Source organism: Pseudarthrobacter sp. TE3704, assembly GCF_056279405.1.
Genome location: NZ_JBWCCJ010000005.1, coordinates 115343 through 172272, shown reverse-complemented (window position 1 = coordinate 172272; position 56930 = coordinate 115343). Strand labels below are relative to the sequence as shown.

General features: G+C 60.9%; 53 protein-coding genes (2 of these 53 running past the window's edge). 27 read left to right on the top strand and 26 right to left on the bottom strand.

The annotated features are described in order from the left end of the window. The 5 genes from ACZ9BC_RS14990 to ACZ9BC_RS14970 form a co-directional block, all read left to right on the top strand. A protein-coding gene (locus ACZ9BC_RS14990) for an ABC transporter permease (protein WP_476246634.1) crosses the window boundary here: on the top strand, positions 1 to 920 show its 3' portion. The gene continues 91 nt to the left of window position 1, outside the view; only the last 920 of its 1011 coding nucleotides appear in the window; the start codon falls outside the window, past its left edge; its stop codon occupies positions 918 to 920. Then, the gene (locus tag ACZ9BC_RS14985; RefSeq protein ID WP_476246633.1) at positions 917 to 1273 is read left to right on the top strand and encodes a hypothetical protein; all 357 of its coding nucleotides are present in this window, start codon (positions 917 to 919) and stop codon (positions 1271 to 1273) included. Before ACZ9BC_RS14990 ends, ACZ9BC_RS14985 begins: the two co-directional genes overlap by 4 nt. Before the next feature lie 116 nt (positions 1274 to 1389). Further along, on the top strand, positions 1390 to 1860 hold the full coding sequence (locus ACZ9BC_RS14980; protein WP_476246632.1) for a hypothetical protein: 471 nt from the start codon (positions 1390 to 1392) through the stop codon (positions 1858 to 1860). Continuing rightward, complete coding sequence (locus ACZ9BC_RS14975; protein ID WP_476246631.1) at positions 1857 to 2492, top strand: hypothetical protein; 636 nt, start codon at positions 1857 to 1859, stop codon at positions 2490 to 2492. The genes ACZ9BC_RS14980 and ACZ9BC_RS14975 overlap by 4 nt, the downstream gene beginning before the upstream one ends. A gap of 98 nt (positions 2493 to 2590) precedes the next feature. Beyond that, positions 2591 to 3319, top strand: coding sequence for a PspA/IM30 family protein (locus ACZ9BC_RS14970; RefSeq protein WP_476246630.1), 729 nt, complete (start codon positions 2591 to 2593; stop codon positions 3317 to 3319). A gap of 146 nt (positions 3320 to 3465) precedes the next feature. Here ACZ9BC_RS14970 and ACZ9BC_RS14965 read toward each other — a convergent pair whose 3' ends face one another. Continuing rightward, positions 3466 to 4011 (bottom strand): AMIN-like domain-containing (lipo)protein, encoded by a 546-nt coding sequence (locus ACZ9BC_RS14965; RefSeq protein ID WP_476246629.1) that lies wholly within the window; start codon positions 4009 to 4011, stop codon positions 3466 to 3468. A gap of 649 nt (positions 4012 to 4660) precedes the next feature. Between ACZ9BC_RS14965 and ACZ9BC_RS14960 the strand changes: the two genes are divergently transcribed. Continuing rightward, positions 4661 to 4945 (top strand): hypothetical protein, encoded by a 285-nt coding sequence (locus tag ACZ9BC_RS14960; RefSeq protein WP_476246628.1) that lies wholly within the window; start codon positions 4661 to 4663, stop codon positions 4943 to 4945. A 747-nt stretch (positions 4946 to 5692) separates the two neighbouring features. On the opposite strand, the gene ACZ9BC_RS14955 is transcribed toward ACZ9BC_RS14960, so the two are convergent. Beyond that, positions 5693 to 6868, bottom strand: a complete 1176-nt coding sequence (locus tag ACZ9BC_RS14955; protein WP_476246627.1) for a serine hydrolase domain-containing protein — start codon at positions 6866 to 6868, stop codon at positions 5693 to 5695. A gap of 218 nt (positions 6869 to 7086) precedes the next feature. Continuing rightward, on the bottom strand, positions 7087 to 7632 hold the full coding sequence (locus ACZ9BC_RS14950) for an AMIN-like domain-containing (lipo)protein (protein WP_476246626.1): 546 nt from the start codon (positions 7630 to 7632) through the stop codon (positions 7087 to 7089). A 2672-nt stretch (positions 7633 to 10304) separates the two neighbouring features. Here ACZ9BC_RS14950 and ACZ9BC_RS14945 point away from each other — a divergent pair. Beyond that, complete coding sequence (locus ACZ9BC_RS14945; RefSeq protein WP_476246625.1) at positions 10305 to 11093, top strand: DUF2382 domain-containing protein; 789 nt, start codon at positions 10305 to 10307, stop codon at positions 11091 to 11093. Positions 11094 to 11759: 666 nt separating this feature from the next. Further along, complete coding sequence (locus ACZ9BC_RS14940) at positions 11760 to 12800, top strand: hypothetical protein (protein WP_476246624.1); 1041 nt, start codon at positions 11760 to 11762, stop codon at positions 12798 to 12800. Positions 12801 to 12962: 162 nt separating this feature from the next. Here ACZ9BC_RS14940 and ACZ9BC_RS14935 read toward each other — a convergent pair whose 3' ends face one another. Beyond that, the gene (locus ACZ9BC_RS14935) at positions 12963 to 13754 is read right to left on the bottom strand and encodes a helix-turn-helix transcriptional regulator (protein ID WP_476246623.1); all 792 of its coding nucleotides are present in this window, start codon (positions 13752 to 13754) and stop codon (positions 12963 to 12965) included. A gap of 1642 nt (positions 13755 to 15396) precedes the next feature. Here ACZ9BC_RS14935 and ACZ9BC_RS14930 point away from each other — a divergent pair. Both ACZ9BC_RS14930 and ACZ9BC_RS14925 read left to right on the top strand, forming a co-directional pair. Next, positions 15397 to 16209 (top strand): hypothetical protein, encoded by an 813-nt coding sequence (locus ACZ9BC_RS14930; RefSeq protein WP_476246622.1) that lies wholly within the window; start codon positions 15397 to 15399, stop codon positions 16207 to 16209. Positions 16210 to 16300: 91 nt separating this feature from the next. Then, positions 16301 to 16699 (top strand): hypothetical protein, encoded by a 399-nt coding sequence (locus tag ACZ9BC_RS14925; RefSeq protein WP_476246621.1) that lies wholly within the window; start codon positions 16301 to 16303, stop codon positions 16697 to 16699. A gap of 15 nt (positions 16700 to 16714) precedes the next feature. Here ACZ9BC_RS14925 and ACZ9BC_RS14920 read toward each other — a convergent pair whose 3' ends face one another. Together ACZ9BC_RS14920 and ACZ9BC_RS14915 are read right to left on the bottom strand one after the other, a co-directional pair. Beyond that, positions 16715 to 17356, bottom strand: coding sequence for a DUF6308 family protein (locus tag ACZ9BC_RS14920; protein WP_476246620.1), 642 nt, complete (start codon positions 17354 to 17356; stop codon positions 16715 to 16717). Positions 17357 to 17473: 117 nt separating this feature from the next. After that, positions 17474 to 18226: a metallophosphoesterase family protein gene (locus ACZ9BC_RS14915; protein ID WP_476246813.1), complete on the bottom strand. Its 753-nt coding sequence runs from the start codon at positions 18224 to 18226 to the stop codon at positions 17474 to 17476. Between the two features lie 1615 nt (positions 18227 to 19841). Here ACZ9BC_RS14915 and ACZ9BC_RS14910 point away from each other — a divergent pair. After that, positions 19842 to 20033 carry a hypothetical protein gene (locus tag ACZ9BC_RS14910; protein WP_476246619.1) on the top strand — a complete coding sequence of 64 codons (192 nt, stop codon included), beginning with the start codon at positions 19842 to 19844 and terminating at the stop codon, positions 20031 to 20033. 1133 nt (positions 20034 to 21166) lie between these two features. Here ACZ9BC_RS14910 and ACZ9BC_RS14905 read toward each other — a convergent pair. Both ACZ9BC_RS14905 and ACZ9BC_RS14900 read right to left on the bottom strand, forming a co-directional pair. Next, entirely contained in the window at positions 21167 to 21343 is a 177-nt protein-coding gene (locus tag ACZ9BC_RS14905; protein ID WP_476246618.1) for a hypothetical protein, read from the bottom strand. Then, the gene (locus ACZ9BC_RS14900; RefSeq protein WP_476246617.1) at positions 21340 to 21705 is read right to left on the bottom strand and encodes a hypothetical protein; all 366 of its coding nucleotides are present in this window, start codon (positions 21703 to 21705) and stop codon (positions 21340 to 21342) included. The genes ACZ9BC_RS14905 and ACZ9BC_RS14900 overlap by 4 nt, the downstream gene beginning before the upstream one ends. 174 nt (positions 21706 to 21879) lie before the next feature. On the opposite strand from ACZ9BC_RS14900, the gene ACZ9BC_RS14895 reads away from it, so the two are divergent. The 4 genes from ACZ9BC_RS14895 to ACZ9BC_RS14880 all read left to right on the top strand — a co-directional run bounded on the left by ACZ9BC_RS14895 (position 21880) and on the right by ACZ9BC_RS14880 (position 24997). Then, positions 21880 to 22368: a hypothetical protein gene (locus tag ACZ9BC_RS14895; protein WP_354147519.1), complete on the top strand. Its 489-nt coding sequence runs from the start codon at positions 21880 to 21882 to the stop codon at positions 22366 to 22368. Next, complete coding sequence (locus ACZ9BC_RS14890) at positions 22365 to 23402, top strand: hypothetical protein (RefSeq protein WP_476246616.1); 1038 nt, start codon at positions 22365 to 22367, stop codon at positions 23400 to 23402. Before ACZ9BC_RS14895 ends, ACZ9BC_RS14890 begins: the two co-directional genes overlap by 4 nt. Next, entirely contained in the window at positions 23392 to 23835 is a 444-nt protein-coding gene (locus tag ACZ9BC_RS14885; protein ID WP_476246615.1) for a hypothetical protein, read from the top strand. Before ACZ9BC_RS14890 ends, ACZ9BC_RS14885 begins: the two co-directional genes overlap by 11 nt. 277 nt (positions 23836 to 24112) lie before the next feature. Then, on the top strand, positions 24113 to 24997 hold the full coding sequence (locus ACZ9BC_RS14880; protein ID WP_476246614.1) for an alpha/beta hydrolase family protein: 885 nt from the start codon (positions 24113 to 24115) through the stop codon (positions 24995 to 24997). Here ACZ9BC_RS14880 and ACZ9BC_RS14875 read toward each other — a convergent pair. After that, complete coding sequence (locus ACZ9BC_RS14875; RefSeq protein WP_476246812.1) at positions 24889 to 25212, bottom strand: helix-turn-helix domain-containing protein; 324 nt, start codon at positions 25210 to 25212, stop codon at positions 24889 to 24891. The two genes, ACZ9BC_RS14880 and ACZ9BC_RS14875, sit on opposite strands and share 109 nt — an antisense overlap. 242 nt (positions 25213 to 25454) lie before the next feature. Between ACZ9BC_RS14875 and ACZ9BC_RS14870 the strand changes: the two genes are divergently transcribed. Then, complete coding sequence (locus ACZ9BC_RS14870; protein ID WP_476246613.1) at positions 25455 to 25928, top strand: hypothetical protein; 474 nt, start codon at positions 25455 to 25457, stop codon at positions 25926 to 25928. A 31-nt stretch (positions 25929 to 25959) separates the two neighbouring features. Here ACZ9BC_RS14870 and ACZ9BC_RS14865 read toward each other — a convergent pair whose 3' ends face one another. Beyond that, complete coding sequence (locus ACZ9BC_RS14865) at positions 25960 to 26283, bottom strand: ArsR/SmtB family transcription factor (RefSeq protein WP_476246612.1); 324 nt, start codon at positions 26281 to 26283, stop codon at positions 25960 to 25962. Between the two features lie 186 nt (positions 26284 to 26469). Between ACZ9BC_RS14865 and ACZ9BC_RS14860 the strand changes: the two genes are divergently transcribed. Together ACZ9BC_RS14860 and ACZ9BC_RS14855 are read left to right on the top strand one after the other, a co-directional pair. Then, entirely contained in the window at positions 26470 to 27369 is a 900-nt protein-coding gene (locus ACZ9BC_RS14860; protein ID WP_476246611.1) for an RNA polymerase sigma factor, read from the top strand. A 976-nt stretch (positions 27370 to 28345) separates the two neighbouring features. Further along, entirely contained in the window at positions 28346 to 29239 is an 894-nt protein-coding gene (locus ACZ9BC_RS14855; RefSeq protein ID WP_476246610.1) for a C40 family peptidase, read from the top strand. Between the two features lie 483 nt (positions 29240 to 29722). Here ACZ9BC_RS14855 and ACZ9BC_RS14850 read toward each other — a convergent pair whose 3' ends face one another. Next, complete coding sequence (locus ACZ9BC_RS14850; RefSeq protein WP_476246609.1) at positions 29723 to 31381, bottom strand: DUF5677 domain-containing protein; 1659 nt, start codon at positions 31379 to 31381, stop codon at positions 29723 to 29725. Positions 31382 to 31731: 350 nt separating this feature from the next. Here ACZ9BC_RS14850 and ACZ9BC_RS14845 point away from each other — a divergent pair, with 350 nt between their 5' ends. The 8 genes from ACZ9BC_RS14845 to ACZ9BC_RS14810 all read left to right on the top strand — a co-directional run bounded on the left by ACZ9BC_RS14845 (position 31732) and on the right by ACZ9BC_RS14810 (position 40452). After that, complete coding sequence (locus ACZ9BC_RS14845; protein WP_056084497.1) at positions 31732 to 32019, top strand: hypothetical protein; 288 nt, start codon at positions 31732 to 31734, stop codon at positions 32017 to 32019. A 54-nt stretch (positions 32020 to 32073) separates the two neighbouring features. After that, the gene (locus tag ACZ9BC_RS14840) at positions 32074 to 33396 is read left to right on the top strand and encodes a proline-rich domain-containing protein (protein ID WP_476246608.1); all 1323 of its coding nucleotides are present in this window, start codon (positions 32074 to 32076) and stop codon (positions 33394 to 33396) included. Further along, a complete protein-coding gene (locus ACZ9BC_RS14835) occupies positions 33389 to 34885 on the top strand; it encodes an SCO6880 family protein (protein WP_476246607.1) in 1497 nt (498 codons plus the stop codon). Before ACZ9BC_RS14840 ends, ACZ9BC_RS14835 begins: the two co-directional genes overlap by 8 nt. Positions 34886 to 35112: 227 nt before the next feature. Beyond that, complete coding sequence (locus tag ACZ9BC_RS14830) at positions 35113 to 36327, top strand: ATP-binding protein (protein ID WP_156642152.1); 1215 nt, start codon at positions 35113 to 35115, stop codon at positions 36325 to 36327. A 224-nt stretch (positions 36328 to 36551) separates the two neighbouring features. Beyond that, positions 36552 to 38147: a type IV secretory system conjugative DNA transfer family protein gene (locus tag ACZ9BC_RS14825; protein ID WP_476246606.1), complete on the top strand. Its 1596-nt coding sequence runs from the start codon at positions 36552 to 36554 to the stop codon at positions 38145 to 38147. Further along, positions 38134 to 38646, top strand: coding sequence for a hypothetical protein (locus ACZ9BC_RS14820; protein WP_476246605.1), 513 nt, complete (start codon positions 38134 to 38136; stop codon positions 38644 to 38646). The genes ACZ9BC_RS14825 and ACZ9BC_RS14820 overlap by 14 nt, the downstream gene beginning before the upstream one ends. A 162-nt stretch (positions 38647 to 38808) precedes the next feature. Next, complete coding sequence (locus tag ACZ9BC_RS14815; protein ID WP_476246604.1) at positions 38809 to 39891, top strand: ArdC-like ssDNA-binding domain-containing protein; 1083 nt, start codon at positions 38809 to 38811, stop codon at positions 39889 to 39891. 57 nt (positions 39892 to 39948) lie between these two features. Continuing rightward, positions 39949 to 40452, top strand: a complete 504-nt coding sequence (locus ACZ9BC_RS14810; protein WP_476246603.1) for a single-stranded DNA-binding protein — start codon at positions 39949 to 39951, stop codon at positions 40450 to 40452. 99 nt (positions 40453 to 40551) lie between these two features. Here ACZ9BC_RS14810 and ACZ9BC_RS14805 read toward each other — a convergent pair whose 3' ends face one another. From ACZ9BC_RS14805 to ACZ9BC_RS14760, 10 genes are all read right to left on the bottom strand, one after another. Then, complete coding sequence (locus ACZ9BC_RS14805; protein ID WP_421093343.1) at positions 40552 to 40695, bottom strand: hypothetical protein; 144 nt, start codon at positions 40693 to 40695, stop codon at positions 40552 to 40554. A gap of 95 nt (positions 40696 to 40790) precedes the next feature. Beyond that, positions 40791 to 41075, bottom strand: a complete 285-nt coding sequence (locus ACZ9BC_RS14800; RefSeq protein ID WP_476246602.1) for a hypothetical protein — start codon at positions 41073 to 41075, stop codon at positions 40791 to 40793. 65 nt (positions 41076 to 41140) lie between these two features. Continuing rightward, positions 41141 to 41671: a hypothetical protein gene (locus ACZ9BC_RS14795; RefSeq protein ID WP_476246601.1), complete on the bottom strand. Its 531-nt coding sequence runs from the start codon at positions 41669 to 41671 to the stop codon at positions 41141 to 41143. A 21-nt stretch (positions 41672 to 41692) separates the two neighbouring features. Continuing rightward, on the bottom strand, positions 41693 to 45256 hold the full coding sequence (gene mobF / locus ACZ9BC_RS14790) for a MobF family relaxase (protein ID WP_476246600.1): 3564 nt from the start codon (positions 45254 to 45256) through the stop codon (positions 41693 to 41695). Continuing rightward, positions 45253 to 45633, bottom strand: a complete 381-nt coding sequence (locus ACZ9BC_RS14785) for a hypothetical protein (RefSeq protein WP_476246599.1) — start codon at positions 45631 to 45633, stop codon at positions 45253 to 45255. Before ACZ9BC_RS14785 ends, mobF begins: the two co-directional genes overlap by 4 nt. 1001 nt (positions 45634 to 46634) lie before the next feature. Continuing rightward, positions 46635 to 46952 carry a putative quinol monooxygenase gene (locus ACZ9BC_RS14780; protein WP_476246598.1) on the bottom strand — a complete coding sequence of 106 codons (318 nt, stop codon included), beginning with the start codon at positions 46950 to 46952 and terminating at the stop codon, positions 46635 to 46637. Further along, complete coding sequence (locus ACZ9BC_RS14775) at positions 46915 to 47397, bottom strand: DUF1097 domain-containing protein (RefSeq protein WP_476246597.1); 483 nt, start codon at positions 47395 to 47397, stop codon at positions 46915 to 46917. Before ACZ9BC_RS14775 ends, ACZ9BC_RS14780 begins: the two co-directional genes overlap by 38 nt. Beyond that, positions 47327 to 48361 (bottom strand): NAD(P)-dependent alcohol dehydrogenase, encoded by a 1035-nt coding sequence (locus ACZ9BC_RS14770; protein WP_476246596.1) that lies wholly within the window; start codon positions 48359 to 48361, stop codon positions 47327 to 47329. The genes ACZ9BC_RS14775 and ACZ9BC_RS14770 overlap by 71 nt, the downstream gene beginning before the upstream one ends. Next, the gene (locus ACZ9BC_RS14765) at positions 48358 to 49137 is read right to left on the bottom strand and encodes an iron-sulfur cluster assembly protein (RefSeq protein ID WP_476246595.1); all 780 of its coding nucleotides are present in this window, start codon (positions 49135 to 49137) and stop codon (positions 48358 to 48360) included. The genes ACZ9BC_RS14770 and ACZ9BC_RS14765 overlap by 4 nt, the downstream gene beginning before the upstream one ends. A 35-nt stretch (positions 49138 to 49172) precedes the next feature. Further along, the gene (locus ACZ9BC_RS14760; protein WP_476246594.1) at positions 49173 to 50219 is read right to left on the bottom strand and encodes an amidohydrolase family protein; all 1047 of its coding nucleotides are present in this window, start codon (positions 50217 to 50219) and stop codon (positions 49173 to 49175) included. Between the two features lie 162 nt (positions 50220 to 50381). On the opposite strand from ACZ9BC_RS14760, the gene ACZ9BC_RS14755 reads away from it, so the two are divergent. Beyond that, positions 50382 to 51887, top strand: coding sequence for an AAA-type ATPase lid domain-containing protein (locus tag ACZ9BC_RS14755; protein ID WP_476246593.1), 1506 nt, complete (start codon positions 50382 to 50384; stop codon positions 51885 to 51887). Positions 51888 to 52254: 367 nt separating this feature from the next. Here ACZ9BC_RS14755 and ACZ9BC_RS14750 read toward each other — a convergent pair whose 3' ends face one another. The 5 genes from ACZ9BC_RS14750 to ACZ9BC_RS14730 all read right to left on the bottom strand — a co-directional run. Next, on the bottom strand, positions 52255 to 52545 hold the full coding sequence (locus tag ACZ9BC_RS14750) for a hypothetical protein (protein ID WP_476246592.1): 291 nt from the start codon (positions 52543 to 52545) through the stop codon (positions 52255 to 52257). A gap of 203 nt (positions 52546 to 52748) precedes the next feature. Then, positions 52749 to 54074 carry an MFS transporter gene (locus ACZ9BC_RS14745; protein ID WP_476246591.1) on the bottom strand — a complete coding sequence of 442 codons (1326 nt, stop codon included), beginning with the start codon at positions 54072 to 54074 and terminating at the stop codon, positions 52749 to 52751. 106 nt (positions 54075 to 54180) lie between these two features. Next, on the bottom strand, positions 54181 to 55032 hold the full coding sequence (locus ACZ9BC_RS14740) for a fumarylacetoacetate hydrolase family protein (protein WP_476246590.1): 852 nt from the start codon (positions 55030 to 55032) through the stop codon (positions 54181 to 54183). A 37-nt stretch (positions 55033 to 55069) separates the two neighbouring features. After that, positions 55070 to 56410 (bottom strand): NAD(P)H-dependent oxidoreductase, encoded by a 1341-nt coding sequence (locus ACZ9BC_RS14735; protein ID WP_476246589.1) that lies wholly within the window; start codon positions 56408 to 56410, stop codon positions 55070 to 55072. Between the two features lie 37 nt (positions 56411 to 56447). Next, positions 56448 to 56930 carry the end of a UxaA family hydrolase gene (locus tag ACZ9BC_RS14730; RefSeq protein WP_476246811.1) on the bottom strand. It continues 2244 nt past the right edge of the window, so only the last 483 of its 2727 coding nucleotides appear in the window; its start codon lies beyond the right edge, outside the window; the stop codon is at positions 56448 to 56450.

Sequence of the window (56930 nt, the reverse complement as noted above, 5' to 3'; positions counted from 1 at the left end):
ACCCGAAAGACCCGGCCACCGAGCCGGTGAAGGTCTACGGCACCGACAAAGGGGTGTTTGAGAACGGCAAGTACGAGGCCGTGGCCAAGCAGCTGCTCAACGCCGCCGCCCAGGCCCAGGTCGGCAACCCGCAGCTGACCGCGGCCCTGAGCGGGGGAGTGGCCTTCGAATCCGAGACGTACCGGGACGGCAAACCCTCCGGAGGTTTCGGCTCGGTCATCCCGCCGATGCTGTTCCTGGTGGTCTTCTACATCTCGATGATTCTGCTCTCCAACCAGATGCTGAACTCCACCCTGGAGGAGAAGGAGAACCGGGTCACCGAGATGATCCTGACGACCCTGAACCCGACCACGCTCATCACCGGAAAAATCATCTCCCTGTTCGCCGTCGGGCTCGTCCAGATGCTCGTCTTCCTGGCCCCGGTCGCCGCCGGCTACCTGTTCTTCCGCGACTCCCTGGCCCTGCCGGACATGGACCTGTCCATCCTGGTGTTTGAGCCAGGGCCCCTCATCATCGGTGCCCTGCTGCTCCTGAGCGGGTTCACCCTCTTCACCGGCGTCCTCGTCGCCATCGGTGCAATCATGCCCACCGCCAAAGAGGCCGGCACCATCTTCGGTCCGCTGATGGCCGCGATGTTTATCCCCTTCTACGCCTACAGCCTGATCATCTCCGACCCGAAATCCCTGATCGTGCAGGTCTTCACGTACTTCCCGCTGACCGCCCCGGTCACCGCCATGCTGCGCAACGGCTTCGGGACGCTCTCCGGCGTCGAGGCCACCATCGTCATTACAGAGCTGTTCATCGTCGGGCTCCTGATCCTCCGCCTCGCCGTCCACCTCTTCCGGTACGGATCCATCGAATACGGCAAGAAGCTCTCCATCGCCGGGACCTTCCGCCGCAAAGAACTCGCCGCGAGGTGAGCCCCTTCATCGTGCTGCCAGTTATCGCTGGCGGCTTGTGGCTGGTCCACGCTGCCCTGGGCGCAGCGGGACACCGGGCCTACCGCTGCAGCCGATGGGTCCTGTTCGGTGGGCTGGTGGTGGCCGCCCTGGTGTTCTTCCTCGGAGCCGTCCACTCGAGCAACTCCGTCCCTCCGGAATGGAAGGAAGACTCCCTCGGCGGGGTCTTCGAGTTCATACTCGCGCTGGAGACCATGCTGGTGCTGCTTGCCCTCGCGCTACTGGAGGTCATTCGCGCTGGGGTGATACAGACGATAGAGGACGCCCGTACCAGGGCTGACAGCCAGGTTTCCGATCTTTCCAACAGCCTGTGAAGCGACGGGAAATTTGGGGGATCGGCCTCCTCATCGCAACGGCTCTGTTTTCCTGGGCGTGCCATGCCCTTTATGGGGCATACAGGGCAGCCGCCCGGGAGGGGCTGCTCCTCTACATGGGCATTCCTGCGGATTCCATCGCCTCCTGGTTCCTGATTGTGGCCTTCCTGTCCGGCGCCGCCGGGCTGTCGCTCCTGATCCCAGCACTGATAGGCCGCATTCCCCGGAAAGTGCCCCGACGCATCATCGGGTGGACCACCGGGGTAGCAGCCGCTGCCGCCGTCCCGTTCTTCTGCCTGATGTTTCTCTTCGCAGCCCTTGGCGCGTTCGGGATTGGTGACACCGTGAAGATCGTTGCCGCGGACGGTCAGTCCGTGCTCGTCACCCAGGATGGCTTCGACGGCGATATTGTCGACATCTACACCCAGCACGACGAGCTCCACTACAAGAGGGTCCAGAGCACCCCCGACATCTCCACATGGCCACGGGTGAAAGACCAGAACTGCCGGCTGGATAGCGCAGGCGGGTTGACGCTGACCTGCGGGACCGAGACCGTGCTGGTCAGCCAGGAAGGAGGCCTGAAGTGAACCAGTTGCCCGAAGCGATACACCCAACGCGCCCCCTTGACTATTGGCTGTCACCGGAGCTGGCGAAGGTCAGCCCACCCGAGGCACCCTCGCGGCTCCGGCAGCTCGCTGATGCCCAGGGAACTCTGGCAGCCGGCTGGAGCAGTGCCATCAGCGGCGGACCCGTCCTGGCCCTGACCGGCGCCTACGGCGCTACCCTGTCCGGAAACCCAGCCTGGGTGATCGTCCTCGGCCTGATCGGCGCCACCCTGGCCGCAGTGGGTCTGCTCGCCTGGAAGCGCGTCCGCACCCGGCTGCCGGACACCGACAAAGCACTCATCACCCGCGGGCCCGGCGGCGCCCGCGGCGGCATCACAACCATGGCCGTCTTCGCCGGCCTCACCGGCGCAGCCCTGGCAACGGCCCTCCCCGCCGCCTCAGAACGCGGCACGACCGGTGCGCTGATCGGCGCGTACCTGCTCATCGTGGCCCTCCTCGGAGCCTGCATCCTGGTCCCCTCGATCGTGCTGGGCCGGTCGCGGACGTCCTTCCGCCGGCGGATCGGCGCTGACCCCGATCTGCGGAAGACCGTGCAGGACGACCTGGCTACCTGGCAGGACACATACGGCAACGCCGCCTACGGGCCGCTTTGAGTGCGGGGAGCGGGTGAAGCCGATGTCTTCTCTTGATTCTGGCCACCGGCCTTGCCGTACACATAAAATTTGAACCCACCATCCAGAGAAAGACCCCCGTGAAGCAGAGTATTTTCGCCCGCGTTGCCCAGCTCGCCAAGGCCAACCTGAACGCCCTCCTGGACTCCGCGGAGGACCCGCAGAAGATGCTGGACCAGATGGTCAGGGACTATTCGGAGAACATCCGCGAAGCCGAGGCCGCCGTGGCCCAGACCATCGGCAACCTCCGGATGGCCGAGGACGACCACGCCCGGGCCGTGAACGACGCCAACAGTTGGGGCAACAAGGCCATCGCCGCGTCCCGCAAAGCGGACGAGTTCCGAGGCGCCGGGAACAGCGTGGACGCCGACAAGTTTGATGCCCTCGCCAGGCTCGCTCTTCAGCGGCAGATGACCGCCGAATCCACCGCCAAAGCCCAGGAACCGGGCCTGGCCGCGCAGAACGAGGTCGTCGACAAGCTCAAGGGCGGGCTGGACCAGATGAAGGGCAAGCTGCACGAGTTGACCGCCAAGCGCAACGAGCTGGTCAACCGCTCCCGGGTCGCCGCGACACAGTCCCAGGTCCACGATGCCCTCAAAGCAATCGACGCCGGAGACCCTACCTCGGCAATCGGACGGTACGAGGAGAACATCCGCCGCCAGGAGGCCACCGTCCGCGGCCAGCAGGAGCTGGCAGCCTCATCCCTGGACGCCCAGTTCGCCTCCCTGGAAGACCTCGGCGAGCAGACTGAAGTGGAAGCACGGCTCGCCGCACTCAAGTCCATCGACCGGAAGGCCATCGACTACTAGGACGTATAACCCGGAGGCCCTGGACGATCACTCATCCAGGGCCTCCGGTGTCCCGCCGTCAGTTGCATGCCCAGGAGGCAGCGGCCTCGCCGGACAGAAAAAGGTGCCGCGCCCCGAATCAGCGGGGTGCGGCACTTTCTCGATTTTTACCAGGAGTGGGCTACGTCCACTATCAGCCGGGAACCGGACCCTGGCCCGTCGAGGGTGAAGACCCGGAAGGGCAGCCGGGCACGGACACCCAGACCGATGCTGGTGGAACCTTCGAAACTGTTCGCATAGACGACTTGCCGGAAGGTCTGGTAGCCGGCCACGTTGGACAGCTCGGCCTTGGCGGCCGGGTTATAGGTGACGTTGCCGTTCTGGTCGTAGGAGGGTGCGTTTACGACGACCTGCAGGCGTGCGTTGCCGTAGACCGGTATCGTGAAGCCGGTGCCGTCCTGGATGATCTCGGGTACGTACCGGACTGTGTAGCCCTTCGCGGGGCCGTTGAGGTCGACCACCATCCGGTCGAAGCAGGGTTGCTGCCCTGTCCGGACGTTGGTGACGGAGGCGGAGCTCATCTCGGGCGCGGTCTTAGCCTGAGATCCCCATGCGAGCCCGCAATAGGAGGCTGCCGTAGCGGGCCCCGGAGCCACGATGCCCAGTCCAACGGCCGCCAGAAGCGCCGTGAGCCGGAGTAGGAGTTTTTTCATTGGGGTGCCATTCAGAGAGGTGGTGCGGCTGGATAGCTCAAGACTAGGGAGCGTCAAGGCCCGAAACGAGGGTTGTTGCCGCTTCGGGGTGCAACCGTAAGGAAGGCCGCATCCGGGTCACGCGCCAGTAAATCCCGGGGCTATTTGCCGGCCATCTTAACCGTTTCGGTGCCGTTTCGCGCACCCGGCCGTAATGCTGGTAACAACGCCGGGACGGGACAAAACGCTTCCCCGTTAGCCGTGGCCGGAACACCCTACAAAAGCAGCCTGAGTCCCAACGCGAAAGTGCACCTCTGGGAGCGGCAATTCGGCCCGCTCAGGAGAAGAGGCTGCACGATGATGTTTCTGGCCACTGCGGGTGGGTATCTAGTCCGTACCTGCGGTTGAGCAGCCAGCCGCACAGCCTTCTAGGAGCGTCACGGGATCACTGCCGCAGACAGTCCTCGGGACATTGGTGTTATGCCCTCCTTCGAAGCGTAGAACCACCTGTTGCACCGATGTTGCGGTCGCAGGTGATGGTGGCCCCGAGCAGAGAGGGTCACCGCCGTGGGCCGGTGCCATCGCTTGGGGGATCGGCCCACGGTCGCTTCATGCAGGACACGCCCGCCGGCTCCGCAAGACTGTCGGTGCCCGGGAGCACCATGGAGCTATGACGGCTCCAACTGTTGAGGCGGCGATCCACGAACTGATGGATCTCGCCTGGAATGTTGTCTACGACCTGCTCGAGCAGCGGGGCCTGCTCGGCGACGGGTTGTTCGTTGAGGAGTACACCGGGATCCATTCCTGGGTGGAAGACCTGACCCGCTACACCGTGGTCCACTCCCGAGAGGTCGCCGTCCTGTTCGTCGATACCCGGCCCGTGGATGCCATCGCCTTCCACCACGACCTGCTCGGCGCCGACGACCCGAAGAGCTTCTTCACCCTTCACGGGTAGGCGCAAGTTGGTCTCAGCGTTACTGATTGCCTCTTCTCCTGGTGCTTCCAAAAGGCCATGATTAGCCTTACAGCCACGTTATGCGGACAACCAAAAGACAGCTGGGCAAGCCCCAGAAAAGACGTCACCATGATCCGACAACTGCTTTGCAGATGGGGCATCGGCCATCACTGGCTTGCCCAAATGAACGACGGCGAGTTTCGTCGCCACTGCATTCACTGCGGGAAGGAAGATTCCCACAGCGCCCGATGGTCGGGAAGGCTGGTTAGCGGTGATCACCCCGAAGACCCCCATACCCGCGACTACTACTAGGCGCTAGATTGTCATGCTCACGAAAATGCTGTGCAAGCTCAATCTCCATCACCGCTGGCACGTCGAACACAACGATGACGGCGGCTTGTACAAACGCTGCCTTCATTGCGGCAGGGACGGCGCTGAAGGGGACGGGGCAGCCAACGACTGGGCGCTAAGGCGGTGGTGGTAGGTGACCACCATGGGCGGTACAGAACATCATGATTTGAATCGGAGGATGCCGTGATCCAGGCCCTGCTGTGCAAGCTAAACATCCGGCACGAATGGCATGTCGAACACGCCGAAGACGGAAATGTGTACAGGCGCTGTCGGCGGTGCGGCAAGGACGATGATGAACACACCAGGGGTGGCGGCAACTTCAGCGCTTGGTGAGGCGGAATAAATGAGGCATCGCGGTTCGGGTAAGGGGCTGCGTCAGCGGGCCGTTGACCACCTTTAGTTGGCCGGCTTGCAGATGCGGTCCAATGCTTCGTTGAGTGTGGACTCGATCCGGTCGTTCAGGTAGTCGCGCTTGTCTTGGGTGGAGGGGTCTTCGAGTTCCGTGGGCATCGGTGGCGTGGTGACTGTCATCGCGGCCTGGTACCGCCCGTCCGCGCTGCTGACGACGACGGTCTGGTAGTCCCAGAACCCGCCACGGCCCTCGTGCCGCGAGTCTTTCGAGCATCCGTCCGCATGCTCCCACACGCCCAGCCCGTACGGGTGAAAGCCTGGGCTGGTCTTCATTTCCCGCAGGGACGAGGCTGAAACCGCGCGTCCCTGGAAGATTCCAGCCATGAGGAGGTTCAGGTCCGCCATCGTCGATATAGCGCCCCCGGCCGGGTTGCCGACCAGGAAGGTGTTGTCGGTGGTGTCTACTAGTTCACCGCGCAGGGTGACGTAGCCGTGCAGAATACTGGTTTCGTGCGGGTCAATACGGTTCAGGCTGGTGTTCTTCAAACCGAGAGGGCCTAAGACATCCTCCTGCAGTACTTGGACGATGGGCTTGTGCCGCAGCGTCTGGATGAGGAGGCCGAGTGCGAGATAGTTGGTGTTCGAGTACTTGAATGACCCGACATCGTCAGAGGTCCAGGGGAGGGTCCCTGCCAGTTCCATGCCCCGCTCCATCGTGAGTGTTTGGGCGAGCACAGGGCGGAAGTCAACATCCTTCGGCAGGGCATCGTTGACGTCGGGCATTCCGGATGTATGGCTGAGCAGCTGCCTCACAGTGATCGGAACTGGTGGCTTGAGTGAAGACGTGAATCCGGGGATAACGTCGTTGACGGGATCGTCGAGGCCGATGAGGTTGTCGTCCACGAGCTTCAGCACGGCCACGGCCGTCATCGTCTTGGTGACGCTGGCGACTTGAGCACGGTCCGTTGGCTGCGCCGGGGCCTTAGTCTCAAGATCACGCACACCGTAGGCCCTGGACCACTCGCCCTCGGGCCAGCGAATCTGGACTACGGCGGCTACCGCGCCCTCGTCCATGAATAGCTGGACCTGATTCTCCAGGGAAGCGAAGGGATTCGGTGAGCTCGGCGGTGGTGAGGGCTCATCGGTGGAAGAGGTGCAGCCAGAAACCAAGAGGACGACTGCGAGGGCCACCCGCCTCCACACGCGATGATTCGTACTCATTGCCGCATCCACTCGGGACGACGTGACAGATCCGGGGCCGCCCGCGGCACCGGATCCGGCCAGACCTGCGGCGGCACCGTCGCCCCAGCCCCTCAATTGTATGACTGGGCGGCGTCGTGGAGAACCCTTTGCCCAGCAGCTGTCTTCTTGGGTTCAAGCCGTAACCCCAAGAAAAGGTGCCGCGCCACCGATCTGGGGTGCGGCACCTTTTGGATCCGTTACCAGGAGTGGGCTACGTCCACGATCAGCCGGGAACCGGATCCCGGCCCGTCCAGAGTTAAGGCCCTGAAAGGCAGACGGGCGCGGACTCCGAGGCCGATGCTGGTGGAACCTTCGAAGCTATTCGCATAGACCACTTGCCGGAAAGTCTTATAGTCGGCCACGTTGGACAGCTCGGCCTTCGCGGCCGGGTTGTAGGTGACGTTGCCGTTCTGGTCGTAGGAGGGTGCGTTCACGACGACCTGCAGGCGTGCGTTGCCGTAGACCGGGATTGTGCAGCCGGTGCCGTCCTGGATGATCTCCGGGACGTACCGGACGGTGTAGCCCGTGGCGGGGCCGTTGAGGTCAACCACCATCCGGTCGAAGCAGGGTTGCTGCCCTGTCCGGACGTTGGTGACGGAGGCGGAGCTCATCTCGGGCGCGGATTTGGCCAGGGATCCCCATGGGAGCCCGCAATAGGTTGCTGCCGAGGCTGGCCCCGGCGCCACGATGCCCAGCCCGACGGCTGCGAGGAGCGCGGTGAGCCAGAGGAGGAATTTTTTCATTGGGTGCCATCCAGATAGGTGGAGCGGTTGGATGGCTCAAGATTAGGGAGTGCCAAGTCCCGAAACGAGGGTTGTTGCCGCTTCGGGGCGGAACCGTGAAGAACCCCGCGGTAGGGTCACGCGCCAGTAAATCCGAAGGCCTCTTTGCCCCACTTCTTAACCGTTTCGGTGCCGTTTCTGGGCCCAGCCGCGATGCCCGGTAACAACGTAACCGTCACCGTTGTGGCGGGCACATCCGAGTGGTGCTCGAAGGACGTATTAGCCCCGGCCTGAGGAGGTCCCATGGCCGCTGGCGGCAAGTGCGCCGAGGTCCCGGATCAGCCGCTGCACCTCATGCTCCCGGCGCGTACGTCGTGGCGTGTGCTGGACAGGCCGCGGACGAACCAGTGGTTTCTTTGGCGGGGCAGGAACAGCCTGCCTGGGACGTGCTTCTTGCACTACCGACGGTGTGCTGCTCATGCTCATATGTCCCCCTTGACGCAGTCATCTCTTCTGCTGTCTGCAAGCCACTCTAGGAAGCCAAGGGATAGAGCGGAAGTAAGTTTGTCCATCCTTGGGGAAGTATTGCGTCGATGTTGAGTTTTCGCTCAGCCGAGTGGACCTTTGCTCGCTACTTTTTCATTTTCTTGCCCGCAGTCACAGACACCTTGTTGCTGTCGTCCGAGCAAACTGTCGTGGCTTCCCTAGTATCGCAGGCGACGATCCAATAGGTGATCCGTGTGCCAGGTTCCGCGGAGGCTTCGTGAGTAAAGGTCGGGTTATAGAAGGGGAAGGTACATCCCGGGCCCCGCGGCGACGGCTTGTTGCCGAACTGGGAGCAGATTTTGTAGTATTCCGCTCCGGCCACTGCCGTCCACTCCAAGGTCGTGCGGACACCCCATCGACCGAACTCCTCATAGTATGTCTGGTCCACCGAGACGATACTCACCTTAGGTGTGCTTAGCTCCGGGGCGGCCGCTACTGCCGGGGACGATAAGCCAGCTGCTAGCAGCAGCATCAGGAAGGTGCTAGCCAAGAGTCTGAACGCGTTGCGAGCCATGGAGATGAACCCCCTTCGGGGATAGTGATGAAGTGATTCCCCAGCGATGGCGCGAGCCACGCTACTCGCCGGCCAGTTAGAGGTCAACGGCTTGCCTACCCTGTTTGTAGACCCGGTGATTCAAGTCAGTTCATCCCGCGAATCTTAGTCCGCCGGGGGCGTCCGCGTCCCGAAGCAGGTCAGGGATCGGAACCTCGGGGGCCGCTGCAATTGCCTCGATGTTGTTCATCTTAAAACGTCCTCTCGTCCCGGAGGCGGGTGGCGACGTAGTTCTGGGACGGGCCGATCATGGCTGCCAGCCTCTTGCCGAAACCCCCTACCAATGCCGTGGGCCCCGTGGTGGCGTGTCCCAATCTGAGTGGCCAGTGAAGGACATATAAGCTCGTCCTTCATGAGGTGCTCCTGCGGCGAGAAGGTCCCGGCCTGGAAGAGTGCCAGGACCACTTGCTGACCTAAGGACGTGGTGGCAGGGGATGGCGGCCCCGAGCAGGGGCCGCCGCCGCGGGCCGGTTCCAGTGGTTTGGGGGGACCGGCCCACGGTCGTCACGCAACACTCCTTCAGCTCTGGCGGGGATCACTTCACTGTGGCGCCGTAGTGTGCCGCCTGGGCATCAGGATCTGGTCACTGGGCTGCCTGTCCGGTCGGTTCAAAATCCACGAGCTGTCCTCGGTTGGCCGCGGCCGTGTTCGCTGCAGCTTCCTTACCAGGAGGGCGAAAGGCAACAGCAGCAAATACAGGATCCCGGCCGCTATCAGCAACAGTACGAAAAGGATCAGATACGGCAGGTAGATGAGGAAGATGCCGACAAGGACGGCAAGGTATCCGAGGCTGAATCCGAAGATCATTTCGGCATTCAACGATTGCTCCCAAGGGTCATGCGGAGTGGTGTGTGGTGCGGCTGCCTCGTGCCCCTCGGAGGCTCACCCTCCGAGGGCGCGGAGTAGCGCGGTGTCGGTGAAGTCGGGCTCCCCATGACTTCACGCGATGTTCCGTCCCGCCCCCGCCCCCGGCCGACGCGACCAGCGTCGATCCGTTCCGTCTGCGGCGAAGGTGGAGGGCGGCGAAAGCTGTCAGGCCGATCCAGGCAAAGGCCGCACCGATGACAAGGAGCACTGCTGGAAGCGTGTCCACTGCGACACTTCCTCCTGAACGAAGGGTTCGGCTGATGGCCCGTGAGCCACGGGTCATTGATGGTGCGGGCAATAGCCCGGGCTGAACCGCGGAGTTCAGAAGTGTGCAGGGGAGGCCCGCGTCTGCTCCTGACGGGCATACGTGATCTGGGAGTTGGGAGGATAGGGGGCTGTCACAGCGGTCTCCGGATGATCTGACTCCGGGCCTGCTGCCGGACTTAGTTGAGGTATAGCGCGGGGTTCGACCGGAGTCAATAGCTCCGGCCGAAACCTCCACGCCCTCTCGCTGCGCTCACGCGGAACACCGCTTGGACGTCGAAAACGGATCGTCCGTACAAAGGCTGATCGCCCAGCCGATTACGCTCCGCCAGCCGCCCCCGTTCCTCGTCCCGGATTGCGGCAATGCCAGAATCGTGTCTTGCCAGACCAATACTAAGTGTGCTTGGTATTTATCACAGGGGGAGCAAGTCAGAGGCCTCAATAACCAATCCAAGGAGACACCATGTTCGCCAAGGAAAACATTGACAAGCTGCTCAACGCCGGCGGAAACGTCCTGAGCGCCGATGGGGACAAGATCGGTTCGATCGGCCAGGTTTACGCCGATGACGAGACGGGCCAGCCCACCTTCGTCACCGTGAAAACCGGGCTTTTCGGCACGTCCGAATCGTTCGTCCCGCTCCAGGGTGCACGCACCGAGGGCAACGACATCGTTGTTCCCTACAGCAAAGACCAGGTCAAGGACGCGCCCCGCGTCGCTGAGGACGGCCACCTGGAACCGGCTGAGGAAGAGCGGCTGTACGCCCATTACAAACTCGGCGGTGGCACCTCATACACCGACACCACGTCCCGGACCGGCACAAGGGACACAGGGGAACGGGCCGGCACGGTCGGTCACGACACCTCCGGTCCCACAACCGACGACGCGATGACTCGCTCCGAAGAGCAGCTTCACGTCGGGACAGAAAAGCAGGCCGCCGGCCGGGCCCGGCTTCGCAAGTACGTCACCACCGAGAACGTCACGAAGACCGTTCCGGTGCAGCGTGAGGAAGTCCGCATAGAACGCGAGCCCATCACCGACGCGAATCGTGGCGCGGCCATGGACGGTCCGGCGATCAGCGAGGAAGAACACGAGGTAGTCCTCCACGAGGAACGCCCCGTGGTGGAGAAGGAGACCGTCCCGGTCGAACGAGTTCGCCTCGACAAGGACACCGTGACCGAGAACGTCACCGTCAACGAGGAAGTCCGCAAGGAACACATCGACACTGACGGCATCGACGACAAGCGCCGCTAACCAAGCTCCTCACAAGGGCCCGGGCACTAGCCCGGGCCCTTGGCCTGCCCAGGTAGACCGGTCGCGGGCCCTCCGGTAGCTATCGGCGACTGCCAGCTCGTACCAAAAGGTGGCAGAAGGTTCCGGCGCAGGAGTATCAAGGTTCCGGTAAAGAGCGTCCAAGAGCCCTGCCAATTCGTCATCCACAAGGCGGCCGTTGCCATCTCCGGACCCCTGGGATCACCGAGAACCCTCAAAGTTGCGCATCCGTCATCCGGACCTGTTGCCACTTCCGTGCGGCTGCGCCTTTTCGCTGCCTCTCCAGGGCGTACTCCTATATCCGGCCCGCGGCCAGGTCTACCTCAGCTTCGGGATCCACTGAGGGGGTCGCCTGCACAGCTGAAGAAGGCTGTGGCTCTTGTGGCTGGCCCCTTGCGGCAGTCACAAACGGCGAGAGGTACTGGCGCGGTTGCGGTGGGGCTTGGCATGGGACATGCGTGTACGGACTGGGGGCTGGTGTTATCGAAGACCAGGATGGGGGACTCGATTTAGCCTACCTAGAACCTACGCGCGTGGTGAATCCAAGTTAGGTAGACACGGCCATTGCGGCTCCGAAATCCACGGTGGGAACATTGCTTTTGCTGGGGATCAAATCAAACCGCTGAGATAAGGGGATCTGGTTCCATCATGCCTGGTATAAGCACGCTCATTTTTCCGAAAGAGATCAAGCCTGCGGGACTGGATCTCTCCAGTATTATCAAAAATCTGAATGTGGGGTCAGGGCTTGGCACCTCCCTACAGGCCATAGTTCAGTCGAAACCGTTTCCCATCAAAATAAAGCTCCTGGGGTTCTATGCTGGTCACCACTATGACGGCTTTCTGAATGGGGATACGGGGGAGTTTTTCTTCGCATGCCTCACTACTAACGGCAAAGTCATGTATTTTGCCGGCAGCAAGGACGGTGGTGGAGGCCCCGCAGGTGGCGTATTCGATAAAATTAGCGCAGGTCAGTGGGTAGATGTCGGAGAGTTCCCGTTGTGGCCGGACCCTTCCGCCGGACAGCCCGACGTGACAGACGTTGTCACCACTGCCTTCTGGTTGCTCGAACGCGATGACGGTGCCCTTGCTGACCAGATTTTGAACGGGATAACGCCCTTGACGAGAGAAATAGTTAAGGCGGCGTTCGGCAATAACCCGGTGGCGAATGCCGGGCATGAAGCTGCGGTCAAGCTCGCGGCGACGATAATTGGAATATATGCCGTGCCAGACAAGGCCATCACCAGTACGCTGGGGCTTGAGTCATCCACTACCCACTACAACGTCGGTCGGTTCATCAAACTCCGCGGAAGCTCCGGGTCTTACGCATACATAGAAGTGATTCCGGACCGTCAGGCTGATGACAATGATTGGCTTTCGGCCTACAAGCCGGACCACACAGGGGATGGCGACATGACGGTTGGACTGAAGACTGGCCAGAGCGGCTACAAACGGTTGGTTAGTGTTTTCGCGCGGCCACTGATTTCGGCCTTCAGCTACGGGCCCATCCAGGTACCCGCGCCGGTAATCACTATCCAGGGTGAATCATTCTCGCCTTCGACGCCGGGCCATCGTTCAAAGATGCTGGCCGCCGGAGATGACGACATCGTCATCAACATAAAGTCGCAATTCCCAGTCGACGTAAGGGTACTTGCAACAGCGTGCCACCCAGAAGGGGCTCTCGCCTACTGAGGGGTATTCGCCGGAGCCTCATCCTGTCCTGATGGCGGTCAGTTGCCGAAGTGCTCGGACAATTCGGAGCCCGGGTAGATGGCCCTGTCATGTTCCCCGGCCTTGGCCAGTGTCCGGAGGGTCGTGGTAGCTGCGGGTTAGACCAGCGCCGAGTTCTGAGGATTAGAGGTAACTCGTGTCTTTACCAATGACGAGGCTGTTCGGTGGTGCCAGCAAGTTCAATTCGTATGCCCGTTGGACCGCCATAAGTCGGTCTCCCACATCCAACTTGCGATAGATGTGTTCCAGGTGTTTCCCCGCGGTGCGGGGCGAGATGCCGAGCCGCCTCGCCAAGCTCTCCGCCGTTAGTCCTTGGCTCAGCAGGGACAGGATGGCCATCTCGCGAAGCGTCAGTTCACAAGCAGACCTGTGCGTAGAAGCATTGGCGTTGGTTGACAGGAGCCTGAAGTGCAGAGCAAGGCCGGTCAGAATTGGTTGAAGCAGTGATGCCAAGTCCAGCTCTTGCTCAGTGAAGTCATCAGGTCGTTGGACAAGGAAGGAGTGGAGGTCCTCTCCGCCCATTTGTAGCGGGATGGACAGCTGGTGGTTCACGTTCCAGGGGCGGGCCATGTCGTCCCAGGCCTGCTTCATCTTGTTGCTGGCTAAAGCGCCAGGAACCCGCCCAATGGACTGCGGCCCCGTCTGCCCGGATGCATGCCAGCGCAACAGTGGTTGTTGCCTGAAGTCGAAGTCCCCAGGGGGTTCGTCGGGAATGTACCTTGGCGGCCAGCAATCGAGGACATGATTGTCCCATTTTTGCGTCACATGATTCCGTGTCGTGCATGCGGCATGGAACGACTGATTGAGAAGCACGAGGAGCTGCTCCTCATACCGCACCGAAGGCCCAGGCGGCAGTTGCAGGAGTTCTCCGACCAGCTCCAGCCAGGTGCGGTACTGCGCATCGTTACGCTCCACGCGAGCATTTTAGATGCGTGTGCCCTCAGGCGAAAGAAGAAAATGCTCGCCTACACGAGCAGCGACCACAGTCCAAGTACGCAGATGTGCGTATGGGGCCAGCGGAGCCTCCCAAATACTCTGGGTTGTAGCAGGCGGAAAGCCGCAAGGCGTGGACGGCCCAACATGCACCGGACGCGCGCAAAGCCAGCGGGGCATGGGCCCAGCTTCATGAGCCCCGCTGTTAGGGACTCGTCCCGATCATCCTGTCCCAATCGCCAGTGGGACACCTCCAAGCCCTCCGTCAGGAGATCCTCATGAACGGTTGGTCTTGAACCGACCGGAACCACCCGAATACCAACGGGGGGTTGGTTTTGAAAATCCTTGTAAATAGAGGGCAAAAGGGCCCTTCTATCTATCTATACCAAGTTACCTACCTTAAAACACACACATACACATAGGGCCTCAGTGTTTATGTTTCCTCCTCCAAAACACAACACATCACTGTTCTCTTAAGGAGGCTATATTCCCCGGTTGGTCTGGTTGGTCTTGACCTCCGCGGACACCCAAAAACCCCTAGAACCCGCGGCAAAACGGGCCATAAATTAGACCAACCCCCGGTTGGTTTCACACTGAAAAAGGGGTGGTTCCGGCCCCTGAAACGGTTGGTTTCGCCGAAAACTGGCCGATTCGCCCGTTGCCGGAATTCTGTCCGGTCTCCGGTCCAGGCCCTTTCGGGTGGTTGGTCTGCGAACGAGAACAGGCCCGCTCTCCGGCTGTATCCGAAAACGGGCCTATGCGGCAGGGTTGGTCAGTGCAGGGCGAAGCTCCTTTCAAGCATCGGGTACACCGCGCTTCACGCCAGCTCCGCCACTCGTGAATGCGGGAGGAAGCCCTGGTGACGGTTGTACGGACGGTCAAAAATGAGCCGCTTCCAGGAGGGGTGAGGTCGCGAGGACAAAGCCAAGGAAGCCTCTTTGGGGCACTGAGGGCTTAGTTCCGTAGTCCTACTCCGCGAGATGCGACGTTGTACCCGAAGGTGCACCACACAAAGGCCTGCTGGCCGCTGCCGGCCCGTTTCCAGTCGCTCTGCACAAAGGACGAGTAGAAAGGCCAGTAGGTTTGCTTGCAGACGGCGTAGGCTTGGTAGTAGCCCGTACCACCGGAGCAGTTAGCCGTGGTGTAGGTGCCTCCACCACCAGCCCAACAACCTGTGGGTGCGGCAGCAGCCGGCCCTGCACCCAGAGGGGCCAGCAGGGCGGTGAACAGGGCAACAGCAAAGCCAGCTGAAGCGATTCGGCGTTTCATCAGGGACTCCCCAATCGTCAGACCCGGTCAAGGGTCCCCGGGATTGATGTTCACCCTATGTGAGCCGAAATCTGGGAGGCAATAGTCCAACGAATAGTCATAGGAGCCTCTCGAATCCTTGCTGCCCGTCGAGGGCAGCGAATCGGGCCGCACACATGGCAGCCAATATCCTTGCCAGCCAAGAGAACCATGGCAACCCGCCTCTACCGCCACGCGCCCAACAACCAGGAACAACTGATCGCCTTGCTGACAGAGCGTTACGCCAACCAGGGCATGTCGACACCGCATCCGCAAGCCCTCCCAGCGGCGGCCTTAACGAGCGACCCGATGCACTCGGGATGCGTACACTTCCGATATGACTGACCCTCGGATGAACCGTATGCTGAAGATAGTGCTGATCGCACTGGCATCCGTTGTCGCAGTCGCAATAGCAGCTGGAGCAGTTATTGCCGGAATCATCGAGTCCGAGCGCAGCTCAAGCGCCCTGAAATCAACGTCGACCACGCGGCCCACAGCTGTTGCATCCCTCCAGGTGGTACGCCCGACGGCAGCACCCAAGACGGCGTCTGCGGTTCCCGCCCCGGTGCCAACAACCGCTCCCAGCCAAGATGTTCCAGAGCCAACTGTTTATGCCCCTGAGGTCGTGCAGACCGTTGAAGCGCAGCTGCCGGTCGTACCCCGCGTGCCCGCTGCCCGCCCGCAGGACAACTGTCCCTCCGGAGCGGTGACCGCGGCCTTGGATTCCATCACCTTCGAATGGCCGTACGACACCCTGCCCAACGAGGTGACGGTCGTTGGCAGGGGCACCCTTCACAACGGAACCAGCGCGGCCATCAGGATTACCCAACGCGACGTTTCAGACCTCGACGGGCTGGACAGCAGAGGCCAGATCGCGGCCATCGCTCAGTACGGCGAGTACGACTGGGCGCCACCGCCAGGTGTTCCCAGCGGCGGCTCCATCGTTCTGCAATCCGGCGAATCGGTAACGTACACGGTCAAAGACCCAACTCTCGGCTCCATGATCGTCCCCGTAACGCACTGGTACTCCGCTACCGACCTGGGCTCAGTCCAGATGTACTACGACACGGCTAGCAGCCTCTGCAACGTCACCGGCATGGCCGAAGGCAGCGGCAAAGCTATTCCGAACACCTTCACCCCCAAGGGTTAGACAGCCCGGGGAGACCCCTCGGCTTCTCCGTACACATAGGGTCCATGACTGACCCTTCCCTGCCCGTTTCGTCCCGGGCGGTCCTGACTCCATGAGCGCCCAGGACACAGAACAGCCCCAGAAGTCCGTGGAACTGTACGACTTCCGCCGTCCCACGACCCTCGCCCGCGAACACTCCCGGGTCCTCGAATCTGCCTTTGACTCTTTCGCCCGCCAATGGGCCACCCAGCTGACCGCGAAGGTCCGGGTGAAGTCGGTCGTTACCGGCCTGTCAGTGATCATGCAGACCTACGACGAGTACATTGCGACACTGCCACCCACTACGACGATGGTCCTGTTCTCCATCTCCGGCCACGAATCCAAGATCATCCAGTTCCCGACGGCCACGTCGCTGTCCTGGATCATCCGGATGCTCGGCGGAACGAGTCAGAGTCCGGCAAGTGTTTCTCGCGAAATTGAACGAAGCAGGCCGAGGCGTCGCTCCATTTGAGCCGGGGGACAGCCGTTAGTTCTTGCGTCTTCCCAGTTCCCAGCCAATAACATCCAAGGCCCGTAGCGGAGTGATCTTCGGGCCTGGCGCGATGGCCGCGATCTCCTCCCACTGTTCATGCTGGCTCTCTAGGTCACGCTGCAAGGCCTCCAGCCAAGCGAGCCGGTACTCCCGCTTGCTCCGCTTCTTCTTCGGTGGGACAGGAGCAGCGGCACAGTCGGTGTAGCAGTAGCGGATCTTGGCGTCGAACAATGGCAACAGTTCGGGTCGCTTACGGTGCAGAACTTTCGAGAGGGTGGTGAGTTTGACGTTATCGGCAGGTTTGTCTTCAAGGACGTCGAAGAGGTCAGCTATGGCTTCCAGCGTGGCAGCTGACGCGTCGCGTAGGTTACCTTTCAAGTCCGGGCTTTGCAGTCGCTCATTGAGTAGCTCCAGCTGGCTTTCCAGCCCGTAATACACCTTTAGCGGTTTATTCGAGACGTTCAGCAAGGCGACGGCGAGAAGGTCCTGTGCCGCTACCAGCTCGCTCTCCGACCCCGGGTATCCGTCGTAGGCTGGATACGCCGAGGCGCCAGGCCTGCCCACTAGGTACTCGGTCGCCCAGGCTTTCGCCTCGCCTAAAGCCACTGATGCCCCGCCAACCCTCAATGTAGTCATGGCCACAGCCTATGGCCGGACAGCAAGCTAGCCTGGGGTGGCACGCGGACGACCGCTGATCCATCCAGCACGAATCAGCAAGCGGGGCATCGACTTCAGCTCAGCGCCCGCGCGTTGTCATCCTCGAACGACGAGAGGCTCAATCCTCAACGGTCGCTCTGGCCAAACGAGGACGGCATTGCCAGATTGAGACCCGTTCATGTCCAACACGTCAACGCGCGTTTGGAATCCGTCCGCATGGGCGACTGCTCCGATATGTCGTTGATGCCAGTGGCCGCAGAAAACGTATGCTGGCCGTATTGCATCGACTGCCCCTTGAAGTAGTTCCCGGCTAACTTGTGCCCTCGCTATCGTTTCATCCGAAAGCCCAAGGTCACCCATCATTTGGATGGCCGCTGGCACGTCATGTGTGAGCAGGATGTCCAAGGCGCCTTCGGCAACGAGGTTTTCGACGTCCACGGCCTGAACTTCCTCAACGTCAGGCCACCAATCAACGCCGGGTGTGCGCCACTCGTAGTCAACGCTGAAGGCGCCTCCGAGTCCGCCGATGTGCAAACCCTGAAGAGTAATGCGTCCGCCTCTGGGAAGATATTTGATGTTCTCCTTGACTCGAGCGAGTCCATCGCCTTCAACTTCAAGCTTCCGAAGATCATGGTGGTTGTCATGGTTTCCATCGATGAAGACGAGTTGCATCCCAAATTGGGACAAGTATCGGTCCAGTTTCGCCTCGTAGCGCCCCTTGCCCCTGCCAGGGAACAGGACTCCAAGGTCACCTACTACGAAGATGGTTCGGGCACCGGCAGCCCTTGCGGAACGGATGAGGCGTCTCGCCCACTGCAAATCGCCGTGAAGATCCCCGGCGATAGCCATTGGAAAAGCTGAATCGTTCATGCGGTTACGATAAGGGTTTGGTCTGACACGATGCGCTGCGTTGACCGTAACCATCACCGGAGCCTGGACAAGAGACCCCACGCGCCAATCGTGGCCTAGTCGATGGCAATTATGCAGACCACAGGAGACGTAGTCCGGAGCGTCGGGATGGGATCGCTGCGCACTTGGATCCAGAAACGCGCCGAGGCGCCGACCCGGCATACCTCAAGCCTGAGTAGCTCCAACTCTTCCCCATCCCGACGAAGATCAGAAGGCTCAACGGAAGGAAATCCTCACTGGGTGGTACGGCGCCCATCTTTCGGGACATGCTTCTGTTTCCCAGCAGCGAGACGATGTACTCGCTCCCTGTTGACGTCGTCACCCGGTAACGTCCGGTGCTGTCATTAAAGATTTATCGGTACATGAGCGCAGCGTATGCATGAGCTACGACACTGCCCGACCGAGCCGCGCGACTACTAACTACTTAGTCAGCCGCTGAACTGATGGCTTCGGCGCGACTGAGCCAGCCGAGCGCTGGCTCTCTGCGGAGAGACTGTATGGCTTTCGGTTGGGCTACAACCAGCAACGCGACCGGTAAGTCGGCCGAGACCAAGTGCTGAAAAGCCGCCACTGCTTGGACCAGCTCCGGCGCCAGCCGCTGGCTCCCGCCTTGAACCACTAGATAGCCCCGCTCCGGTAAGCGGTAGTCAATCCTGAGATCCTCAACGGACAGATTTATGAGGGGCCACCCCGCATCTCTGGCAATCCGTTCCGCTGTCTCCAAGATGCGCTTTGATCCGGCTTGGTCTGCAGCTGAAGCCAAAGTAATTTGCTCGGGGCCATGGCCTGAGTTTTTCAAAGTGTAGGCAAGGCCCTCTGCCCACTCAGCAAGCGTCGTGTGGAATCCTTCGGTGTACGTAGATTCCACCTAGATTCCAGTACATTCCATGCGCATGAAAACGTGGAATCAATGGAATCGATGTGTGAAGCTTGGAATCTGTGAGCGATCTTGAGCTCGACGTTCCGGCTGAAGTGGGCCCTTGACATTGCGCCTTAGATTCCACGTAACAACATAGGCTCCACAACAACAACATTGATTCCATATTTTTGCATACGGGCATCATTGTGGAATCTACGTGGAATGTATGTGCCCGGCGCAAAGGGTCGTCCTACGTTCCTTTCCTCAAGGAGCGCGAAAGTTTCAATCAAGATACCCGCTGATTTCGGCAGGCGCCCCAATTAGCGACACGCCGTCTTTTCCACGACACGCTGGGCGTTAAATGTGGCTAAGTACTCCACAGCATGTGGACTCCGTCCGCGGAATCGCCGGAATTCCGGACATTTTGCCGGCCTCTCCCTGTGGATTGAACGTGCATTAAATGACATAGTTGTAATACATCATCTAGGGGTTCCAAAGAGGCGTCTGCACTACATGTAGTCTCAGAGGGCAAGCAAGAGCCCCAGTTGCACCACGCAGCTGAAAGCTAGGCGAGCGACTGGGGCCCTAGGTATCTTGGCAGATCACCTGAGCCTACATCGTGCTGGCAGCCGGACTAAATGGTCCGGCGTGTCAGCCCGTGTTTCGCTTGCCGCGCTTGCAGATAAGGAAACCGACATGTCGGCGAACATCTACAAGCCAGGTCAGTCTGCTCCGGGTTCCGGACAGTACGAGCAGGTCGGTCCCCGCGGTGGCTCTACCGGCCACGAGATCACCTCCATTGCTGGGCGTCCTCTTCCCCCGACTAGCAAGCCCGGCCAGGGCTACGTATTCGTTGATCCGAGCAAGAACGGCTCCGGCAAGAAGTAGCAAGCGTTTAAGAGTGGCCCCTGCTATCTTGCCGGGGCCACTTCCGCCTTCGACCCCAGGGGAGGGGGTGTCGACCCCATGTCGTCGCCACGGTGTATGGTGACGGGCAGCGGTCAACAGCACGCGGCAGACGCAGCGGACATGTCGTCAGACGGCAGCAGGCATCGCATGCATCATCACATGTCGATGCAATGACGGACGCGTCAGAGCGACAGCAGCGGGCGCGTCAACGGCAGCGCGGCAGACGCGTTGGCGTCATCGGCACAGGTCACCGCAGCACGGGCACGCGACATCGGCAACAACATCGATGCAATCGGTCATCATTGAGCGTGTAAGCGGGCGGACTAGCGAAGTGGCACAGTCACACACAGCGCGTTCGTTGGATCGTCAGGCAGCGCTTTGCGGACGCCTCAAGCACAGGCGATTCGAACTGCAATATGATCACCTAGACAAGCAAGACTAAGACCCTGCCTGAGATCGGGGGATTGTAGTGGCTAATAATGAAGGCCCACCTACGGCCAACAAGGAAGGTCCCTTCACAAAGCTCGGTGCGATGGCGGGCGTGGCAGGGGTAGTAGTCACTTATCTGGTAGCGGCCGTGGCGGGGAAGTGGTGGCCATTCGAGCCAGAGAATACCAACCCACCCACAGCGCAGGTTTGCTCGGACAGAGCAATGAACGATGCAGTTGATAGTGCCGACAGGTTACGACCGCCCAGCGGCTTAACAATCATCTGGGAACCTTCAACTACCAAGCCAGGCCGAATGGCAGCGGAAGTTTCTTGGCAGAACAACGATCCTCGATCCGTCACCAATCTCATCGAGATCACCGGCCGATTCGGATCGAGAACCGACGCGGATCAAGTTCGACGCTTTGACGGGCCTATACTTCCCGCTGATGGGGCCTGCGGCCATTGGAATAGGAATTACCCTTCTGGTTCAGGACAGACAGGCAGTACCTATTTTGATGGGTTGTGGCCAGGCGAAAAGTATTGCTTTGCGGTCAATTCCTCGGACGAGGACGGCGGCAATGCATCGCCATATCCCTCGATCAACTCACCTGCGGTATGTGAGGTTGCACCGCAGAGCTAGCGCATCCACCACTAACCCCCGTTGCCGGGAGTGTGGGTTGAAGTTACGGGATGAGCGTCAGGCGCGAGACGCTTTCGTGGTCGAAGGCAAAGAAGCCCTCAAGGGTGGCGTGCAGCGTGGTGATGAATGCGGATCCATCGTCGTCGATGTCGAGATCAGCATCAGGGCGGAAGGACGCGAGGACGAAATCGGCGGCGGAGATAATTTGGTCGCGGGTCATGCCTTCGCAGCCTTCGCGGCTTCGGCGGCCTTTTCACGGCGGCAGGCAGCGCGGGCCTTTTTACCTTCAGCACCCGACTTGGCGTGCGTGCAGTTGGTGTGGGCAGTGGGTGCCGGTTCCTTCTTGGCGGGCGCGGCCTTCGGTGCCTTCTTGGCCGGTGCCTTTCGCGTGCCGTTGGCCTCGGACTCAAGTTCGGCGATCGCGCCGGCTACTTCGTCGGCAGGGGCCTGCACATCTTGTGCCATCGATTCAGCGGCGGCAACCTCGTTGGCAAGTGCCTCGGACGGCACCTCGACCAGCTCAGGGGACGGCTCGACGGGAGCGGTGGTTGCCTTGCGGGTTGCCGGCTTGCGTGCGGTCATGTTGATCAGTCCTTAGTTTGTCGTTTCGTCGTTCCTGGCGGATTTCTTAGGTTTTTCCCCGCTCTGGACATGTCCAGAGCGGGGGCGTTCAATTGAAGCTGGGGCGCCTGGTGCACTCCGGTGGCAGCTGTCAACGGCCGTCACACTTGCTGTCCGCTGCGAGGAGGGGGCGGTATGGACCAGCAAAAATCGCAAGAACAAGGGCCGGCTCAGGTTGCGGCCGAGGCATTCGTGTCACTGCGGCTACCGAGCCACCTGACGCTGGAGAGGCTCATCGTAATCGTGGCCGCCCGACGGCGGCGTCGAATCGAGATCGAAGCCACAACGATCCTCAACGGCACTTCCGTTTGCGGTCTCTGGTTATCGACGGATACCCGGGAAATCATTCTGCACGCTGTCACCGACTCAGCGCTCCATAGGCAGCAGTTCATCCTTCATGAACTTGGGCATATGATCCTGCGCCACGATGAGTTGGGAATTTCCTCCGACTATGCAGCAAGCCTCTTCCCGAATCTTGACGGAGAGATGGTGTCACGAGCTTTGGCACGGAGCAGTTTCGTCGACGACCTGGAGGCCGCAGCTGAGACTCTCGCAGATCTTTTGGCCGGCGCTATCCGCGACAGCACCCTGGAGCCTAGATCATTTGAACAGGTCTTCGGGTGATCCAGGCAGTCACGGCTGCGGTCATCTGGGGCCTCGTTCTGTGCTTGCTGCCCGGCGCGCGCACGAGGAAAGACCACAGCATCCTCGTTGCCGCCGTTGCGATTGCAACCGCGCTCTCCCTGAATGTCGATCCAATCTATCTCGCGGGTGATCAAGCCCTCGGCGGCCACAACCTCCTGGATCTTTTCGCGAACATTTTGATGGTCGTGGGAATCTATTTCCTTTCCCAGGCGATCCTCCGGGCTGCAGAACTTAACGATGCACCTGTGCGCAGAGACCGTCGCGGCCTCCTAATTTTGGGTCTGGTCACCGTGGGGCTGGTCCTTGCATTCCTCCGCATTGAAGCACCGGCGTCCTCAACCAAATTCATGTTGGATTACGGGGACCAGCCTGTTGCCGCCCTCTATTCCGCGATCCAGTTTGTTTACATCGGGGTGGTCGTTGGCGTCACCGGATATGTGTGCTTCAGATTCCGACGGCGGATGGCCGCTTCCTACTTTCGTGTCGCCTTCACCCTCATTGGCATAGGCTGCTTCCTGGCTCTCGTCGTAGTGTTCTCAGTCTTGGGAATGGACCTAGCCCATCTTCTCGGAGACCAGTCGACCATGCAGCAGTTGGCGGCTGTCTACGACACCAGTTTTGTCGGGGCGATGTTGTTCCTGTTTGCTGGACTGGCCCTGCCACCAGTAGCGCGCCGGATCGTTCAGCGAACGCAACAGAGGACTCAATCTGGCTTGCTACTGGACCTCACATCCACCTGGGAGAAAGCGACAGCTACCCGCAAGGATGGACGCCTGGCGACGCCCACTGGAGTCATCGAGCGAGGAGACCCAGAGACGCGGAGGCTTCATCGGATGCTCGTCGAGATCGAGGATGCTCTCCTGATGGATCCTGCTGCTGCTAGGTTGCTGGATGAGGCTGATTTTCAAACATTGACTCGAACAGAGAATTACCTCGCGTCCCATAGGGACTCACAGAGTGGTCGATTGGGCATGGCGCGGTGGGGGAGGGGGAAGAACCGAAGTGGCAGATGATGCTGTCGGACCCTCGGAGTCGCCGCAGGCCAGGCTCGCTCGCAAGATCAACCTTTTGCTGGATTTGTATGAGTCCCGAGGAACAGGGCCGTTGTCCTACAGGGAAGTCAGCGAAGCAATGTCTCAGCATGGCACGCCGTTGTCGCGGTCAAGATGGGCCTACATGCGAAGCGGTGACAGCTCCCTGGCTATGGACCATGATCTGCTGCAGAACCTCGCGGCATTCTTCGGCGTGGATCGCCGATACCTTCTGGATGACTCAACAGAGATACCCGAACTCGTGGAAGCCCAGCTTAACCTCCTTAGGTCGATGCGTGAAGCTCGCGTCAAGAATTTCGCGGCAAGGCAATTGCAGGAGTTGTCTCCCGAAACGCTGGCACGGCTCAGGGAGGTCATCGACAAGCATGTCAGGAGCGAAGATGAAGACTCCTAGAATGCTGGGCCCTCTCGCCATTGCAGCCGTATGCGCATCTTCGGTGACGTTCCTGGGAGCTGCCTACTTTGCGCGCAGGGTGGTGGTGCCGAGCACTACACGTCGGGAGGATCTTCCCATCAGGCAAGTCTTCTCGGGAGAGGACGGATCCCTGAGGATTGAACTGCCAGCGACCCCACTGACGCGAGCGCCAGGCCGATACAGCTTGTGGTTCGGCAACGGGAAGGGCCACGCCTGCATAGGGGCTGTAATCGCTGAGGATGCCAGCGGGGCAACAGTGACTCGACTAGTCGAGCGAGTCGACTCCGGTGACCTGCACGCTGCTGCCGCCGGCATCTGGAGTGGGTACGCGTACTCCAAACCAGAGCAACTGGGCCTGCCTTTTGAAGACGTGGAGATTCAGGTCGACGGCGGCACGGCGCCTGCATGGAAATTCACGCCGACCGCCGCCGGTCCGGTGTCGTCGACATGGGCCATCCACGCGCATGGTATGGGTGGAAAGCGGGCCGGTGCCCTTCGCGGTGTTCCTGTTGTGAGAAGACTGGGCATCACATCGCTGGTCGTGTCGTTCCGGAACGACGGCGAAGCGCCGCCGTCGAAGGATTCCCGGTACTCATTGGGCCAGAATGAGTGGTTGGATGTGGAAGCGGCCATCAACTATGCGGTGGACCACGGCGCCGAGCGGATCGTGTTATTCGGTTGGTCTCTGGGCGGTTCGATGGCCCTGCGTGCAGCAGATCTTTCAGCCCACTCTGATCGGATCATCGGACTGGTGCTCGTGGCTCCCGTCCTGGATTGGGCCGAGACTCTAACGTCTAACGGGAGTGCAAGTGGGTTGCCTGAAGCTATCGCCAGGGCTGGGCTGTGTATGTTGGGCTCGGATGTAGGCCGCTGGGTCACCGGTCTCAAGCAATCCATTGACCTCTCCGCGCTGGACTGGGTTACCCGCGCCGGGGACCTCAAGACACCGACCCTCATATTGCACGGGATCGACGACAAATCGACACCGGTCGCAGCCTCTGAACGATTCGCAGAGCTACGACTCGACCTCGTTCAGTTGGTTCGCTTCGATGTTCCGGGGCATTCGCTCGAGTGGAACGCTGATGCCGAGAAGTGGGAGTCGTCCGTTACACGGTTCCTGAAGTCGCTGCCCGCTGACTGAAACGTGGCCGCAAGGTCCGCAAGCTCCCTTTCGACCATATCCGGCCGCGCTTTATACGTTCCCGAACCGAGGATGACTAGGCCTGCCTCGCATAGAAGACTGAGGTGTTTGCGGACAGAGGAAGAAGACAGGGTGAGGGCTGCAGCGACGTCGCTGCAGGTCGAGGGACCATGGGTGACCAAATAGCGAATGAGGCGGCTTCGCGTCCGGTTCATCAAGATGTTCGCCATGGAGACCACAATCAGGTGACGAGGGAATCGCTTGTGGCCCGCTGTAGACGGGTCTACAGCAAAACGATACGCTCATCCACATACGGATGGAAGGACGAAGTCCGCTTATTGCATGTGGGATTGGTCAAGGCAATACTGGGCACAATTAGTGACTCGCTGACGGTAGTCATGTCTGGTCCGGGAGGTGAAGCGTGTCTGGAGGCGATGAAGGTCTCGAAGGCGCGGAATTGTCTCCCCAAGCCGAACTTGCACGCCGCCTCAACCTGCTGCTTGACGTCGTCGTTGCAGAGCGAGGACAACCCGTCACGTTCCGCGAAGTCCAGCAGAAGCTGGCGGAGAAGGGCATCAAGCTTTCCAGAGCCCGCTGGTTCTACATGAAGGACGGCACAGGCAGGCTGGTGAGCGACCCCGCGCTTCTAGGCGCCTTGTGCGACATCTTCAATGTGGATCCGGCATATCTGATGGGGAGCGACGCCGCAGATCTTCCCGAGCGCATCGATTCTCAGCTTGAGTTTGTGAAATCTCTCCGCGCCGCGAGGGTGAAGACGTTCGCGGCTCGGACGCTTGGTGACGTGTCGCCCGAGACACTTCGGGCGATCACAGAGTACTTGAATCAGGACATCAGCCGACGGCCAGAAGGGGAGAGGGCCGAGGCCGGTCCACAGTTGGACGCGGATGAGGCGCCCGAGCGCGCAGACTAAACGTCGGGCTCATCTTTCCAAGCCATTGCGGCTACTTTTCCAGCAAGTACTTAAGGTGAGCGTCGAGCAGTTCCTTGATCCGGACGGGGTTCGCCGAATACCGCGGTGACCGTCCGTGCCTACGTCCAGGCTCGACGTCGACCATCACCACGCCTGCCTCTTCGAGCGCGGCCAGGTGCTTTGCCACGCTGGGATCGCCCGCGCTGACAGCAGCGACGATATCCCCGCGCGTCGCCGGCCCGCTGGCCGTGAGGAATCGAAGAATTTCGTTTCGCGCCCGGTTGCCGAAGGTTGCGACGGCAGCTTCGACGTCGACCGACCAGGCGGCATCGTGAGGCTGCGTAATTCTCGGCATAAAGTCATTCTTCCCGAAGGCAGCGCAAAAAGTAAGAACAGCACTCTTGACGATACTTTAATTATCTTCGACAATAATTCCTATAGCTTCTTCTGATCGTTGTTGGATCTCCGCATCCACTAACCGGGGTGGCCGTTTGCGCGACTCTGCGAACTACTCGATCTGAACAGTCAAAGCGGTGAAGCCATGGAAATTGAAGCCAAGGCGTATCAATCTACAAAGGGACCAGAGACGGTCGCTGACGTTGATGTCTCCTTGCGAAGCGCACCTCCGCCGGGAGAGCCCGTCATCCAGATCGACCGAATCATGGTCGCGGTTGATGGGGTGCACCGTTACGTCGTTTCCCGCCTCACACGGATCGGGCGAGCCTGCGACGTGGACGACGTCATGCAGGACATCCGGGTCGCCGTTTGGGACGGTGTTGCGCGGGGACGCTACCGGGAGCTGCCCGGCATCCCGTTTGAAGCGTGGGTCCAAGGTGTCTGCAATAAGATCTGCGCTGCCCATATCCGGCGCGAGCTTAGCCATCAAACGTTGCCCTTGCTTGTTGACTTCACGACGACGGAAAGCTCACCGGAACTCCTTGCTGTCGTCCATGCTGGGGCGTCAGGAAACGACGTCGATAACTATGTTGATCAGGCCTGGGCGCACGCCATGCTGGGCCTGGTTCAGCGCAACGTCAGTGAGGAAACCTGGAGGCTTGCCGTATCCAGCCTCACGGGGCCGAGGCATTACGGACCTCCGTCTCCCAAGGATCGGCGTCGCTGGCATGCCGTAACCGTCGTTCGTCAGACCGCTAAGACAATCAACACGGCATTGAACTGCCACCCCGAACCCGGACTAGGCTTCGACGATCTCTGCCGGTGCGCTGCAAAGTGCCTTCCCACAAACATCCTTCGGAGCGTCGCGGAGACTATCGTCCGTCCGGGCCTGCGAGGACTGGACAGGTCCGCCCAGATGGCTGCTCTTGCCTGTGAACTCGGCGTCACTGAGAGGTACATCGCGGTGAATATCGGGTTTGCCCGGCAGCTGTACCAAACAGCTTGGCGCGTGCTTCAGCACGAAGTGAACAGGCCGGCCTTTTAGGTCATGGCTGTCGTTCACTGGAGCCGGCCATGAATTGGTTCCGTAGAGCCGGTCGCCGGGAGTGGTGGGCTGCAGGGCTCGTTGCCCTGCTCATGATTAGTGCAGTCTTCCTGCTTTGGCCTGCCGGTAGCCCCAGTGGACCGCTCCCGCCGACCACGTCGGCAACCGCGCTTCCAACGGTGAAGCCATCAGGCACATCCACCGCACCAGGCAGTAGGTCCGGTGTTCCGGACGAGGCGATCGTTACGGCGGAGGCAACGCTGGACGTTCTGCCACGTACCCGCGATTACCGGGCGCTCGCTCTAGCGGCAGCAAAGGGAATCTATAGCTGGGACAGCCGTTCGTCGTCGTACTCAGATGTATATTCCAAGGTGCGGTCGTGGTGGGAGTTACTGCCGGATGGATCGAATCCCTTATCGGTGCTGGTTCGAGAGTTGGAAGGGACAGGCGTGACAGCGGGGGCGTTCACCACCCTGGCAGACCAGTCCGCTCGCCGAAGCGGCACCGCTGAGTCCCTGCGCTGCGATCTCGAATTGGCCAAAGTGCAGGAGTATCCGGCCCCGTGGGAGGGCCTTCATGTATGCACGGTGACGGTGCAAGTTGTGGACGAGTCTAGTAACGGCAAAAGTGCCTATGCGGCACCTGTCACGGTGATGGTCAACTGTCCTCCTGCCACCACCGCTCCATCTGGGCGCTGCGCCTTGGTTGCCTTCTACGCGACCGCAGAGCGAATCGTCTACTAGTGGCTGCTCTGATGGCGGTCGCAGGGCTCATGCGGCGCCGAGAATTGGTGAAGGTCCTATCGGCGGCCGCTTTCCTCGCTCTGCTTGTTGGCGCCGTGGCATTTGCCGGAGGCGTGGCGGTGCTAAGTGGTATGGCGCGCCAATCTGCAGTTACCTGTACGCCTGCGGGATCCGAGGTGGCGACTGCGCCTGGCGTGGCTGGTGCTGGCTTGGAAGTTCGGAATGCTGGGCGCTTGCTTTACGAGCTGACCCCTCGGCAGGAGAGCGTTGCGCGGACATACATCGCGGTCGGCAAGCAGGTTGGAATACCGCGGTCCGGCCAGATCATTGCCATCATGATGGCGCTGCAGGAGTCAAGTCTGCGCATGCTCGCGAACCCCAGCGTGCCGGCTTCACTGCAGTTCCCAAACGACGGCGTTGGACGTGACCATGACTCGATCGGTTCAGCTCAGCAGCGTCCGGCGGCAGGTTGGGGGACGGTTGAGCAGCTGATGGACGCCACTTATAACGCGCGTGCCTTCTACGGGGGTCCGTCTGGACCGAATCGCGGAAGTCCGCGAGGACTGCTGGACGTTCCCGGTTGGCAGGCAATGGACAAAGGTTTGGCGGCGCAAGCCGTCCAGGTGTCTGCTTTTCCTGAACTGTATGCACGTTGGGAGCCTGCGGCAACGGCAATCGTTGCTGCGCTTGAGGGCGGCACTGCTCTTGCCTCTTGTGCAGATTCGTCACCAGCGCCGCGGCCTGGGGCATCTTCCCTTAACCTGAGCCAGCTGCGTCAGGACATTCTGAGGTTCACGCAGGAAGGCTTGGGCGGAAGATATGTCTGGGGCGGCACTGCCTTCAAAGCCTGGGATTGCTCTGGCTACGTGCAGTGGATTTACAGGCAAGCGGGTATCGAGTTGCCGAGAGTAGAACAGTGGCGGGTCGGTGTCCGAACCGAGGATCCTCAACCGGGAGATCTCGTTGTCCAAAATCCGCAGGGACCCGACAACTGGGGACATGTCGGCATCTACGCGGGCGACGGAATGATGTGGAGCGCTTTGAATCCTGCGGTAGGGACGCTGCTGCATCCCGTGAACTGGAATCCTGGTGCGGCGTACTTCGACCTGTTAGGTCGGGGAGGCTGACACTCAGATTCCAGCACTGTCCGCCTGGTGGAAGGCGGTGAGGGCGAACGTCGGGTTCGATGGTCAAACGGAGCGCCCGGGCCAGTAGCCTTATGCTGCGGATCCTGAAGGAGCAGTGACCGCACTTTCGCTACCACGCCAATAGCTGGCTCGGACTCTGACGATCTTCAGGTCACGCATATGCATTACTGGTGAGATGGGCGCTCACCCCTCTAGGCCCACTCATTCATCTGGTCGGAGCCATTCGTGAAGAAGTACCTGGCCTGGTGCCGCTCAGTACAAGGTCTGGCCGCACCGCGAGCGGCCTTCTGCTCGCTAATGGAGGACATGCATTCTTCTCCGAGCACGATGATGTCGACAACTGACGACCGGGCCAAAAAGACCAGCGATCCGAAGACATGAGGTGCGGACGCTGTGCTCGTCCCCTAAGCCTGCGTTTGAGCTGAGCAAACGGAACGGCGGAGCAGCCCACGCACCTCGAGGTCACGAGGACTCTGATGAAGGCGTATCCCCCGCGGACTCATCGAGCCAAGCAAAGGCCTTAGACACCGCATCATGATCAGTTCCGAGAATGGACAATGCCGTGCGGACGAGCGAGTAGAACTGGTCCAACCAGGAAGAAGCGAGCGCAACATTGCCTCCGAAGCTCAGCGACATGCTGGGGACGAGGTGCCGGCCGTGGAGTACGTTCAGGCAGGGCTCCATGGCATGTGTCTCGACGGACCACCACTCCGAGTGGGCGACTCCGCTGGCGAGCGAGTAGGCCTGCCGGTAAAAGTCCAGGAGGTCGGCTTCCTCGGCCATTGCCCGGATCGATTTCCCGCCGGCGAATGTGTCCCGTGTGTCAACAATGCGGTGGTCCAGGACGTCGTGGTTGTGACTAAGCCGTTTAATCTCCTCGACCGCCTCAAGAAATCCAGCAGTACGTGCTTCTGTGGGCACCTCTTCTGAAATTCGAGCATAGAGCTTGGCCTTGCCCGCGCCGTACTCTTGGAACTCTCGGTATATGGATGGATCCTGGAGGGCCATCCAGTGCAGGTAGATCTTCGTCTCCACCAGCATGCGAACGATGTGCGCACCATGTTCCATGCACCAAAGATCGGGAGCAGTTAGCACCGCGATGAGGTCGCGCCCTGCACGGGCCACGAGTCCCGAGATCACCTCCTGTCGTTCCTTTTCATACAGACGCGCGGGGGCCGTTTCGAGTGCCTCTATGAAGCTGCTCAACACATCCATTGTGAACTGGCGAAAGTTCGCTCCGTCGGCGGGTAGGGGAGTCGGAGCGGCCGCTTCGGCAAGCCCGACATTTGAAGTCTGTTCGTCGTTGTTATGCCCGTCTTGTCCGGTACTATCCATGTCGGTACCTTCCGTCTCGCGCTCGCGAATACATTGGGATGTCATCGAGTTCGCGCCCCAGAACACACGCGCCCACTTGATCGCGTGCTCAAAATGATTTGGATCCTTAATCAGCACAGCGCCCCTGTGGGCACCCCAACCGGCTCGCACCACAGAGTCTGCCGCGGATCGGGTGCGAGCGTCGCCCGGGTAGTGCTTCAGGAGCCTGATGGTCTCTGCGTCCGTACTAAAGGTACCTGCCTGGACGGCGCTCCAGGTCCGGAAGCATTTGATGAGCGCTTCACGGTGACCGTCCTGGAGCACACCGAGCAGAGCGTCGCGGACCAGTTGCAGCTCGGCCAGTTCAGGGGCTCTGTTCTCGGAGTTACCCATGAGCCAGGGAACTGGCATAAACGGATAGGAGCGAAGCGCACGACGGACGCCCTCTGAAAGTAGGCCATGGCGGCTTGCCGTCTCGACGATGATGTCAGCCGCGCCTGGGAACTTTTCGGCAAGATCTGCAAGGTGTGTCAGACGCCCATCCAACAACTCCGCGACAAGGGCGGCTTCCCCATGGTGAGCAAGTCCGGCCTGCACTGCCTTCTGCCACTTGATGAAGCGGTTAACACTCTCGTTGCCTTGCTCCGCGAGGACGAGCGCTGGCCAGAGCAGGTCCGGAAGGTCGTCCTTGAACCAGTCCTCGATTCGCAGCACGTTGGTCGCGGCGAGCGGCGGCTTGTAGACGCGGCCCTTCCTTACGTGGCCCGCCATCGGTCCAGTCTGCTGATTTGGCTTCGGGGCGCTCATGGCAACAACCTACCTTCTGTGTCCGACAGGGTGTGCCCCTTGGCGCCACTGGACAACCATATGGTGTGTTTGACCGGATCTTGGTGGGTCGAGCGCGGCCGACTCTCACGTGACTCGTCAAGTCCGCACGTCAGTTCCAATTCGCAGGCTCAGTTCTTGTCTTTTACCACGGCAACGCCAACGTCGAAATCGCGAGAGGGGACGTCCGCGCTGCTACAGCCGGCACGTCTGGTGCTTTTGCCGCTCGTGAGAGGGTGCTCGCTGGTGGAGTCATGTCGCTGTCGCCGACAACTTCCATGAACCCGTGAGCTCATCTGCTCACTCCATGGAATACAACGGACGGAGCACCAATGTTTTTCGCAGCCGTGGACCCGGGGATTACCCCTAACGCGAGCTTTCCCTTCCTTGAATCGCTCAAGCAGATCGGCGGCGGCATCCTCGTCGGTGCCTTCATCATCATTGCCATCGTGGCCATCATCGGTGCCGCGATGCTGCTGGCCGGCAAACTTAGCCAGTCGTCACGACTTGCCTCCGGTGGTGGCGTGATCCTCCTTTGGACGGGTCCCGTCGCTGCCATTCTTGGCGGCATCAACGGCTACATCCTCTGGTCACAGACCGCCTTTCCTCTTGGGTTTTAACTCATGCCTGTTGAGTGCGACCTCAATGGATGGTGGCCGCCCGGCTGTGGCTTGGTGTCACAAGCGAACGACAACGCCATGGGCGCGGTCACTTCTCTCTTCGCCAACATCCTTCAAAACATGGCGTCGTGGCTTTGGGCCTTCATCACTGGCGCCTTCTCAGTGTCGGACATCGACGACTCCCAATGGCTGTCGATAGAGGGGCTGACGAGCTGGTGGGTCGTCGTCATGATGACGCCCCTCGTCGTCGTGATGATCCTCCAAGTCTTATCGGGCCTGGTAAGCCAGCAGCCGAGACGGATTGGCCGTGCGATGCTCGGTGGCGCTGCCGCCATTCCACTTGTCGGTGCTGCAGTGTATCTCGTCCGGCAACTGACGCGGGCTAGCGACTTAGCCTCAGCCGCGCTGCTCGAATCGATTGGTTCGGACCCCTACCTCGTGTTCATGAGGCTTTTCGGATTTGAACGGGCACCAGAAGGAAGTGGTCGTGAATGGAACTTGGTCTCGCTGGCACCTGGGACGACAGTGGGCCCAGCCGGTGCCGTCGTCGTGACAGTGATGGCAGTTATTGTCGTGTGGATCCTTGCCTTCATCCTGATGTGCTCAATGATCTTCCGTTCCTTTGCGCTCGTCGTGTTAGCGGCCGTCGCGCCGGTGGCCCTGATGCTGCTGCCCTGGGACAAGACAAAATCCTGGGCACGCCGCTGGTGCGAGGTGGTCATTGCCCTGGTGTTGGCGAAACCCTTAGCAGCAACGGTCTTGGCCGTTGCGGTGAAGCTCTTTGCAGAGTCCAAGTCCTTTGCCGGATTGGCAGCCGGAACGGTGGGTATGGCGCTTGCCTGCGGCGCCCCTTTGATGGCCCTGCGATTGGTTAGCTTCGCTGGCGGGGAACTCGCGGCAGCGGCCCAAACGGCCGGCGGCGGCCATGTTCTGTCCCGCAGCAGTAGTGTGGCGGCTCGGCAGATCAGTAGGCAGACAGGGGGCCGCCTTACACTCGCGAGCCTGGTAAGTCGTTCTGCAATGACTCGCCCCATCAGCTCAAGCCGCAGTATTTTCCCGACTCAAGCGCTGGCACCCGCTGTCCGGTCCGGGATGCCGTCGAACCAAGGCGACGGGGGCCAATTGTCCCTGAAAAGCGGGCCCTCGACAGGAGCTCCGAACACCCTGCACTCACCAGGGTCGCAGCAGGGCTTGGTGCGCGTAGATCCTCAGGAAAAAGGCGGGCCTGCCCCAGCAAACGCGCGCCAGGCCTCACTCGGAGGCGCCGAACCGCGAGCGCATCCCAACGAAAGCGCACCGGACCCTTCGAGGGCGCGGCCTCCGAAACCCCAACCACCAAGAATCAACCCTCCGAACGGAGGAAACCCACATGTCTGAAGATGCTCGTGCTCTTGAGGCCGTCAAATTCCCGAGATACGAGCGCCGCGGGTTCTTCCTTGGCCTCAAGTGGTACCAGTTGCTGATAGTTGCAGGGGGCGGGGCAGTTGCCGTCGTTGCTTCTGCTAGTAGTGGGCCGGTTGGCCTTTTTTCCTCCGGCCCCCTCTGGCTTGGGCTTATGCTGCTCGGGCTCCTGCAGTATTCCCGCATCCCTTATCCGGTATGGGCGAAACAACTCGTTGTGTTCTTCTACCGGGCAACGGCAGGACAAACACGGTTCCTTGCAAAGCCCCAGGTTCCGCAACTTGCTGGTCGGCTCGCTCTTCCGGGCGGCCTCGGCAATCTGGAGATCAGAACAACGGCCAGTGGTGAGTGCTTCATGGTCGACCGCCCTGGCCGGGAGGCGATCGCGGTGTTGCGCTGCAGCACGAGGTCTTTTGCGCTCCTGGACGCAGACGACAAAGCGTGGGCTGTCCAAGCCTGGTCACGTGTGCAAGCCGGCATGGCCCAACGGCCAGGCGTGGCCAGGATCGCGGTCCAGGATTACACAGTGCCCTACCCGTCGTCGGCGCTCTGGGAATTTTACAAAGACAACGCCATGCCGGCACAGGCTGGCGAGAAGGCTGCGTGGGGACAACGCGCGTATGAGGACTTGCTCGGTGCAGCCGGATCAACCATGAGCCACGAACTCCTCGTAGCGGTTGTCCTGGACACGAGCAAAGCTCGACGACGGATCAGGGAGTCGGGTGGAGGACCGGTTGGCCTGGAACACGTCCTGCGGCTGGAAGTCGAGGCGATGAAAACGTCGCTCGGTACCCACAGCGTGAAGGTAGAAGAGTGGGTTCGTGAACCCGGACTGCTAAGCATCATCCGTGGGGCCTTCGATCCCGCTGCTTTGCCCGCCCCCAAAGCGCCGGTGGCGGCAGCCCCGCCGTCGGACGAACCGGCAAATAAGCAGACGGTCACCGTCCACCGACACGGGCCGATGGCCGTTGAGGAACACTGGACGTACCTGCGGACTGACACAGGGTTTCACCAAACTTTCTGGATCGCTGAATGGCCGCGTCAGAGAGCCTTCCCGGGCTTCCTGCATCCGCTGATCTATGTTGGCGAATTCCGGCACACATTCACCGAAGTCATCCGGGCAGTGCCTACCGCTGAAGCCCTCCGTGATATCCGCTCCGCCCAGGAAGCGCATGAGACCCGCCGTCGCATCAACGCCCGCTTCGACAGGCCTCTCACCCGCGAGCAAAAAGCCGAGGAAGAAGAAGTGATCCAGAGGGAGGAAGAGATCGTCGCCGGACATGGTGACGTCCGCCCGGCGGCCTACATCACCGTCACGGCGACCTCGCTGGAGGACCTGTCACGGCATCGCCAGGAACTTGAGTCCGCTGCGGCCGGAGCATTCGTTGAGCTACGGCTTCTCTACGGACAACAATGGGCCGCGTTTGTCGCCGGCGGCCTGCCGCTTGGAAGGGGACTGCGTTGAAACAGGCATTGAAAAGCTTCGAGTACCTGCCGTCGGGAAAGAACCGAACGGAACGGAAAGCGCGACGGCGGCCGGCACCACCCCCTGCAGCGTGGGCGAGTGCCACGGGCGGGGACAGGCCGTTCGACCCGCACGGGTTTCGCCTTGCTGGTGACTGGGGGAGCAACGAGCCGAACTCCCTGCGGGGTCCTCATCGGCTGCGCCCGGCGCCCCACCGGGCATCGACCATGACGTTTGCGGCCGCTTACCCGTTCCTTACAGAGTCGGGTCTGGGGCACGAGGGAACGTACATCGGCACGGACGTTTTCGGGTCCGGGGCCTTCTCCTACGATCCGTGGATCCTGTACGACAAGGGGATCATCAGCGGTCCGTCCATCGTTGTGATCGGGACGGTCGGCACCGGCAAGTCAATGTGCGGCAAGTCGCTGGTAACGCGGTCAATCACCCTGGGACGAAAGGCGGCTGTCGCGTCTGATCCCAAGGGCGAGTGGGTTGCTGTAGCGGCGGCTGTTGGCGGCAAGGTCATTTCCATCGGCCCGGGCCGCCCTGCAAGGGTGAATCCCCTCGACGCCGGTCCCCGTTCCACTGCCCTGACCGAGGCTCAGTGGCAAGCGGTGGTGAGGCAACGGCGTCGGTATCTCCTCGGGGCCTTGGTCTCGCTCATGCGGCAAGGCACGCCCCTTCGGCCCGTGGAGCACACCGCCTTGGACATCGCCCTCATGGAAACCATGGCCGAGAACTCGAACCCGACTCTGCCCATGGTGCTGGACCACCTCCTCAAACCGTCGAAGGAGATGACCGCCCTGGTCGGTACAGACGGAGCAACCGCCGTCAGCCATTCCCTGAGACGTACCGTGTCCGGTGATCTTGAAGGAATGTTCGATGCTCCATCCACTGTGGCCTTCGACGCTGACGCTCCGATGATGGTGATGGACACCTCAGCGCTAATAGGGGCGTCGGAGCAGGCCCTCTCGTTGGCCGCGGCCTGCGGCGCCACGTGGTTGGAAGCCGCGATCACCAATCCCGACGGCGGGAAGCGGCTTGTGGTGTACGACGAGGGGTGGCGGATGCTCGCAGACCCGTACATGTTGGCCAAGATGAGCGAACAGTGGCGACTCGCCAGAACCTACGGGATCGCAAACCTGCTCATCATGCACAAGGTCGCCGACCTCAACGAGATCGGTGACAGCACGAGTGGACACAGACAGAAAGCACTGGGCTTGCTGACCGAGGCTGACACAAGGGTCATTTACCGGCAAAAGCACGATGCGATGCGCCTGACCAAGGAAGCGCTCGGCCTGACCGAAGCGGAGTGCGAGCATGTCGAGAACCTTCCGAAGGGCGTCGGTCTCTGGAAAGTGGGCAACCGCTCCTTCATCGTTGCCAACCGAGTGACCACTGACGAGCTCGCTGTTTTCGGGACCGACGACAGGATGCTGTGAGACGGCCAGTGAGCTCGCGGGCGGCAAGCGACAACCCATTGGTCACCGCAGGCCTTGTCGGCGCGGCAGCCTATGTATGTCTTTGCGCAGTGGTGCAGGCTGCAGCACATGTGGCTGGATCCTTGCAGTGCGGCACCATGCCGCCGTCGCCCTTCAACCCTGCGGCCGCCGTCGGACTAATCGCCAACAGAATGGAATGGATCGTTGTTCGCCGAGCTGATTGTGTGCTCGGCACAGACAGCGTCTGGTGGGTCCTGGCCCCGGCTCTCCTTCTGGTTGGAGCGCTCGCCGTCGGTGCGGTGGTCCTTTGGCGGCGATGGAAGCAATCAGGCGGCTGGCTGCGCCAAGACATCCTGAACCGCGACGGCGTTGCCCGCCGTGCGGAGATTCTTCACGACTTTGGGGCGAGGGCCGTACGGAAAAGAGGGAAGTTCACGCGTCCGGGACTCGCAAACCCTTCCGTGCAGGACGTGTCGTGGACCCTGGGCCGCTCGCGCGGTGTCACCGTCCATGTGTCCACGGAAGAGTCGATGGTGATTCAAGGTGCTCCGCGATCCGGGAAGGGGCTTTATGTGGTCATCAACGCCATCCTTGATGCGCCGGGTGCTGTGGTCACGACATCAACGCGCGCGGATAACCTCGTTGTGACGATGAAGGCACGGGCATCCGGAGGCCGGCCCGTCACCGTTTTTGATCCACAGGGTATGTCAGGACTTCCGTCGTCGCTTCGCTGGTCACCTGTACGCGGGTGCGAGGACCCGGACATCGCTACCCGGCGGGCGTTGGTCATCACCGCGGACACTGAGATGAAGGGCGAGAACGCAGCGTGGCAGAAGCGCTCGCTGATAGTACTTCAGTGTCTGCTGCATGCTGCAGCGTTGTGCGGCGAGGGAGTGACGGCTTTCCGGCGCTGGTCTTCCAGCCCTATACTCGCGCGGGAAGCGCTGGAGGTGCTGAGCCGGCCGGGGGCTGCACTTGGCTGGCAGGCCGACCTAATGGGCATCCTGGAAGATGACCCGCGGAATACGTCCAATTCGTGGATTGGGGTTTCGGCGGCGGTGGCTCCACTGTCTTCGCCCAAAGTGCTCGCTGCACTGAATCCGCAGGACGAGTCGGAAGAGTTCGATCCCAAGGCCTTCATCCGGGACCGGGGGACTCTCTACCTGATTGGCACTAGAGCCGGGGCTGCAGCTGCAGGACCATACCTATCCGCACTGATCGATGACATCGACAACGCAGCGCGGGAAATGGCCTTCGTATCACCCGGGGGCCGGTTGGATCCGCCGCTTTCTCTGGTCCTCGACGAGATCGCCAATCTGGCACCATGGCCTGGACTCCCGGTTGCGCTGTCCGACGGCGGCGGAATCGGGATCTCAACACTGGTGGTTCTGCAGTCCCTATCCCAGGCCCGGTCGGGTTGGTCCATAGACGAGGCATCGACCATTTGGGACTCCGCCATCATCAAGGTGATCTTTGGCGGCGGATCCGACGAACGGGACCTGCGCTCACTCGCAGGGTTGCTGGGGGAGCGGAGCCTCACCCTCACCACCCGGTCCTGGTCCTCGCAGGGCCGGCAGGACGGTGAGCAGATACGCGAAAGTCCGGTGATCGCCCTGGATGAGATTCGACGCCTGCCCGTGGGCACTGCGCTCATGCTCGGCCGACGCACCCGGCCCATCCTGTTGGACCTGCTTGAGTGGCACAAACGAAAGGACGCAGGGGAGCTCCGCCGCCTGAAGGCAGAAATGGAACGGGTATTGGCTGCCGGGCACAGGGAACGTCAGCAAAAGGCCGAAGGAGCACCGGATGCGGAGCAATAACGACACTGACGAATTCGATGTGCCGTCCTCGGGTTCCTTCGGAGATGACGAGATCACCGCACAGTTATTCAGATCGGCTTTTTCTCCAGCTGCGGGCTCCAAGACGGTGACCCGCCGTTGGCGGGAGATGACGCCAGAGCAGTCGCAGGACGCGTGGAATTCTCTTTTCTCGTGGGTGAGGTGGCTTGTGGCGACGTACCAACTGACGACGTCGGTCGTTCCGGACTGCTGGTGGCGTCACCCCGAGACGGTGGCCGAGCTATATGCGCTGCAGCGCGCGGAGCTTGCGTCCTACACGCCGGATGATCCGGGCTTCGGCCCGCTCGCCTTTCATGAAAGGCTCCCGCACGCCGTCGAACGCCTGAGGACCCATACCAGGACTGCAGGATGCGTTGGGCTGCAGCTGCACAAGGAACCGTCAGTGAGGATTCTGGCTAACGACGACCCTGCCTTTCTCGAGTGGTGTAAGGCCGCTCATCAGCTGGTTCCTGACTTCTGAGTCATGTCGCTCGTGCGTCACACAACCATGAACTGATGTCTACGCAGCAATGCTGCGGTCCAAGAAGCATGAAGGGTGGCTGTCGTGGCCGCTAGATCTGAAGTTCCGTCCGCCATCCCGTCTGCCCAGAACACTGCTCTGGAAGGACCGGGCGCTCGTGGCATGGCACCGGAGGAACGCATTACCGCCTTGATGGATGGCCTGCATTCAATTCTGGAGCAGGCGGTTGAGTCGCCATCGCATTGGCAGGTTTTGCTCGACGCTTCCGCCACCCTGTGGCGCTACTCTGGTGGGAATGTTGCCTTGCTGATGATGCAGATGGCACAGCGAGGGACCGATGAGCCGACGCTGGTCGCGGGCTACAAGGAATGGGAACGACACGGCCGCACGGTCCTCCGGGGTGAGCATGCACTGTGGGTTATTGCGCCCAGGACTGCCCGCGTTCAGCAGATGCTTTTGCCTGATGGCACCCGTCAGCGCGTCCCCTTGGGCGATAAGCTTCCCAGCGGCGCGGTGGATGAGGGGAAGAAGACCCTCATTACGGGTTGGCGCGGCCAAGCGGTCTTCGACGTTTCCCAGACCCAGGGCGCTCCGCTGCTGGTTCCGAGACCAGCTGATCATTCGCCTGTGGAGGTGCCTCAGCTGTGGGAAGCATTGGCTGGAGTTGCCCGCGCGCATGGTTTTTCCATCCACGTCACTGACGCACAATACGGACTAACGAGCGGCTTCACCGACTTCGTTCAGCGCCAGGTGCAGGTGGGCGGGTGGCTAAGCGCTGAGGAACGAATTGCCGTGCTGGCCCATGAGCTTGGGCATGTTCTGCTGCATGGTCCGAACGACAATGTGGGCAAGCTGTATGGGAGCAGCGTGGACCACCGCGGCTTGGCTGAAGTCGAAGCTGAGTCAGTTGCGTACACCGTGCTTAAAGCGCACGGAATTGATCGAGGTCCACAGTCAGCGAGCTACCTATCCGGCTGGGCTGACGCAGTTATTGATGCGGGGCATTCAGCCGCGGGTAACGACTCCTCCGGGAGACAACCTGCTTCGCGAGTGGACATAGCGAAGTCAGTCCTGGGGCGGGTCACGGCAGCCGCAAAGCAAATCCTTGAAGTAACTGATCCTCCGGGTACCGGTGGAAAGGTTCCGGTGGCTGAGGTCTCTCCCGGGGTCCATGGACAGGAGACCTATGCGGGCTTGGAGCAGCCGGGCGAGCCGTCCCGTGGCTTGGAGATCTCGGGCCCCTAGGGCATCCACCAACTGTTGGACGGGAGAGCCCCGTCTACGAATGAAAGGGCAGAAGATATGAGCACCAAGATTCCGGTCAACATTGTTGGCAATCTCGTTGCGGACCCCGAGCTCACCTACGGTGAGTCCGGGGTAGCGCATACCAGACTGCGCGTAGCGGTGAACCAGCGGATTCAGGGAGCAGACGGAAGCTGGCACGACGGAGACCCGGTCTTCCACAACGTCTCCGCGTTCCGGGCGCTCGCAGAGAACGCTTCGAACTCCCTCAAGAAGGGGGACCCGGTAACGGTGTCGGGTGAACTCGAGTTCCGCGCGTTCGAAAAGGACGGTGAGCGGCGGGAAGCCCGTCGGATTGTTGCTGAAACGATCGGTCCTGACCTTCGGTTCGGGACAGCCGCTTACCAGCGCTCCCCACGCGCGGCAGCCAGCCCGGAAGCTGCGGTTGACGCGGGTCTGCAAGCGGCGCCTGAAGCGGCTCAACCTGCTTACAGCATTGCTACGAAAGGTCCGGTGGCCGCACCCCCTTTAGGCGGGCCGGCGCGGGCTGACATAAGCATGTAGCTGACTGCTGCTGGCAGTGTGATGGCCTGGTCCTCATTGGACCAGGCCATCACTTTGTCAACGCTCCACATGTACGCTCAGACGCTTTCGGCCGCCGCTTTAGGACAGCCGGCGGAATTGTCCAGGCTTCACCTGCACCAGGATCGGCAGCGCGAGCTGGACCGGTGCGGCGCCGACCGGTTTGTCGAGAAGATCGTTGATCGACGTCTGTCCTCTCAGCTCCCCTGAGGGATCTCTTTCCATGCCCACGACCCTAGGCACGACCGCGAGCCTTGCGTTTCTTCGACACGCACGGCGCTACCCGATGATTACCTGAACGTCGCCGGGATGGCTGCCGACTACAGCGCACTGCTGCCCTTCCACTCATCAGGCTTTACACGCCTGATGCTCGAGGAATGCGCCCAACCCATGTGGTATTTGCCGGAAGTATCCAGCCACTCGATGAGGCCGTACTTGTGGGTCCACCCGACGGCTTTGCCGTAAATTCCGCTGACGTACACAAGCGGACGCCCATACTTCGGGAAATCCCGGATGGGTGCCGGGTCGTCTATCGGCCGGCTTGCTTCGGCGTCCATGCGAATCATCATTCGCTCGACATCTTGAGGGGAGCCGGACTTGATCATGAAGCTATTTTAGAACATACGTTCGAATGTTTGTATCGCCGGAGCGTCGTAACAGTAGATGCCGCTTAGGGGCTCCTGCCTTCGGCGGGTGCCCAAGCTAAGCAGTCGGCGGCTCGAATGAAATACGTCTCAGGCCAGGGTGTGCTCGGCATTACTTGAGTGGGGTCGGGGGCGATGAGCAGGACGGATCCTGGCCAAAGTGGTTCGGGTAGTGCTTCTATCCAGGCACGCTGAACGTGGTTGAAGCGGTTCCACATGATGGTGACCCACGCGCCGGTGGGTTGTATCGCGTCGACGCTGAGAAGGGTCACCTCTGTCGTGGTCCCGCTGGCCAGCTTAGCGTTGTCAAAGGATCGCCATCTGTTGGTTGCGTTAGCCAGCCAGGTCCGCCGTCGGGCGGATCTTTTCCCCCATAACAGCGCCAGCACTAGAACAGTTGCCAGCAACAAGCTGCCAACGATGACCTTCATGACGAGAGGAAGTTCCGTGGCAGCCAAAGCTACGAATGAGAAGGCACAGACTATGAAGACAACCGCGCTGACTATCACTAGTCCGGTTGTCGCTACCTTGGGTCTTACCGCCGGATTGACGACCATTCGCATTACCTCCCTACCAGATTAGAGCTGCCAGCCGGCACCTGTAAGGACGACTTGCTGAGAAAGGGCTGAACCCACAGGTGAGTCGTCCAGTTGAGCGGTGCCACGGCGATGAGCATTGATAATTGCTGCGTTGATTCGTTCACGCTGGCCCCGTTGTTCCCATTCGTAATCCGCGGGAGACGGACCCAGGGGGAGGGGAGAATCCGGCAGCGCCCACCTGTCGCGAAAGACGGCAACGTCACGGACCAGCTGCCAAGTTTCGCCGCTGGTGCTATCTCCGACGGCTTCGAGCAAAGCACGTTTCCACTCAGGATCGGCTGTCAGCGCTGCCATGCTCACGGTCTCCGTCCTTTGGGAGATACGGATCCTGACCTGCTGAATCATCGACGCCAAGTCAGGGCGCGGAATGGTGAGCTTTTCAACCAGAGGTTCCTCAACCGCCGTCGTCCTTCCTTTCATGAACTGGCGTAAGCGCACGCTGAGGACGGCGCAGCGATCATTGGCACTGCTAGTTTCTTGGCAGAACTGGCTCAGTATGCGCTCGCTACGCTGCCGGCTGACGGCTGTGGCTTTCCGCCATGCCGCGACAGCTGCACCCCACGACGGAGATTGTTCGAATTCCGGTGAGGCACCAGGGGCTTGTTCGTCCAACTGCTGCCTAAGATCCAGTCCTGCCGCGATCTGCGCGAGGTAGTCATACTCCGCGTAAAGCCGCTCAAGGCTGTCCGCCTTCCTAAGCTCCGCGTCATGAATCTCGTGGGCGGTACGCTCAGCGCCTTCCGCAGCGAGTACCTCGCCGAGGATTTCCCGCCACGACAGCTCCTGGGACGGGTCGACGGCAGGATGGTCGGCGTCGTCACCTTCGCTGACGTACGCAAAGTTACCGGAACGGCCACGCGTCATGCTCACATACAGCAGCTCGCGGGTGAGCCGGCCCTGGGTGACTACCGTGTGGCCGGTGTCTACGGTAATGCCCTGGGAACGGTGGGCTGTGGTCGCGTAGCCCAGCTCGACGGATATCTCCAGATACGTCCGGGGGAGTAGGACGCTCGCGCCTGTGTCCCGCCGCCGCGCGAGCAGGGAACCGTCACGCCGACTGATGCCTTCGACGTCGAACAGCGTTCCATTCCGCACGAAAGCACCGCTGCTGTCCACGAGCTTCCGGTCATTTCCCCGGGCGATGATGGCGTCACCGGAACCCGCACGTAAGCCATCGCTGAGCAACACCGTCTGATCGGGATCAACCTCACCCCGCGCCACTCGATCCGCCTGCGCCCGTTCATTGAGCATGCTGACCGTTTCGTTGTCGGCGGCGATGAGGATGGACGACTTTCCTGCCCGGGTATCGGCCTGCCACGCGAGGTACGCCTTGTCAGCCATATCCAGGTAGCTACCGTGCTGGATCCTTCCATGGTGTGCGTAGTCGGATATAGCTGCGTAGTCACCCTTCCGAAGCTTCAGCGATGCTGTGCGCTCCCACTCCTCATGGAATCTCCAGATCGTGCTCAGCCGTGTTGCCTTCCCTTGCCGGTCCAGCCAGCCAAGAACGCCGCCGGCGTCGATGGCGTCCAGCTGCGCGGGGTCGCCGACCAGGAGGATCTTCGCGCCGGCTTCCTGGGCTTGCTGTACGAGAGCTGCGAGTTGGAATGTCGAGACCATTGACGCTTCATCAACGATGATGAGTTGATTCGCATGGAAGCACCAGCGTTGCTGGGTGGCAGCGAGCTGCGCAGCCTCCTGCGCTAATGCGATGCTCCAGCCCTCGCCGACGTGCGCATTGGCCAGTTGCGTCTGGACGCTGAAGAAGCGTCCGGCCCTTGAGTTTGCGCCTTGACCCGCCGATTCATGCAGCCACTTGGTGACATTCTCGGTTGCCATGGCGAGTTCCCGGCCCAGCACTTCGGCGCTGGCAGCTGCCGGGGCGAGGCCAACAACGCTGCCGGCGCCGTACTCCGCTTCCCATAATGCCTTCACTGCACTCAGCGTGGTCGTCTTTCCCGTGCCCGCTGGCCCCACGATGGCGTCGAGTCTGTGGCCGCTCAGGACTACGTCGGCAACGGCGGCACGCTGGTCAAAGTGAAGCACTCGGCTCTCTGGCTGTTGGACTTGGTCAAGGAGATCCATGATGACGTGTGCGCGGACTGCCGGGCCGCCGTCGTCGTTCCTTGCTGCCATGACCGCGTCCTCACAGGCGAGCGTGGACGTATCGGTGTAGAGGCGCGATCCGTGGAAGTCGAAGACGCTTCTTGGTCCATGCCGGACATCTGCCTCGGCATGGGCGGGGACGGTGTAGCGGTAATCGTTCAGAGGCACGGACTGCTGCTCGGCTGCGGTGGCGACGGCGTCCATGAGCGTGCTCCTGTCCGCCGCCGTGCGGCAACGCACCTGGGCGCAGACGCGTTCGGCTTCCGCAAGGAGATTCCAGCGGTTCCAGGTGGAGCGTTTGTGGGCGACCCGCTCACGGGTCAGGGACGCGACGGCGCAGATCCAGTCAGAGGTGAAGTCAGGGAAGCCAAAGGGGGCGATTCTGGAGCGGTTGATCGTTGCCGCGATAACGTCGTCCGGTGGGAATCCTCTGGCGGTGGCGCGCGCCTTCCATTCTCTGGACAGCTCATGCAGGGGCGTGGGGAGCTCGGACTTGGGGACGCGTGTGGCCAGGGTCGCTTGCTGCCGCAGCTTGATGACCGTTGCTGTGCTTGGCGGATGGCCGTGTTCCGTTGTCCACTCCGCGACGAGGCGGTCTGTTTCCACGTTGATCAGCCGGGACCGGTTCGAGAACTCGCGGATGAGGGCGTCGTCGATCCCGGTGAGCTGCTGGCTGGGATTGCCCGTATTGACGACGAGACGGCGGATGTCCGTGTCGCTGCCAAGTTTCCTGTGGAGGGCGTCAAAGAGGAGTCCGTTGTAGTGTTCGCTGGCGGCGACGGCGGCCTTGTATAGCGTGCGGGAGTCAAGGGTGACCCAAGCTCCGTCGGTGATGCGCTGGATGCGGTTGGCGATAACAAGGTGGGTGTGGAGTTGCGGGTCGCCGGTGCGGGATTCCCAGTGGTCGAAGGCGGTGGCGATGGCGCCCCTTGTGCCGACATGGGCGACGCCGTTTCGTCCGGCGCGCGTGTGGATGACTTGCTCTTCCAGCCATGCGAGGGTTGCTTCCACTGCTTCGTGGTGCACGCGGAGGATCAGGTCCTGCGTGCTGCGAGGGCTGAGCGCCCAGAGGACTGACACTGATTTCGGCACGCTGAAGGTGAGGTCGAAACCTACGACGGCGTGCCTCACCGTTGGTGGGCCGGTTTTGTTTTCGACGGCGGTGGGTTGGCTGTGCGGGCGGCCCAGCGGTGTGCTGGTGTCCGGATGTGCGGCTAAGTCGAAGATTGCCTTCGCGTCTGTTTCGGTGACGACGTCGCCGGCACTTCTGTTGATGCCTGATAGTCCGCTGCCGATCCATCGGCCTTCGGGCGTCCCGGCTTTCGTGTAGTAGGTGGTGGCGTCCGAGGGAGCGGCGGTGAGGTCATCCATCATCGTGGTCTTGAACAGGTAGTGCAGACCTGATTGTGCCGAGAGGCGTGCGATGGACATCGTCATGGCCGCGCCGCTTTTGCCTGGTGCTTGGATGGATGCCATCCGCGGCGGTTGAGGATGTCCAGCGTTGCGGGGTCCAGGGCGACGCCTTTTGCGTTTGCAAGCGAGACCAGCCATGCTGCGAGATGCGCGAGATCCTGCACGTTGGTCCGTTGCGCACGCTTCAGCCGGGCTACTTCGAGCTGGAGGACATTGTTGCTTTGACGCTGCTCGGAGTTCTCGGCCTCAAGCCGATCAATCTCACAGGACTGGGTGCGGAGCTTGGACTGGAGAATCTCGACCCGGCGCTGGCAGATCTTTGTCCTAGTTATCAGTTTGCGCCTCAGAGCCTTCAGCTCGTCCTTGGGAACTACGGCTCCGGGGTCAGCCTCTACCGACACGGCGGGACGGCGGGAAGTTCGACGTATACGGTCCCGTTTCCTGTTGCCGCAACGGATCGAACAGAACCGCTGACTCTTACGGGAAGGCTCGAAAGCTGCCGCGCACTCTTCGCAAATCTTAACAGTCACGATGGTTCATCAGACGTGGGCCCGGTTTCGACATGACCAGACGTGAGCTGTCCTCACGCTGATGACCTTGGATGCCAGAGGTGTGAAGAGTTGATGCGGTGATTGAACGTGGCAGAGGAGGGAGTACACGGAGTTGTGCGCCCTGCCACGGGTCGTGGGCAAGGTTGCTGCCCGTTGGTTCGAACCGGCTGCGGTCGAAGGAGAGGAAACGGCTGTTGCATGAGAACTGGTGGCTAAAGGGTCGCAGGCTCACGGCAAGTACCCTATATCCGGCCAACGTCAATTGTGGCTGGAAGTCGACTAGTAACAGTCCACCGTGTCCGGTCTGGGTCTATGAGTTCTTCGAGTCATTGTCAGCAAACTAGAGATCGCGCTCTAATCTTGACAGGTTGCTCATGGCTGCCTGACGTCAGGTTGGGTGGGCCCTACCAGGGCAGGACTACTCAGGGCCGACTCGCTGCAGCGCTCAGCCGATATTCCCTCCGCCTCAGGTGGAGGCCGTAGCCCTCAGTGAACCGTCAGGGCAACTTGGTTGGGACGGCTACCGGAGAAGTAGATTTTATGCCACGCGGTACACGTGATCTTGCCGGATAGTTCTTGGGGTACGACCCATACTTCGTAGTCGTGAGCAGCTTCGAATATCTGTCGGGGTTGAATCCCCTCGGCTGCGATCCAGAGGGCGGAGGAGTCGGGCATGACGTTGTCCACGACGCCGATTCTTATAGTCTGGCCGTGTTGTCAAATTTCAACGAGCGCCTTGATGAGGTGGGTCCAGTCTTCCTGGTTGTACGAATTCGTGGCTGCTCTCACTGGCTTAGTGGCGCAGGCTTCCCGCGCCACTAAACCGAAGCTGTTGGATAAGCGAGAAAGGCCTAACTGACTGCCATCTCGCCCAACTTCGACCAGCCGTCGACCCGTACGTTGACGATGTCCGGCGTAGCCGAGAGGTAGGCGGGAAGTTCGGTAGTGGCCTTCTTGAAATGGTGCGACTGCACGTGTGTAGTCCCGGACTCGTCGTCGCGGAAGGCCTCGACCAGCACGTAGGTGTTGGGTTCTTCAAGGGAGCGTGACCACTCGAAGAAAAGGCATCCTTCTTCTGCGTTTGTGGCGGTGGTGAAATCTTTGGTGATATCGGCCCAATTATCGGCATGTTCAGGTTTTACGGGGAATTTTGCGGTTATGAAAATCACTTTGGGTCCTCTGATAAGGAGTTATAAACACTGCCTGGTGAATCAGGCTGTAAGCGGACGGGACTATGCGGGTCGTCTGTTGGAGATGGGGGAGGGGTTTCGTGACGAGAGCCTGGATGGGGTCGCCGAGGAAGGCTGAAAGCCATCCCAGGGCGGCTCCGATGATGAGGGAGACTGTGGTGGGCCAGAACGACAGTTGTGTTCCGAAGAATGCGGCTGTCCCTGCGAAGGCGCCGGGGATGAACGATAGTGGTGCCCAATCTGCCTGGAGACACATTGCCAGGGCCGCGATCCCAACGCCAATGGCGAGTACGCCGGGGAACTGCACCGCGCGGCGGTTAGAATTGCTAGCAACTCCCCCAGGGTGTTCGTTGTCAGGGCACGAGGATGGCCCGGCCGCGCACTTTGCCAGCGTCGAGGTCGCTGATGGCCTGTTGGAAGTCATCGAGAGCGTATTTCTGGGTATGTAGGGTGACGGCACCGCGTGCCGCCAGGGCCATCAGGTCCTGGAGATCGTTGTAGGAGCCGACAAGATTACCGATGATGTTGATCTCGGCCGAAACAATGTCGATGGTGGGAACATTGATGTTCTCGCCGTAGCCCACCACGTAGTAATCCCCAGCCTGGCGGAGCATGGCGACGCCCTGGGCGGTTGCGCCTCCTTCGCCGACAAAGTCAATGAGCGCCTCCGCTCCTTTGCCATTGGTCAGCGAAAGAACTTGCTCGACCTGGGTGCCGTCGGCAAGGACGCCTTCATGCGCCCCGATTTCCTTGGCGAGGTCCAGGGCGGCAGGGTTGCGGTCGACGACGATGATGCGTGCGGGTGTGAGTGCCGTGAGGACTTGGATCCCGATGTGTCCCAGTCCGCCCGCGCCGATGATGACGCAGGTGTCCCGCGGGGTCAACCGCTTGGCTGCTTTAGCGGCCGCGTGATAAGCGGTCAGGCCTGCGTCTGCCAGCGCCGCGACGTCGGCGGGCTCCAGGGAGTCGTCAATTTTTACGACAGATCGGGCGGATGTCAGAAGGTATTCTGCGTACCCGCCGCTGGTGTCGATGCCTGGGAACTTGCTCTGCTCGCAGTGCACGTCGTCCCCGGAACGGCAGGCGCGGCAAAGACCGCAGGTGATGAGGGGGTGCAGGATGACCTTGTCGCCTTCCTGCACGTTGGTGACGGCGCTGCCGACCGCGTGCACCCATCCGGCGTTCTCGTGGCCGATGGTGTAGGGCAGGTGAACCTGGGATTTTTCGGCCCATTGTCCCTCGAGAATGTGCAGGTCAGTGCGGCAAACGCCGGCGCCGCCGATTCTGACCACGACGTCGAACGGGCCGGTGACTACAGGAGCCGGGACTTCTGCCATTTTCAGGCCTTCGTGGTAGCCGATCACCTGGACGGCTCGCATGGTGCTCATGAGTGAATTTCCTTGACTCTAAGTGGAAGTAGTTCGTGGTGGTCTTTGGCCTCGGCGCCATCGGGCCGTGCGCTCTGGTCCGCGCCGGAGCCCTCATAGCGTGTCCGCAGCAGACCCCGGCAAAAATGCGCGTTCCCGTCAATGGAAATGCGGGTCGAGCGCGCCCGGCGCAGTGCCATCGGAACGGCATCAGGGGGATAAGGGTGCCCTTCGTGGTTAACCAGGACAATCGAATCCGCCGCCTCGGGCAAGCCAAGCGCTGCCCGTCGGCGCAGCAGTGCATCCTTGTTCCTTCCAGCCGGAAGGTCCCAGAGACGAACTGTTCCCATCTGCGTTTCCGCGAGTTGGGGGTTGGCGCGAAGGAGGTCGGTGAGGCAGCGTTCCATTGCAGCGGTGTGGGCCTTGCGGCGGAACGTCCAGCGCAGCTCTTCCAGGCTGTCCTCAGCCTCGTGCAGGAAGGTGCCGCGGTACCCTGCGTCTGCGGCGAGCCCGGCATTGATGAGGTCGGAGTCGTGATGGTCGTCCAGTTCGACGATCACGTGTTTCACCGCCGGCAGCGCCGCGATGGCGTCCTTGCTGTCGGATGCCATGAGGTAGGCGAAATTGGGCGAGCAGAAGGAGGTGGGCAACCGCAGGTGTACTTCCACGGAGGCGCCGTCGACGCCGGCCCGGACCTGAAGGGAACGGATGAAGCCAAGGTCGGTGATCGGCTCGTCCAGTTCCGGATCGATCACGGAGTCCAAAGCACTGCGGATGGCCTCCTCGGTTACTTCCATGCGGGTTTCAGCTGCAGGATCGACACTTAGGGCTGTCACCGGACGCCTGCCAGATCTGCGCGTTCGGGCTGCCGTGGTCCTGTCTTTGTCTCGTTCGCATCAGGGAGTTGGAGCTCTGCAGGTAGGGGGATGTCGTACATCTTCGCGGCGTTCAGTCCCAGAATTTTTTTCTTCTGGGCAGTGGTGAGTGGGGCGTATTCGGTCATGTCTTCCGGGATCTGGAAGTCGACGAAACGCTCGATGAGCCAGCGGGGTGTCCACAGGGCATAGTCGCTGGAGAACTGGATGCGGTCCTCTCCGATCCAGTAGATAAGCTCGCCGATGATCTGGGCGAAGTACCGCGGACGGGTGTGCATGAAAGGCATGGCCACGGCCAAGCCGCCGTGAACGTTGGGTTCCTGGGTAGCAATCCAGCAGAAGTCTTCGAGGCGGGGCAGGCCGACGTGTTCCACGATGAAATTCAGGTCAGTGAAGTCGGATGCGGCGTGGTCGATGTCTGCGACGTCGAAGGCGTCACGGTCCAGAGGGCGGATGGTGGGCCCCTTGTGGACGTGGATGTTTTTGATGCCCAGCTTTCGGCATTCCTCGAAGTACCGGTAGGACCAAGGGTCCGAGAGCTTGTAGCCGCGGGATTCGCCGTGCCACTCGGCGGTGTAGAGCTTGACTCCCTTGAAGCCCATCTTTTCGTGGTCGGCGCGCAACCGATCAAGGCCTGCCTCTCCGTGGCGGGGGTCGTAGCAATGGTTGTACGTCAGCTTGTCCGGGTTCGAGGCGGCGAGGCCGTAGGCCTCCTCAACCTGCGCAAATCCATTCTTGTAGAACGCGCCAAGATAGGCCGGCTGGAAGATTGCATGGTCGACGTAGCCGTCCTCGAACAGGTCCTTCATGAGCCGTGCGCCGCCCTGGTAGAGGTATTCCTCGTAGGACCACTGTTCCTCCTCGGGGGAGAGGTTGCGGTGGTAGTCGTAGAAGCAATCGATGAACTGCTTTCCATGGATATTCCGCTGGTTCTCAGGGCGGGCATCCCACAAGGCGATGTGGGCGTCGACAATGAAATAGTTTTCCCCGTTTTTGCTGTACATGTCTGGTCTCCTTCTCGCGACTGCCGTAGTCGCGACACCATCGAGGCTAGGCCGGGAAAACATTTGTCAACATGTGCTGCGTGTCTCATTTTGAGACGGCTCTCTTCGGACTGGCATCTCGAAACGACGTAATCTCGAAGTATCGAAACGAGGAGGACGGCGATGATGCCGAACAAGGACGAGGCGATTGCCAGGCTGCCGCGCGATCCGGACGCCGGCCAGCTTGTCACCCCCGCCAAGCGCCTGCTTGCTTCGTGGCAGCGAAGCGAGGAATACGGGGTCTCACCCGACGAAGTGGATCCGATGTGGGCTGGCTCGGCAGAGACCGACTCCCTGTTTTTCCAGTGCGGCCAGGAAGTGCTCACTGGTCTCTACACCACATTGGCGAACGAGCCTCTCAGCCTCATGCTCACCGATGCCGAGGGCTTGCTCCTGAACAGGTTCAGCGGAGACACGTCCCTTTTACGGGCGCTCGATAAGGTTCATCTTGCTCCGGGGTTCGCGTTTTCCGAACGGGATGCAGGCACCAACGGGATGGGCCTCGCGCTGGCCGACCGCATCCCCACCCTCGTCCGCGCGGAGGAACACTACAGTGCCAGCCTCCGGACCTACACTTGCGCTGCCGTACCGGTCTTCGATCCGGTCACTGGGTTGCTGGAAGGCAGCGTCAACATCACCACATGGTCCCGCTCGTCCCCCCAGCTGCTGCTGGCGTTGGCCGAATCAGCGGCCGGCAACACTTCCGCCCTAATGCTCGCGAGGTCACAGGGCCGTAAGGAAAAAGCCGGACCAAAGGGCGGCGTCTTCCGCATCCAGAGGGGCAAGCTCGAACCGGCGGCCGGAACCGTGCGCAGGATGTCCTCGGCCTGGACAAACGCCCTCGACCAGGCGACCCACGCCCTTGCTTCCGGACGGGTTGTTGCCGCCATAGGCGAGCAGGGTACGGGGCGAGCAACCCTGCTGACCCAAGCAATGAGGCAGGTTCACCCGGGCAGTCGCATCCTCTCAGCTGCCGCCCCCGCCCCCGGTGACGTCGAGGCGTGGCTGTCACTGTGGACCCCCGAACTGGCCAAACCAGCAACCGCGGTCATCGTCGAAAACGTCGACCTGTTGCCCGCCTGGGCTGCGCAAGAACTCCACTCCCAGGCCCTCCGCGCACTGAGTTCACTTCCTGTTTCCCGGAGCGGAAGCGCGCCGACGCTCGCATGGGCCGTCACTGCCGAGAGGCTCGACGGCATCCCGCATCCCTTGGCGGGGATGCTCGACACAGTGGTTTCCGTTCCGGCGCTGCGTGAGCGTCGTGACGACATCCTGCACCTGGCCAGATACGCCGCTCGCCAAACCCGCATGAGAGAAATCAACTTTACGACCGCTGCAGAAAAGGCACTGATGGTCCATGACTGGCCGGAAAACATAGACGAACTTTTCACCGTTATCCACGCTGCCGCTGTTCAGACAGAGACCATCGACGTCAGCCATCTACCCGCTTACCTCCTGGGCCGGCGCCATCTTCAGCTGAGCCGGATCGAATCTGTCGAACGTGACGAAATCGTCCGGTGTCTCTCCATGCCAGGAGCCACGGTAAGCGGGGCGGCAGCAGAACTCGGCATCAGCAGAGCGACCATCTACCGGCGCATGGCCAGGCTAGGCATCACAATTCCGAGATAAAAGGTCTGGCACCCGTTTCTTACGTTTCGAAAGGAGAGCATGTTACCCAGTGGTGCTTTCTTAGATCGCCCGTTGTGCCTGCCGTCTTCTTGGGCAATAGAACCACAAGAGCAGTAGTCCCTCATTTGACCACGGGTGCCACAACAATTTGGGAGCGGTGAGACTCCCTGCTCCCGGACGGACGTGTCAACCCGGGGGAAATGATTTCTTTCAACCACTACGCACGCGGGCGCCGTCGTCGACTCGTTCTACAAGTGTCTTGCCGACATATACCCCCGCCGAACCTGCATTGTTGCGGCTCCCTGCCTAGGTTTCAACTACCCTCATCGGCTCTGCCGGATAACGCGTCAGGGACGCGTCTACCGCATCAGGCGCTTCTCTGCGAGGTCTTTCCAAATATCTGTGTTGATGTCATCCGGTAATTAAGGTCACCCGTGAGTTCCTGCGGCGTGACCCATACTTGATGACCTTGGGCCGCTTCAAACATCCGACGAGGATGGGTAGCGTCGGCCGCTATCCATACGGCGGAAGAGTCGGGCATCGCGTCTTCCACTAGACCGGTTCTGATCACTTGCCCGTTGTGGCGGATCTCAACCAGTGCGTTAATCAGTAGGTTCCATTCGACATGTTTGCGTGGCGTGGCGCGGTTCAGTGTCATCTAACTTCCGTTTCTTGGCAGTAAGAGGTGGCAGCGGCCGAAACCGCTGCCACCTGGGACTGGAAGGGGTGCCGTCTCGGAGGTGACGGCTGCCCTATATTTTGGCGGGAGATCTGACGTACGGCCTTTTCCCTACTGACCCGAGTGGGCCACGGATCTAGGTACTGAGCGCCTTGATTTCCAGGAAAGCGCAGACCTGGTTCTCAGATATTGTTCGCGTGCATTTGGGGGGCTTTCTGAGTGGATGAGACCGGCGCATACTCGCGCGGTGAGGTGAGGGTGCCGATGGTGCTGATGAGGCCGACGGCGCCGATATATGCGACAAGGAGCCAGGGTGACCCGCCTGCGGTTGCGATCAGGAAGCCGGCCAGCAGGGGCAGTGGTGCACCAAATGCCATGCCTGAGAACTGGAATCCGGTGGACATACCTGACAGGCGTACGTTCGGAGGGAAGAGGCCTGCGAAGAACGAGGCTTGTGCGCCGAAGGCAAGCCCGTGCACCAGGGGGAACAGGATTGCGATGCCTAGGATGAGTGCGGCGATATTGCCGGTGTCGGTCAGCGGGAATATCGCCGCAAAGACTACGATTCCTGCTGCGCAGGCGGTCAGGTAGATTCGCTTGGCTCCGAACCGGTCGGCCAGCAGACCGCCGGCGAGGATAGCGAAGAAATCCACCACAGCGGCGAGGGCTACGACCGCTAGCACGGTAGTGCGCTCGAAGGATCCGTGCTTGGTGGCGTAGTCGAGGATGAAGGTGGTTGCGGTGAAGAAGGTGACGTTGACGATGGCTTGTCCCAGAAACACGGTGAGGACTGCGCGGGGGTGGCGGCGGAGAGCCTCGAGCATGGGGAATCGTACGATCTCGCCGTTCTTGGCCGCTTCCTTGAAATCCTCGCTCTCGGGCAGGCGGCGTCGGATGTACTGACCCACGACGACGAACACGAGGGTGAGGAGGAAGGGGACGCGCCAGCCCCAGCTGAGGAGCTGATCCTCGGGGAGCATGTAGAAGAGGAGGGATACGCCGGAGGAAAGAAATAGTCCCATAGGCACGCCCATTTGTGGGAAGGCGCCGAAGAGGCCGCGTTTGCCGGGAGGGGCGTTTTCAACGGCGGTTACGGTGGCGGCGCCCCATTCGCCTCCGCAGGCCAGGCCTTGGAGGAACCTGAGGATGACAAGGCCGATGGGCGCCCAGACCCCGATGGCCCCGGCATCGGGGAGCAGTCCAATTGCCGTGGTGGCTGTACCCATAAGGATGAGTGTGACCAGCATGATGTTCTTGCGGCCCAGCCTGTCCCCGAGGTGCGAGAAGATGATTCCGCCGAGTGGCCGGGCAAACCATGCAGTAGCGAACGTAGCGAATGACAGGAGCGTACCGGTGGCTGGGTCAACGCCGGGGAAGAAGATCCGGTTGAAGACGAGGGCGGCGGCTATGCCGAAGACGTAGAAGTCATACCATTCGATTCCGGCGCCGACCATGGTGCCGAGGGCAGTTGCGCGGTTCTTCTCGCGCTGGGTAAGGGTGGAGCTCACTGTTGTTCTCCTTTGAACCGTGGATCCTGGAGGAAGGGGAGCGGCCACTCCCGTTGAAGTGGCCGCTCTTGAATTGGAAGATCTGACTTGTTTAGGGCCAGTTGGATTACGAGAAGAGCTGTTTTATCTCGCCTAGTCCCTCAATGGTGCTGACGAGTTCTTCGCCTTTGCGCAGGTAGCGTTTGGGGTTTCTACCGAAACCGACGCCGTCAGGAGTTCCCGTGAAGATCAGATCCCCGGGCGTCAGTTCAACGACGGACGACAGGTGCTCCACCAGAGTGGGGATGTCGAAGATCAGGTTTGCGGTTGATCCGTCCTGGAGCACTTCCTCGCCGACAGTGCAGCGCATCTTTAGCTGTCCAGGGTCCGCCACTTCGTCGGAGGTCGTCATCCAAGGCCCCACCGGAGCAAAGCCGGCATAGGACTTTCCGAGGGAGAATTGTGGTGATGAGCTTGCAGCGAACTGCAGAGCTCGGTCTGACAGGTCCTGTCCCACCGCGTAACCGGCTATATGGTCCAAGGCGTCTGCTTTGGAGATGTTGCGGCCCCCGCGCCCAATAATGGCGACGAGTTCAATTTCCCAATCGACGCTGTCGGAGGGCAGTTTGACTGCCTTTCGTGCCCCTGACAGTGACGTGGCGAACTTGGTAAAAACGGCCGGAACCTCGGGAGCTGCGATCGAGACCTCTTCGGCGTGGGCCTGGTAGTTCATGCCGATAGCGAAGATTTGGCGGGGGTGGGTGATTGGGCTTTCCAGTGATTGCCATGAAACCGGGAAGATATCGGAGTCAAAGTCATGGTCTTTCACCCAAGTCCGGAGCTCGTCGAGATGGGGCAGCAGTTCACGTGTGTTGGACGGGAATTTTCCGTTTGACCATTTTTCGATGTCGACGCCTTGCAGTTCCTGGCCATTTTCGATGATCAGGGTGGCACGGTCGTCGATAGATGCGATGCGCATTCAGAATCCTTTGACTGTATGAGGGACGGCTGCGGGCTTAGGCCTTGGCCATGGAGTCCTGGAGGCAGCGAAGGTGATACAGGGCTGATTCCTTGTTGATTTCAACCATGTCGTAGGTGATGATCTGGTCCTTCTCGACGTCGCGGGTCAGCTTTGCGTTCGTGAGCAGTCCGAGGGGAACCACGTTTTCCTGTTTGCATGTCTCGTAGTCGTCCACCAGGGAATACACGGCGAAACCGCCGGCGCCGTCGATGGTCTCGCCCTTCTTGAGGGGCTTCTTGGCGGCTGCGAAGACTTCCGACACCAGACCGTATTTGGGGAACACGGTGGGTTCGCCGAAATCGACCGCTTGGACAATGGAGAGCGGGATTTCGTTGGTAACCAGGTGGTAGGGGGTGTACATGACGTAGTAGCCGTTGTCGCCGTAAACGTCCAGGTAGTCCAGGTCCTCGCGGATCTGCTCATTGTCGGTGTAGATGACCATGAAGACCCCGGGGGTGACCGGCCGGAAAAAGTCGATGCTGCCGTCCTCGTTTTTGAGGGGGCGGGCATAGTCAATGACACCGGTGCCATTGAGCTCACCGCCTTCGGCCTTGGGGCGGAAGAACCGGCAGATTTCCTCGACACCGGCCACGGGGCCATGCATGCCGCGGACATCTGCGCGGAGCCCCGTGTAATTCGAGACGGCCGCCATCTCGATCATGGTCTTGGTGGCGTCCCTGAAGGTCACGAGGAAGTGCGGGTTGATTTTCAGACGCTCTGCATCCGCCCGCACGCTGTCCGGGGTGGCGTAGCGGTCGTATTCGCCAATGCTGGAGGGGGACTTGCCGGTGGCAATGACCTTGAATCCCAAGGACGTGTAGCGGTCGTAGAGTTCGCCGATCAGTCCAGGCTCATCGCCGGAGGACACCGTGTACACGACTCCGCTGCGGTCGGCCATTGAGGTGAGGATCGGACCAACCACGACGTCTGTCTCCACGTTGAGCATGACGACGTGGATGTGGTTGAGGATTGCCTGCATTGCCACCTCGGCGCCGACTTCGGGCACTCCGGTTGACTCGACAATGACGTCGACCCCGATCTCGAGCAGCAGCCGCCAATCGTTGGTGACGATGCGCTGTCCCTGGCCGATCAGGCGCTTGGCTTCCGCTGCTTCATTGCATACGCTGACGAGCTGGGACTTTACTTCGGACTTTTCGAACGCCTCAACTGCACGATCGGTGTTGATGTCGGCGATGGCGGTGACCTCCATGCCGGCCATCTGTCCGATCTGACAGATGGCTCCGGTACCCATCCTGCCTGAACCGACGAATCCCACACGGATCGGGTTGCCTTGGGCGGCACGGGCTGCGAGCTTATTCTTCAACAGTGCTGACATGGTGCTTGGTCTTTCTCTTGGTGGTTCTTGTGGTTGTTCAGAGCGAGACGCCCCAGGCCCCTCTGGATATCTGGAATCCGACATTGGGGCGGGCTGTCACTACAGGTACGTAGTGTCCTCGATGAATTTCGTTGAGTTTGGAGATGATTTCGCTGGTCACCGACAAATTCTGGTTGTTTGCGGTGATGTCAAACACTTTGTGGGTGCTGGGTATGGTTCCGGTGCCGATCTGCAGGACCGGAAGCATCCGGTGCGGTTGGACCGGGCGCTGGTGGGCAAAAACTATGAGGGCTTCGGCGCCGGTGGCGCCCAGCCCGGTGGAGATCTCGAGCCAGTCCGATGTGCTGGCCTGCATAACGTGCAGGCCGGCTGCCTCGACCGATCCTGCGTAGGGAATGGTCGGGTGGGCGGAGTCGATCTTGAGTTTTTCCAGGAACGCCTCCGATGTCAGCAGGAGGTCGGTCTCGCTGACGATGACGCTGGTTCCTTCGGCAAGCAGTCCTTGGACGAGATCAACTGC

What these genes read in the sequence shown, in the direction of transcription:
- ACZ9BC_RS14980 (WP_476246632.1), top strand. Translation starts at nt 1,390, where the DNA reads ATGGGCATTCCTGCGGATTCCATCGCCTCCTGGTTCCTGATTGTGGCC.
- ACZ9BC_RS14965 (WP_476246629.1), bottom strand. Translation starts at nt 4,011, where the DNA reads ATGAAAAAACTCCTACTCCGGCTCACGGCGCTTCTGGCGGCCGTTGGA.
- ACZ9BC_RS14960 (WP_476246628.1), top strand. Translation starts at nt 4,661, where the DNA reads ATGACGGCTCCAACTGTTGAGGCGGCGATCCACGAACTGATGGATCTC.
- ACZ9BC_RS14955 (WP_476246627.1), bottom strand. Translation starts at nt 6,868, where the DNA reads ATGAGTACGAATCATCGCGTGTGGAGGCGGGTGGCCCTCGCAGTCGTC.
- ACZ9BC_RS14950 (WP_476246626.1), bottom strand. Translation starts at nt 7,632, where the DNA reads ATGAAAAAATTCCTCCTCTGGCTCACCGCGCTCCTCGCAGCCGTCGGG.
- ACZ9BC_RS14945 (WP_476246625.1), top strand. Translation starts at nt 10,305, where the DNA reads ATGTTCGCCAAGGAAAACATTGACAAGCTGCTCAACGCCGGCGGAAAC.
- ACZ9BC_RS14940 (WP_476246624.1), top strand. Translation starts at nt 11,760, where the DNA reads ATGCCTGGTATAAGCACGCTCATTTTTCCGAAAGAGATCAAGCCTGCG.
- ACZ9BC_RS14930 (WP_476246622.1), top strand. Translation starts at nt 15,397, where the DNA reads ATGACTGACCCTCGGATGAACCGTATGCTGAAGATAGTGCTGATCGCA.
- ACZ9BC_RS14925 (WP_476246621.1), top strand. Translation starts at nt 16,301, where the DNA reads ATGAGCGCCCAGGACACAGAACAGCCCCAGAAGTCCGTGGAACTGTAC.
- ACZ9BC_RS14920 (WP_476246620.1), bottom strand. Translation starts at nt 17,356, where the DNA reads ATGACTACATTGAGGGTTGGCGGGGCATCAGTGGCTTTAGGCGAGGCG.
- ACZ9BC_RS14915 (WP_476246813.1), bottom strand. Translation starts at nt 18,226, where the DNA reads ATGGCTATCGCCGGGGATCTTCACGGCGATTTGCAGTGGGCGAGACGC.
- ACZ9BC_RS14910 (WP_476246619.1), top strand. Translation starts at nt 19,842, where the DNA reads ATGTCGGCGAACATCTACAAGCCAGGTCAGTCTGCTCCGGGTTCCGGA.
- ACZ9BC_RS14905 (WP_476246618.1), bottom strand. Translation starts at nt 21,343, where the DNA reads ATGACCCGCGACCAAATTATCTCCGCCGCCGATTTCGTCCTCGCGTCC.
- ACZ9BC_RS14900 (WP_476246617.1), bottom strand. Translation starts at nt 21,705, where the DNA reads ATGACCGCACGCAAGCCGGCAACCCGCAAGGCAACCACCGCTCCCGTC.
- ACZ9BC_RS14895 (WP_354147519.1), top strand. Translation starts at nt 21,880, where the DNA reads ATGGACCAGCAAAAATCGCAAGAACAAGGGCCGGCTCAGGTTGCGGCC.
- ACZ9BC_RS14875 (WP_476246812.1), bottom strand. Translation starts at nt 25,212, where the DNA reads ATGAACCGGACGCGAAGCCGCCTCATTCGCTATTTGGTCACCCATGGT.
- ACZ9BC_RS14865 (WP_476246612.1), bottom strand. Translation starts at nt 26,283, where the DNA reads ATGCCGAGAATTACGCAGCCTCACGATGCCGCCTGGTCGGTCGACGTC.
- ACZ9BC_RS14860 (WP_476246611.1), top strand. Translation starts at nt 26,470, where the DNA reads ATGGAAATTGAAGCCAAGGCGTATCAATCTACAAAGGGACCAGAGACG.
- ACZ9BC_RS14850 (WP_476246609.1), bottom strand. Translation starts at nt 31,381, where the DNA reads ATGAGCGCCCCGAAGCCAAATCAGCAGACTGGACCGATGGCGGGCCAC.
- ACZ9BC_RS14845 (WP_056084497.1), top strand. Translation starts at nt 31,732, where the DNA reads ATGTTTTTCGCAGCCGTGGACCCGGGGATTACCCCTAACGCGAGCTTT.
- ACZ9BC_RS14835 (WP_476246607.1), top strand. Translation starts at nt 33,389, where the DNA reads ATGTCTGAAGATGCTCGTGCTCTTGAGGCCGTCAAATTCCCGAGATAC.
- ACZ9BC_RS14830 (WP_156642152.1), top strand. Translation starts at nt 35,113, where the DNA reads ATGACGTTTGCGGCCGCTTACCCGTTCCTTACAGAGTCGGGTCTGGGG.
- ACZ9BC_RS14820 (WP_476246605.1), top strand. Translation starts at nt 38,134, where the DNA reads ATGCGGAGCAATAACGACACTGACGAATTCGATGTGCCGTCCTCGGGT.
- ACZ9BC_RS14815 (WP_476246604.1), top strand. Translation starts at nt 38,809, where the DNA reads ATGGCACCGGAGGAACGCATTACCGCCTTGATGGATGGCCTGCATTCA.
- ACZ9BC_RS14810 (WP_476246603.1), top strand. Translation starts at nt 39,949, where the DNA reads ATGAGCACCAAGATTCCGGTCAACATTGTTGGCAATCTCGTTGCGGAC.
- ACZ9BC_RS14805 (WP_421093343.1), bottom strand. Translation starts at nt 40,695, where the DNA reads ATGGAAAGAGATCCCTCAGGGGAGCTGAGAGGACAGACGTCGATCAAC.
- ACZ9BC_RS14800 (WP_476246602.1), bottom strand. Translation starts at nt 41,075, where the DNA reads ATGATCAAGTCCGGCTCCCCTCAAGATGTCGAGCGAATGATGATTCGC.
- ACZ9BC_RS14795 (WP_476246601.1), bottom strand. Translation starts at nt 41,671, where the DNA reads ATGGTCGTCAATCCGGCGGTAAGACCCAAGGTAGCGACAACCGGACTA.
- mobF (WP_476246600.1), bottom strand. Translation starts at nt 45,256, where the DNA reads ATGACGATGTCCATCGCACGCCTCTCGGCACAATCAGGTCTGCACTAC.
- ACZ9BC_RS14775 (WP_476246597.1), bottom strand. Translation starts at nt 47,397, where the DNA reads ATGACTTCCAACAGGCCATCAGCGACCTCGACGCTGGCAAAGTGCGCG.
- ACZ9BC_RS14770 (WP_476246596.1), bottom strand. Translation starts at nt 48,361, where the DNA reads ATGAGCACCATGCGAGCCGTCCAGGTGATCGGCTACCACGAAGGCCTG.
- ACZ9BC_RS14765 (WP_476246595.1), bottom strand. Translation starts at nt 49,137, where the DNA reads ATGGAAGTAACCGAGGAGGCCATCCGCAGTGCTTTGGACTCCGTGATC.
- ACZ9BC_RS14760 (WP_476246594.1), bottom strand. Translation starts at nt 50,219, where the DNA reads ATGTACAGCAAAAACGGGGAAAACTATTTCATTGTCGACGCCCACATC.
- ACZ9BC_RS14755 (WP_476246593.1), top strand. Translation starts at nt 50,382, where the DNA reads ATGATGCCGAACAAGGACGAGGCGATTGCCAGGCTGCCGCGCGATCCG.
- ACZ9BC_RS14750 (WP_476246592.1), bottom strand. Translation starts at nt 52,545, where the DNA reads ATGACACTGAACCGCGCCACGCCACGCAAACATGTCGAATGGAACCTA.
- ACZ9BC_RS14740 (WP_476246590.1), bottom strand. Translation starts at nt 55,032, where the DNA reads ATGCGCATCGCATCTATCGACGACCGTGCCACCCTGATCATCGAAAAT.
- ACZ9BC_RS14735 (WP_476246589.1), bottom strand. Translation starts at nt 56,410, where the DNA reads ATGTCAGCACTGTTGAAGAATAAGCTCGCAGCCCGTGCCGCCCAAGGC.